Annotated in this window: 56 protein-coding genes and 1 pseudogene (2 of these 57 running past the window's edge); 18 read left to right on the plus strand and 39 right to left on the minus strand. The window is 69.8% G+C overall.

The features are described from left to right. A protein-coding gene (locus ACIBQ8_RS35435) for an ABC transporter substrate-binding protein (RefSeq protein ID WP_397194165.1) crosses the window boundary here: on the minus strand, window positions 1-203 show its start. The gene continues 1,522 nt to the left of window position 1, outside the view; only the first 203 of its 1,725 coding nucleotides appear in the window; it begins with the start codon at window positions 201-203; its stop codon lies beyond the left edge, outside the window. A gap of 92 nt (window positions 204-295) precedes the next feature. Between ACIBQ8_RS35435 and ACIBQ8_RS35440 the strand changes: the two genes are divergently transcribed. From ACIBQ8_RS35440 to ACIBQ8_RS35455, 4 genes are all read left to right on the plus strand, one after another. Next, a complete protein-coding gene (locus ACIBQ8_RS35440; protein WP_397194166.1) occupies window positions 296-1,321 on the plus strand; it encodes a LacI family DNA-binding transcriptional regulator in 1,026 nt (341 codons plus the stop codon). Window positions 1,322-1,395: 74 nt separating this feature from the next. Beyond that, a complete protein-coding gene (locus ACIBQ8_RS35445; protein ID WP_352319177.1) occupies window positions 1,396-2,316 on the plus strand; it encodes a hypothetical protein in 921 nt (306 codons plus the stop codon). Between the two features lie 78 nt (window positions 2,317-2,394). Further along, window positions 2,395-3,387, plus strand: coding sequence for a carbohydrate kinase (locus ACIBQ8_RS35450; RefSeq protein WP_397177914.1), 993 nt, complete (start codon window positions 2,395-2,397; stop codon window positions 3,385-3,387). Between the two features lie 983 nt (window positions 3,388-4,370). Then, complete coding sequence (locus ACIBQ8_RS35455; protein ID WP_397194167.1) at window positions 4,371-4,745, plus strand: hypothetical protein; 375 nt, start codon at window positions 4,371-4,373, stop codon at window positions 4,743-4,745. A 328-nt stretch (window positions 4,746-5,073) separates the two neighbouring features. Here the strand turns inward: ACIBQ8_RS35455 and ACIBQ8_RS35460 are convergent, their stop codons facing one another. From ACIBQ8_RS35460 to ACIBQ8_RS35495, 8 genes are all read right to left on the minus strand, one after another. Continuing rightward, complete coding sequence (locus tag ACIBQ8_RS35460) at window positions 5,074-5,421, minus strand: hypothetical protein (RefSeq protein ID WP_397194168.1); 348 nt, start codon at window positions 5,419-5,421, stop codon at window positions 5,074-5,076. Next, on the minus strand, window positions 5,418-5,999 hold the full coding sequence (locus tag ACIBQ8_RS35465) for a hypothetical protein (protein ID WP_397194169.1): 582 nt from the start codon (window positions 5,997-5,999) through the stop codon (window positions 5,418-5,420). The genes ACIBQ8_RS35460 and ACIBQ8_RS35465 overlap by 4 nt, the downstream gene beginning before the upstream one ends. Then, window positions 5,990-6,799: a hypothetical protein gene (locus ACIBQ8_RS35470; RefSeq protein ID WP_397194170.1), complete on the minus strand. Its 810-nt coding sequence runs from the start codon at window positions 6,797-6,799 to the stop codon at window positions 5,990-5,992. Before ACIBQ8_RS35470 ends, ACIBQ8_RS35465 begins: the two co-directional genes overlap by 10 nt. After that, a complete protein-coding gene (locus ACIBQ8_RS35475) occupies window positions 6,799-7,527 on the minus strand; it encodes a hypothetical protein (protein ID WP_397194171.1) in 729 nt (242 codons plus the stop codon). The genes ACIBQ8_RS35470 and ACIBQ8_RS35475 overlap by 1 nt, the downstream gene beginning before the upstream one ends. Continuing rightward, entirely contained in the window at window positions 7,512-8,216 is a 705-nt protein-coding gene (locus ACIBQ8_RS35480; RefSeq protein ID WP_397194172.1) for a hypothetical protein, read from the minus strand. Before ACIBQ8_RS35480 ends, ACIBQ8_RS35475 begins: the two co-directional genes overlap by 16 nt. Before the next feature lie 82 nt (window positions 8,217-8,298). Then, window positions 8,299-10,314, minus strand: coding sequence for a glycosyltransferase (locus ACIBQ8_RS35485; RefSeq protein ID WP_397194173.1), 2,016 nt, complete (start codon window positions 10,312-10,314; stop codon window positions 8,299-8,301). Window positions 10,315-10,330: 16 nt separating this feature from the next. Then, on the minus strand, window positions 10,331-10,513 hold the full coding sequence (locus tag ACIBQ8_RS35490; protein WP_397194174.1) for a hypothetical protein: 183 nt from the start codon (window positions 10,511-10,513) through the stop codon (window positions 10,331-10,333). Window positions 10,514-10,680: 167 nt separating this feature from the next. Beyond that, entirely contained in the window at window positions 10,681-11,004 is a 324-nt protein-coding gene (locus tag ACIBQ8_RS35495; RefSeq protein ID WP_397194175.1) for a hypothetical protein, read from the minus strand. A 173-nt stretch (window positions 11,005-11,177) separates the two neighbouring features. On the opposite strand from ACIBQ8_RS35495, the gene ACIBQ8_RS35500 reads away from it, so the two are divergent. Then, window positions 11,178-11,573 carry a low affinity iron permease family protein gene (locus ACIBQ8_RS35500; RefSeq protein WP_397194176.1) on the plus strand — a complete coding sequence of 132 codons (396 nt, stop codon included), beginning with the start codon at window positions 11,178-11,180 and terminating at the stop codon, window positions 11,571-11,573. A gap of 868 nt (window positions 11,574-12,441) precedes the next feature. Here ACIBQ8_RS35500 and ACIBQ8_RS35505 read toward each other — a convergent pair. Continuing rightward, window positions 12,442-13,764 carry a DNA cytosine methyltransferase gene (locus tag ACIBQ8_RS35505; RefSeq protein ID WP_397194177.1) on the minus strand — a complete coding sequence of 441 codons (1,323 nt, stop codon included), beginning with the start codon at window positions 13,762-13,764 and terminating at the stop codon, window positions 12,442-12,444. Window positions 13,765-13,924: 160 nt separating this feature from the next. On the opposite strand from ACIBQ8_RS35505, the gene ACIBQ8_RS35510 reads away from it, so the two are divergent. Continuing rightward, a complete protein-coding gene (locus ACIBQ8_RS35510) occupies window positions 13,925-14,164 on the plus strand; it encodes a hypothetical protein (protein WP_397194178.1) in 240 nt (79 codons plus the stop codon). Window positions 14,165-14,195: 31 nt separating this feature from the next. Here the strand turns inward: ACIBQ8_RS35510 and ACIBQ8_RS35515 are convergent, their stop codons facing one another. The 14 genes from ACIBQ8_RS35515 to ACIBQ8_RS35580 all read right to left on the minus strand — a co-directional run bounded on the left by ACIBQ8_RS35515 (window position 14,196) and on the right by ACIBQ8_RS35580 (window position 28,318). Continuing rightward, window positions 14,196-14,501 carry a hypothetical protein gene (locus ACIBQ8_RS35515; protein ID WP_397194179.1) on the minus strand — a complete coding sequence of 102 codons (306 nt, stop codon included), beginning with the start codon at window positions 14,499-14,501 and terminating at the stop codon, window positions 14,196-14,198. After that, window positions 14,498-14,992, minus strand: coding sequence for a hypothetical protein (locus tag ACIBQ8_RS35520; RefSeq protein WP_397194180.1), 495 nt, complete (start codon window positions 14,990-14,992; stop codon window positions 14,498-14,500). The genes ACIBQ8_RS35515 and ACIBQ8_RS35520 overlap by 4 nt, the downstream gene beginning before the upstream one ends. Window positions 14,993-14,994: 2 nt before the next feature. Continuing rightward, window positions 14,995-15,462 carry a hypothetical protein gene (locus ACIBQ8_RS35525; protein ID WP_397194181.1) on the minus strand — a complete coding sequence of 156 codons (468 nt, stop codon included), beginning with the start codon at window positions 15,460-15,462 and terminating at the stop codon, window positions 14,995-14,997. 26 nt (window positions 15,463-15,488) lie between these two features. Next, window positions 15,489-15,959, minus strand: a complete 471-nt coding sequence (locus ACIBQ8_RS35530) for a hypothetical protein (protein WP_397194182.1) — start codon at window positions 15,957-15,959, stop codon at window positions 15,489-15,491. Then, window positions 15,959-16,648, minus strand: coding sequence for a hypothetical protein (locus tag ACIBQ8_RS35535; protein WP_397194183.1), 690 nt, complete (start codon window positions 16,646-16,648; stop codon window positions 15,959-15,961). Before ACIBQ8_RS35535 ends, ACIBQ8_RS35530 begins: the two co-directional genes overlap by 1 nt. Beyond that, a complete protein-coding gene (locus ACIBQ8_RS35540) occupies window positions 16,648-17,199 on the minus strand; it encodes a hypothetical protein (RefSeq protein WP_397194184.1) in 552 nt (183 codons plus the stop codon). Before ACIBQ8_RS35540 ends, ACIBQ8_RS35535 begins: the two co-directional genes overlap by 1 nt. A gap of 95 nt (window positions 17,200-17,294) precedes the next feature. Further along, window positions 17,295-17,942, minus strand: a complete 648-nt coding sequence (locus ACIBQ8_RS35545) for a hypothetical protein (RefSeq protein WP_397194185.1) — start codon at window positions 17,940-17,942, stop codon at window positions 17,295-17,297. Then, window positions 17,942-18,142 carry a hypothetical protein gene (locus ACIBQ8_RS35550; protein WP_397194186.1) on the minus strand — a complete coding sequence of 67 codons (201 nt, stop codon included), beginning with the start codon at window positions 18,140-18,142 and terminating at the stop codon, window positions 17,942-17,944. Before ACIBQ8_RS35550 ends, ACIBQ8_RS35545 begins: the two co-directional genes overlap by 1 nt. Window positions 18,143-18,182: 40 nt before the next feature. Continuing rightward, the gene (locus ACIBQ8_RS35555; RefSeq protein ID WP_397194187.1) at window positions 18,183-21,059 is read right to left on the minus strand and encodes a hypothetical protein; all 2,877 of its coding nucleotides are present in this window, start codon (window positions 21,057-21,059) and stop codon (window positions 18,183-18,185) included. Further along, complete coding sequence (locus ACIBQ8_RS35560) at window positions 21,056-24,166, minus strand: hypothetical protein (RefSeq protein ID WP_397194188.1); 3,111 nt, start codon at window positions 24,164-24,166, stop codon at window positions 21,056-21,058. The genes ACIBQ8_RS35555 and ACIBQ8_RS35560 overlap by 4 nt, the downstream gene beginning before the upstream one ends. A gap of 5 nt (window positions 24,167-24,171) precedes the next feature. After that, on the minus strand, window positions 24,172-24,648 hold the full coding sequence (locus tag ACIBQ8_RS35565) for a hypothetical protein (RefSeq protein ID WP_397194189.1): 477 nt from the start codon (window positions 24,646-24,648) through the stop codon (window positions 24,172-24,174). Continuing rightward, a complete protein-coding gene (locus tag ACIBQ8_RS35570; protein ID WP_397194190.1) occupies window positions 24,645-25,475 on the minus strand; it encodes a hypothetical protein in 831 nt (276 codons plus the stop codon). The genes ACIBQ8_RS35565 and ACIBQ8_RS35570 overlap by 4 nt, the downstream gene beginning before the upstream one ends. Before the next feature lie 88 nt (window positions 25,476-25,563). After that, a complete protein-coding gene (locus tag ACIBQ8_RS35575) occupies window positions 25,564-27,198 on the minus strand; it encodes a major capsid protein (RefSeq protein ID WP_397194191.1) in 1,635 nt (544 codons plus the stop codon). 757 nt (window positions 27,199-27,955) lie between these two features. Beyond that, window positions 27,956-28,318 carry a hypothetical protein gene (locus tag ACIBQ8_RS35580; protein ID WP_397194192.1) on the minus strand — a complete coding sequence of 121 codons (363 nt, stop codon included), beginning with the start codon at window positions 28,316-28,318 and terminating at the stop codon, window positions 27,956-27,958. Window positions 28,319-29,166: 848 nt separating this feature from the next. On the opposite strand from ACIBQ8_RS35580, the gene ACIBQ8_RS35585 reads away from it, so the two are divergent. Then, window positions 29,167-29,394: a hypothetical protein gene (locus ACIBQ8_RS35585; RefSeq protein ID WP_397194193.1), complete on the plus strand. Its 228-nt coding sequence runs from the start codon at window positions 29,167-29,169 to the stop codon at window positions 29,392-29,394. Window positions 29,395-29,465: 71 nt separating this feature from the next. On the opposite strand, the gene ACIBQ8_RS35590 is transcribed toward ACIBQ8_RS35585, so the two are convergent. The 6 genes from ACIBQ8_RS35590 to ACIBQ8_RS35615 are packed head-to-tail and all read right to left on the minus strand — an operon-like array spanning window position 29,466 to window position 36,171. After that, on the minus strand, window positions 29,466-29,690 hold the full coding sequence (locus ACIBQ8_RS35590) for a hypothetical protein (protein WP_397194194.1): 225 nt from the start codon (window positions 29,688-29,690) through the stop codon (window positions 29,466-29,468). Further along, the gene (locus ACIBQ8_RS35595; RefSeq protein WP_397194195.1) at window positions 29,691-33,467 is read right to left on the minus strand and encodes a phage minor head protein; all 3,777 of its coding nucleotides are present in this window, start codon (window positions 33,465-33,467) and stop codon (window positions 29,691-29,693) included. Then, window positions 33,460-33,669: a hypothetical protein gene (locus tag ACIBQ8_RS35600; protein WP_397194196.1), complete on the minus strand. Its 210-nt coding sequence runs from the start codon at window positions 33,667-33,669 to the stop codon at window positions 33,460-33,462. Before ACIBQ8_RS35600 ends, ACIBQ8_RS35595 begins: the two co-directional genes overlap by 8 nt. After that, entirely contained in the window at window positions 33,666-34,067 is a 402-nt protein-coding gene (locus ACIBQ8_RS35605; RefSeq protein ID WP_397194197.1) for a hypothetical protein, read from the minus strand. Before ACIBQ8_RS35605 ends, ACIBQ8_RS35600 begins: the two co-directional genes overlap by 4 nt. Continuing rightward, window positions 34,064-35,821, minus strand: coding sequence for a hypothetical protein (locus ACIBQ8_RS35610; RefSeq protein ID WP_397194198.1), 1,758 nt, complete (start codon window positions 35,819-35,821; stop codon window positions 34,064-34,066). Before ACIBQ8_RS35610 ends, ACIBQ8_RS35605 begins: the two co-directional genes overlap by 4 nt. Next, window positions 35,818-36,171, minus strand: coding sequence for a DUF1360 domain-containing protein (locus ACIBQ8_RS35615; RefSeq protein WP_397194199.1), 354 nt, complete (start codon window positions 36,169-36,171; stop codon window positions 35,818-35,820). The genes ACIBQ8_RS35610 and ACIBQ8_RS35615 overlap by 4 nt, the downstream gene beginning before the upstream one ends. A 166-nt stretch (window positions 36,172-36,337) precedes the next feature. Between ACIBQ8_RS35615 and ACIBQ8_RS35620 the strand changes: the two are divergent. Next, window positions 36,338-36,502, plus strand: a pseudogene (locus tag ACIBQ8_RS35620) (NUDIX domain-containing protein); the annotation flags it as partial. A gap of 70 nt (window positions 36,503-36,572) precedes the next feature. Further along, entirely contained in the window at window positions 36,573-36,776 is a 204-nt protein-coding gene (locus tag ACIBQ8_RS35625; RefSeq protein ID WP_397194326.1) for a hypothetical protein, read from the plus strand. Between the two features lie 72 nt (window positions 36,777-36,848). On the opposite strand, the gene ACIBQ8_RS35630 is transcribed toward ACIBQ8_RS35625, so the two are convergent. Beyond that, window positions 36,849-38,231, minus strand: a complete 1,383-nt coding sequence (locus tag ACIBQ8_RS35630) for a multiprotein-bridging factor 1 family protein (protein ID WP_397194200.1) — start codon at window positions 38,229-38,231, stop codon at window positions 36,849-36,851. A 201-nt stretch (window positions 38,232-38,432) separates the two neighbouring features. Between ACIBQ8_RS35630 and ACIBQ8_RS35635 the strand changes: the two genes are divergently transcribed. The 5 genes from ACIBQ8_RS35635 to ACIBQ8_RS35655 all read left to right on the plus strand — a co-directional run bounded on the left by ACIBQ8_RS35635 (window position 38,433) and on the right by ACIBQ8_RS35655 (window position 42,282). Further along, a complete protein-coding gene (locus ACIBQ8_RS35635) occupies window positions 38,433-38,570 on the plus strand; it encodes a lasso RiPP family leader peptide-containing protein (RefSeq protein ID WP_397194201.1) in 138 nt (45 codons plus the stop codon). A gap of 65 nt (window positions 38,571-38,635) precedes the next feature. After that, window positions 38,636-40,519, plus strand: coding sequence for an albusnodin/ikarugamycin family macrolactam cyclase (locus ACIBQ8_RS35640; protein WP_397194202.1), 1,884 nt, complete (start codon window positions 38,636-38,638; stop codon window positions 40,517-40,519). After that, entirely contained in the window at window positions 40,497-40,778 is a 282-nt protein-coding gene (locus tag ACIBQ8_RS35645; RefSeq protein ID WP_397194203.1) for a PqqD family protein, read from the plus strand. The genes ACIBQ8_RS35640 and ACIBQ8_RS35645 overlap by 23 nt, the downstream gene beginning before the upstream one ends. Beyond that, window positions 40,775-41,191, plus strand: coding sequence for a lasso peptide biosynthesis B2 protein (locus ACIBQ8_RS35650; RefSeq protein ID WP_397194204.1), 417 nt, complete (start codon window positions 40,775-40,777; stop codon window positions 41,189-41,191). The genes ACIBQ8_RS35645 and ACIBQ8_RS35650 overlap by 4 nt, the downstream gene beginning before the upstream one ends. 29 nt (window positions 41,192-41,220) lie before the next feature. Then, a complete protein-coding gene (locus ACIBQ8_RS35655) occupies window positions 41,221-42,282 on the plus strand; it encodes a protein-L-isoaspartate O-methyltransferase (protein ID WP_397194205.1) in 1,062 nt (353 codons plus the stop codon). Window positions 42,283-42,389: 107 nt separating this feature from the next. Here the strand turns inward: ACIBQ8_RS35655 and ACIBQ8_RS35660 are convergent, their stop codons facing one another. Next, on the minus strand, window positions 42,390-42,512 hold the full coding sequence (locus ACIBQ8_RS35660) for a hypothetical protein (protein ID WP_397194206.1): 123 nt from the start codon (window positions 42,510-42,512) through the stop codon (window positions 42,390-42,392). Between the two features lie 459 nt (window positions 42,513-42,971). Here ACIBQ8_RS35660 and ACIBQ8_RS35665 point away from each other — a divergent pair, with 459 nt between their 5' ends. Together ACIBQ8_RS35665 and ACIBQ8_RS35670 are read left to right on the plus strand one after the other, a co-directional pair. Further along, window positions 42,972-46,640 carry a carbohydrate-binding protein gene (locus ACIBQ8_RS35665; protein WP_397194207.1) on the plus strand — a complete coding sequence of 1,223 codons (3,669 nt, stop codon included), beginning with the start codon at window positions 42,972-42,974 and terminating at the stop codon, window positions 46,638-46,640. A gap of 444 nt (window positions 46,641-47,084) precedes the next feature. Further along, window positions 47,085-47,339, plus strand: coding sequence for a hypothetical protein (locus tag ACIBQ8_RS35670; protein WP_397194208.1), 255 nt, complete (start codon window positions 47,085-47,087; stop codon window positions 47,337-47,339). A 205-nt stretch (window positions 47,340-47,544) separates the two neighbouring features. Here the strand turns inward: ACIBQ8_RS35670 and ACIBQ8_RS35675 are convergent, their stop codons facing one another. From ACIBQ8_RS35675 to ACIBQ8_RS35695, 5 genes are all read right to left on the minus strand, one after another. After that, on the minus strand, window positions 47,545-47,919 hold the full coding sequence (locus ACIBQ8_RS35675; RefSeq protein ID WP_397194209.1) for a hypothetical protein: 375 nt from the start codon (window positions 47,917-47,919) through the stop codon (window positions 47,545-47,547). Further along, window positions 47,916-48,527, minus strand: coding sequence for a hypothetical protein (locus ACIBQ8_RS35680; RefSeq protein ID WP_397194210.1), 612 nt, complete (start codon window positions 48,525-48,527; stop codon window positions 47,916-47,918). Before ACIBQ8_RS35680 ends, ACIBQ8_RS35675 begins: the two co-directional genes overlap by 4 nt. Window positions 48,528-48,736: 209 nt before the next feature. Then, window positions 48,737-49,111 carry a hypothetical protein gene (locus ACIBQ8_RS35685; RefSeq protein WP_397194211.1) on the minus strand — a complete coding sequence of 125 codons (375 nt, stop codon included), beginning with the start codon at window positions 49,109-49,111 and terminating at the stop codon, window positions 48,737-48,739. Window positions 49,112-49,220: 109 nt separating this feature from the next. Then, window positions 49,221-51,020 (minus strand): vWA domain-containing protein, encoded by a 1,800-nt coding sequence (locus ACIBQ8_RS35690; protein ID WP_397194212.1) that lies wholly within the window; start codon window positions 51,018-51,020, stop codon window positions 49,221-49,223. A gap of 144 nt (window positions 51,021-51,164) precedes the next feature. Beyond that, window positions 51,165-52,361 carry an AAA family ATPase gene (locus ACIBQ8_RS35695; protein WP_397194213.1) on the minus strand — a complete coding sequence of 399 codons (1,197 nt, stop codon included), beginning with the start codon at window positions 52,359-52,361 and terminating at the stop codon, window positions 51,165-51,167. A 252-nt stretch (window positions 52,362-52,613) separates the two neighbouring features. Between ACIBQ8_RS35695 and ACIBQ8_RS35700 the strand changes: the two genes are divergently transcribed. Beyond that, window positions 52,614-53,006, plus strand: coding sequence for a PASTA domain-containing protein (locus ACIBQ8_RS35700; RefSeq protein WP_397194214.1), 393 nt, complete (start codon window positions 52,614-52,616; stop codon window positions 53,004-53,006). A 227-nt stretch (window positions 53,007-53,233) separates the two neighbouring features. Here the strand turns inward: ACIBQ8_RS35700 and ACIBQ8_RS35705 are convergent, their stop codons facing one another. Both ACIBQ8_RS35705 and ACIBQ8_RS35710 read right to left on the minus strand, forming a co-directional pair. Next, window positions 53,234-53,740: an HIT family protein gene (locus tag ACIBQ8_RS35705; RefSeq protein ID WP_397194215.1), complete on the minus strand. Its 507-nt coding sequence runs from the start codon at window positions 53,738-53,740 to the stop codon at window positions 53,234-53,236. 172 nt (window positions 53,741-53,912) lie between these two features. Beyond that, window positions 53,913-54,848: a tyrosine-type recombinase/integrase gene (locus ACIBQ8_RS35710; RefSeq protein WP_397194216.1), complete on the minus strand. Its 936-nt coding sequence runs from the start codon at window positions 54,846-54,848 to the stop codon at window positions 53,913-53,915. A 344-nt stretch (window positions 54,849-55,192) separates the two neighbouring features. Here ACIBQ8_RS35710 and ACIBQ8_RS35715 point away from each other — a divergent pair, with 344 nt between their 5' ends. Next, window positions 55,193-55,542: the 5' portion of an endonuclease domain-containing protein gene (locus ACIBQ8_RS35715; RefSeq protein ID WP_397194217.1), read on the plus strand. 421 nt of this gene lie beyond the right edge of the window; the window shows 350 of its 771 coding nt (coding positions 1-350); it begins with the start codon at window positions 55,193-55,195; its stop codon lies beyond the right edge, outside the window.

Here is a 55,542-nt window from a genome sequence, read left to right on the forward strand (position 1 = left end):
GCGATGGCGGCGCTCAGGCGCGGCCACCGGGGCGGCGACCAGCCGTGGGATAGGAGGCCGGACACGTTCATCTCCAGATCGAAGTAGGCACTGCAGGGTTGGATCGAGGCGTTGTGACAGCCGGCCAGAGCGCCGGTTAGGGCGTCTACCAGCGACTTTTTCGTGCTGCCGACGACACCGTCGGACGTGTTATCGTTGCGCAAACGATTTAGCAAAGGATGCGTCCCGGTATGCGCCGTGTCAAGCCCCCCTACGATGATCAGACGACGGAGCCCGTGTCCCCGGGGAGGAGAGCATGTCTCAACGCAGAGTGACGCTGGCCGACGTGGCTCGGCGCGCTGGCCTGTCCACGACGGCGGCTTCCCGGGTGCTCAACGGGCGCGAGGGGACCCGGCTGTCGGAGGACGCCCGGCGGCGGGTGCTCGCCGCGGCGAGCGAGCTTGGCTACCGCCCCAACGTGGCGGCGCGCAGCCTGCGCACCCACAAGACCGCGACCATCGCGCTCATCTCCGACACGGTCGCCACCACCCGGTTCGCCGGCGGCATGATCCGCGGGGCGCTCGACGCCGCCCGCGAACGCGACCACGTCCTGCTGATCGCCGAAACGCAGGGCGACCCGGACCTCGAGCGCGACGTGATCGACGCGATGCTGCACCGCCAGGTCGACGGCGTCATCTACGCCGCCATGTACAGCCGCCACCTCGCCGTCCCGCCGCCGCTGCTGTCGGTCCGGACGGTGCTGCTCAACGCCACCAGCGCACACCGGCTCCCGTCCGTCCTGCCCGGTGAGGAGGACGCGGGATACGCCGTCGCCGCCGCACTCATCGCTCACGGGCACAGGCGCATCGCCGTGCTCGGCCGGACCGAGTCGGTCGAGCGGGGACCGCACAGAGCGCTCGCCGCGGGGCTGCGCCTGCGAGGCATCCGCCGGGCGCTTACCGGGCAGCGCCTTCGGCTCTCGACGGGTGAGCAGACGGCCGACTGGGAGGTCGAGAGCGGATACGCCGGCATGCACGCCCTGCTGCGCCGCCCCAACCGGCCCTCCGGGGTCATCTGCATGAATGACCGGCTCGCCTTCGGCGCCTACCAGGCCGCCGCCGAGGCACGCTGCACCGTCCCCGGCGACATCTCGATCGTGTCCTTCGACGATGAACCCATGGCCGCATGGATGCGCCCCGGCCTGACCACCGCCGCACTGCCCCACGAGGACATGGGCCGCCTCGCGGCCGAACTCCTGCTCGACGAGGACGCCGGCCCCGGAACTCGATGGGTGCCGATGCCACTGCGCGAGCGAGGCTCTATAGCGGCGCCCACCGCCTGATCTCGTGGTACCGGTCGAACCGACCGGTGTTCGCCCCCCTGTTGCTCAATCGATTTAGCCTTGGAGAGTGACGAATGCTGCGCTTGCCCGACGCCTGGGTGTGGGACAGCTGGTACACACGCGACGACGAAGGCCGCTTCCACGCCTTCTTCCTCCGCGCCTCCCGCGCGCTGCTGGATCCTGAGCGCCGCCACAAGCGCGCCTCCATCGGACATGCCGTCTCCAGCGACCTGTGCTCCTGGGAGTTGCGGGCCGACGCGCTCGTCCCGGCCGACGGCCCAGCATGGGACGGCCTCGCAACCTGGACCGGCAGCGTCGTGCGCGGCCCGGACGGCTGGTACATGTTCTACACCGGAGTCGGCCATGCCGCCGGCCGCCTCGTCCAGCGCATCGGCCTGGCCACCTCCGACGACCTGCACACCTGGCACCGCTTCGGCGACAAACCCCTGGTCGAGCCCGACCCCACCTGGTACGAGCACGCCGACTCCACCGACTGGCCGGGCGAGGCCTGGCGCGACCCGTGGGTGTTCGCCGACCCCACCGGCGACGGCTGGCACATGCTCATCACCGCCCACGCCAGGCAAGGACCGGCCGGCGGCCGAGGGGTCATCGGACACGCCTGGTCACCCGACCTCCTGCACTGGGAGGTCCGACCTCCTCTGACCGAACCCGCCGGGTTCGGCCACCTCGAAGTCCCCCAGAGCGCCGTCGTCGACGGCCAGCCGCTCCTGCTGTTCTGCAGCAACCTCACCCAGCGGACAGAGCCCGAGCAGATCTGGGCGGTGCCCGGCCGCTCGGTCACCGGCCCGTGGGATCTCTCGCGGGCACGACCCGTCCCGGTCTCCAACCTCTACGCCACCCGCCTGGTACAGGACACCGACGGCGCCTGGAACCTCATCGGTTTCGTCGAGGAACGCGACGGGCGCTTCGCCGGCGAACTCGGCGACCCCATGCCCGTGCGCTACACCGTCGGCGGCCTCGAACCCGCGCTGTGACCCTGGCCTGCGAGATCCGATCCCTCCGTGAGAGCACCGGAGCCGACGCGATCAGAGCCTGACCCTAAGGACGGCCATATGACGATCTCCACCGCACCTGTTGTCGTGGTGGGCGAAACACTGGTGGACCTGTTGTGGCGAGCCGGTACGGACACGCTGCGCATCTCTCCCGGGGGCAGCCCGGCCAATGTGGCCCTCGGGCTACGGCGTCTGGGATGCCCCGTCAGCCTCCTCACCTGCTGGGGCGACGACCCGCCCGGCCAGATGATCAAGTCCTATCTGGCGGACACCGGCCTCGACGTCGTTCGGATTGCCGAGGCGTCCCGGAGATCAACGGTCGCTCTGGCCTACCTCGATGCCGACACTGGCTCCGCAACGTATGAGTTCGTCCCTCACTGGGCTCCCGAAACGCCGACGCTGAGCCAGGACGTCATCCTTCTGCACACCGGCTCGCTCGCAGTGGCCGTTGAACCCGGAGCCCAAAATGTTCTCAACCTGTGCATACAAGTCCACCGGCAAGGCTGCACGGTGAGCATCGACCTCAACGTGCGCCCGGCCGTGCAACCAGACCACCGCGCCTACCGGTCGGCGCTCGAACGTTTCGTCGCGGTGGCCGATGTGGTCAAGGCCAGTGATGAAGACCTGCGCTGGCTGTGGCCGGAACATGACCCGCAAGACAGTGCCCGACGGCTTCGGTCCCTCGGTCCCCGGCTGGTCGTTCTCACCCGCGGCGCCGCCGGAGCGACCGCTTACACGGCCCTTGCGCAGGTGTCGGTGCCGGCACCCTCGGTCGAGGTCGTCGACACCGTCGGCGCCGGCGATGCCTTCCAGGCGGCGCTCCTGGACGGGCTCGTCCGCACCGAGGCTGGGCGGCGCCCACGCGCCCACATCCCCGACCACCCCGAAGCGCTGCGGCGCCTCCTCACCCGCGCAGTGCTCGCTGGCGCACTCGCCACCACCCGGGAAGGCGCACAACCCCCGCACCGCTGGGAGCTTTCCGCCGCCGCACACGCCTCTCAGACCGCATGCCCCGACAGGACCGCTCCTGGCCTCGACACCACGGCGCCGTGACCTCGATCAGCAGGACGAGGCCATGCCCATCGGGGGAGATTACGAAGCGCCGTCCGGGCGCGCGCCCCACCCGGCTCTCGCCCCTCTACGGCACCGTGTTCGGCGAGTACGCCGCGGCGCTGGAGCGCGCGCCGCTGTCGGATGAGACCCGGCGCACCTACCGCTCCCGTGGATTATCTAGGGTTGGAGGACCCTTCCAGCAGGTCAGAGGATGGTGATCTCTTCTTTCACGTAGGCCAAGTTGACTGAGCTCGACCCAAGCTCAAAGCGGCCCTGGGCGGGCGGCAGAACAACTCATAGGCCGTCCCGTACGACATGGCCTTGCCCAGCAGCGCGTGGGACAGGTTCACGCAACACCATGTCCCCGGCGCGTCCTGGTTTATCTGGCTATCCGAATGTCTCGGCAGGCCAGCGCGCCGTCGATTAGTAAGGCATGTTGCCTCGAACATGCGTCCAGGTTTTTCGGCCGAAACACCTTCCGTAGCTTGGCCGAGGCCGTGACGATCGCCGGCGGTAGCTGGGCTCCGACAGTGGCTGGGGCGATCACCGCCGCGGACCTCCTTTGTCGGCCCACGGCATCGAGCCAGCAAGGCTCACGGAAGAAGCTATGGGAACGACGCTTGGCAGCGCTCACGAGCGTGCACTGCTGCACCGGAAACGTTTCGGTCGAAACGTTTCGTGGACTCCTGTTCGAGGATGGCGCTGTGCCCGACCCCCCCGAGGGCCACGCACCTGACGTGACCCACATGCCGTACGGACCCCCAGATACTGTGCGTCAAGTAGCCGCCCGCACTACTTGAAGTACTTGTCGCACGACTGAGAGCCACCAAAGATAACCCACCGACCTGACGCTCGAGAACACCCCTGTCTACGACACCCCCACTGAGGAACCGTCCGCGACGCCCACCAGCGACGCCGAACGCGCCTTCATCGCCGCGCTCAGCAACGAGCCCGACGAGCTGGGCACACTCGACGACGGGCGCGTGGTCTGCGGCGACGACGGCGGAGACCCGCCCACCATCAACGACGTCGTCGACGCCTACCACAACGACTACGGCGACCCTCCGGGCAAGCTGATCATTCTCGCCATCCGCCACCTGTGCCCCAAGTACATCCCGCTGCTGGCCAAGGGCAAGAACGGCTTCACCGACGGCGCTTACACCGTCGGTGACGGCATCAAGCCCGGCACCTACCGCACCCACGAGCGCATCGAAGACTGCTACTGGGCGCGCAGCACCGGCGGCGGCGACATCATCAGCAACGCCTTCGTCCAGAACGCGCCCCGCGGCGTCAAGGTCACCGTCTACAAGGGCGAGGGGTTCACCAGCGAGGGCTGCGGCTACTGGTGGCCGGCCTGACCCAGCTCCCGCTGCCAGATTCCGGCAACATCTGTCAGCTTCTGTCAACAACAGCACCCCTGGCGAACCCGCCTCTACCGTGGAGATATGACCGTGCCCGGCTACCTCGACAGCCCGCCGCCGACCGTCTCGGAGACCTCCGACAACGCCGGCCTTGAACAGGTCGCCCGCGATGCGAGCGGCCTGATCCGAGCGGGGCTGACCTTCGAGCAGATCGCCGCCCGGTTCACCAATCACGGCGTACGCATCTCTGCCCCGCCTCACCCTGCTGCACCGGCCCGCTGGACACCTCGTCAGGTCCGCGCGGCCATGTTCACCGCGGCGATCGCTAGCCGAACACCTGCTGCAGAGCGTCCAGCAGGAACGGGCGCGGCCCCGCGCTGGCGCGGATGATGCGGCCGGTCCCGCGCCGGTACTCCCTCCGTCCGCGGATGATCCACAGCGCGTAGGCCACGGCGGCGACCACCTCCCACGACGTCGTCGACTCACCCATCCGGGGTCCGTCGATGTAGATCTCCCTGCGCAGAGTGCCGCTGTCGACCGGCGCCAGGACCTTGGCGATGGTCTGGGCCTGCCGCACCCGCGCCTCGACCTGAAGGCCGATCTCGCCTGTCGGCGACAGCGCCATCCGCTTCAGCTCGCCCTCGTCGATCCGGACGGTGACCCGGACGCTCACGAGATGTCCCCCGGGCACGGGGCGCAGCCGGCCAGCGCGACGATCACCCGGGTCTCCACCCCGACACACCCGCCCTGCGGCCCGAGCACGCGAGTGCGCCCCATCAGGAAACGGCGGCCGCGCCTGCCGGCGGTGTGCGGCAGGCAGCACATCAGCGCGCTGTAGACGGTCGCGGCGTCCACGTGCACCGTCCGCGCCGAGCTCTCCAGCACCTCACAGGCGGGCGGGCAGCCCCGCTCGTCGAGCACAGGGGCGCACCGCAGCAGGGTGACGACGATCTCGGCCGCGGTCGTCGCCGGCGCGCGGCAGCCGGGCGTGCCGCGCACCTGCCGGTCCTCCTGCGGGAACTCGGTGGAGGGGAAGATGCGCTCCAGGTGCACCGTCAGCTGGCCACCGACCTGGTCCCCGCCGCACGGATCGGTGCACTGGTCCCACGCGGGCGGCCCGGCGACCACGCAGGCCCGGCACGGACAGCCAGGGTGCCCCTCCACGGCGAGGGCGGCCTCGTCCAAGGCTTCGCACACGCAGGCCAGCATCACCCGCATGAGGTCGTGCAGGCCCTCCGAGGTCAGGGCCATGTCGTCGTCCGCGGGCGCCGGAAGTCGGGCGACAACACCCGGCTCGGTGAGTTGAGCCGGTACGGGTTCACGGCATGCAGCCACAGATCGACCAGCGGCAGGTTGGTGCGCCCCTCCGCGAAGACCGTCGTCGGGTCGGCCATCTCGACCTGCACGCCCTGCCGGACCAGCTTGGTGACGTTGCCCGGCAGCCGGCAGGTGCCGCACGCCCCCGCCACCTCCGGGCACGCCTTGATCAGCTCGCACGTCAGCTCCGACACCGCGGCGATGGCGGACTCGTCCAGCGGCAGGCCCCACCGGTAGGTGACGTACAGCGTGCCAGGCTCCCCGCACGGGGCGGCCATGTCCTGGCAGCGCGGCCAGCACTCGCCGTCGGTGCGTACCAGCCGCCCGGCCGCGTCCACCCGGTACGCCTCCGGCACCAGCTCCTGCCCGTCCACGGTCACCTCGGTCACGTCGTAGACGGGGCCGGGCAGGTACACCTCGCACAGCTCCCCGCACGAGCAGCCGGAGGAGCAGCCGCACACCGACGCGTTGCGCCACAGCCCGTCGGCGCCGATGTAGGGCACCCACGGCCCGGCCGTGCCCCACCACACGGTGAGGGGGAAGGACTCCAGGCACGCCCTCCGGCATGGCCGTACGGTGACGGGGCACGGACCCCATCGCATACCGGACATGCGCCACAGGATTTGGGAGGCGACGCGCTGCCAGCGGTCGATGACGGCCGGGTCGAGGTCGTCGGGCAGCTTGCAGCACAGATCGACTGGCCAGGGCTCACAGGGCCCGATCTGGAGCGGCATCAGCGTCTCCGCCCGCGCGCCTCATACCGTGACGGGTGGGGGAAGCGCTCGCGGATGAACGCGCCGACGTGGCCGGAGGCGAAGGTGTCGGGCATGGTCGACAGCCAGTGGGAGTCTCGGGGGAACTTGGGGCCGCGCACGAGGACCTTGACGTCGTCGGCCTGCCGTCCGCCCAGCCCGGCCAGGTTGCCGTACAGGGTGCGTTTGTGCAGCACGTCCAGGCCCCGGCCGGCATCCAGGGCGTGCAGCATGCCGGTCTTGTCGACCGGCAGCGGCACGTGCAGCTCATACGACAGCGGCTCGGGATGGCCGAGCTCGGCGAGCAGCTCGCGGGTCTCGCGCATGCCGCGCAGGTAGGCGCCTGAGGCGCGGGCGGCGTAGTACTCCTCGACCTGCCGGACCGGGCCGCGGTGCAGCACCGGCATGCCCTCGGGGTGGGGCCGCATGATGAAGAAGTCGTCGTTGCACAGCAGGAAGCGCTCGGCCACGCCGTCGTGCTCACAGGCGGCGCGCACCGCGGCGGTGGTGTTGGCGTACTTGCTGCCCCTCTGCTCGGTGGGGATGTGCTCGGCACCGGTCAACCAGGCGGGCCGATGGCCGACGATCCACACCCGCCGGTGCGGCAGGTGGGCGTCCATCGAGCGCAGCGCGTAGCGCAGCTGCTCGTTGAACTGTCCCTGCCGCACCGGGATGACGAGGTCCGGCAGCCCCATCAGGAGGCCAGGCACAGCTCGCCGGTGACCGGCTGGTACTCACACGACTGCTCGGGCGGTGCGATCGTGGTGATGAACGTGCGGCGGTGACAGTTCGCGCCGAGCGGGGTGAGCATCGGCCCGGCAGTGCCCGCGGCGTCGATGGCCTGCACGTCGTAGGGGCCGACACCCCAGCGGCCTCCGGCTCGAGTGGAACCGCTCAGGGTGAGCGACGCCTGCTCGCTGCCGACTTCAAGGTCGCCGAGCTGGCCGTTGGTGACCCACGGCAGAAGGAAGTACACCCAGGCGCCGTCGCCGGTGGCCTCCTCAGGGCAGACGTCCTCGCCGAGGACCTCGGCCCACAGCTCCAGGGCGAACCCGGAGTTGCACTGAATGGAGCAGTCGTCGTAGCCGATCGGGTTGCCGGCGAAGTCGTAGTAGACCGGGCTGCCGGTCATGATCTCGATCAGCTCCGGTGAGACAGCGAAGAAGTTCAGCTCGACGTCGAACCCCCGGAAGGAGGGGCAGCCGCGCTTGAACCCGCACACCCGGCCGTTGGCGGCCTTGTACTCGACGTCGGTCCCCTCTTCGACGTTGCGGTTCATCGCCAGGCTGGCGAAGCAGTCGAAGACGTAACCATTGTCGTCGCCGCAGACAGGGCGGCCACAGCCGTCGACCCGGGTGACGCGGATGACGCTGGCGTTGGCGATCAGCGGGCAGGACATGCCACAACCTCCAATGATCTTGGAGGCCCGGCCCACAACCAGCGGCGCTCTCCCAGCATAGCCACCCCCGCTGGCGGAGGATCTAGGAGCGGCACAACACGGTGACCGCGTCGACCCACGCGGCAAGCTCTGCACGGACCTGCTTGGCCAGGAAACGGCTGCGAGCGCGGGCGGCAGAGCAGGCGGCCGCGCGGTGCCGGCCGTCGGGGTACAGGTCACGGATCGCGGCCGCCCACGCCGACGGATCAGCGCGGTCGATGAACGTGGCCGCATCGCCGAGCGCTTCGCGCAGGCCGGGCGTCGGGTGCGCAATGACCGGCAGCCCGGAGGCGAGCGCTTCGACGGCCGCCATGCCGTACGACTCGTAGATGCTGGGCGCCAGCACGATGCGAGAGCGCGCCCACACCTCCTCCCGCATGCGCGACGTCTGGCCGATGATCCGCATGTTGGCCAAGAGCGGGCGGCGAATCTGACGACCGTGGGCGCCCGTCACGCCGAGGAACGGCACCTCGCGGACGAGCCGGGCCGCAGCTCGCCACGTGTCGACGCCCTTGTCCCGGTTCAGGTTGACAAGCGTCACATGCCTGCCGGTGCGGGCCGCAGCGTGCTCTTTCGGGAGGACGGGCGGGTGCACGATCAGCGACGGAGTGCCGCCCACAGCCGGGTAGCGAAGGCCGAGGGAGTCACGGACCCAGACCGTGTTGTAGACGCACAGGTCAGGCCCAGCGGCGAGCGCCGGCTGGTCGTGGTCGTTGTGGAGGATGAGGATCGAGCGGGCGCCCACCTGCCGGGCCAGGGTGACGGCCTGGTGGCCGTAGTAGTGGTGGGTGATGACCACGTGCGGGCTGATGGCACGGATCTCCGCCACGGCCTGCTCAGGGGGCAGCTGGGCGTAGCCGACCCCGTCGACCTGGTAGCGAGCGGGAGCCTCCGGCACCTCGGACACGATCACGAGAGTGCGCAACCCGGCCTGGTGGAGGGCGCGCATCATCGTGTGGAGCATCGTCTCCGACCCGGCCCGCCGGTACGGCACACCGTAGTGCACCCACGCCACCACCCCCACCGCCCGGTCCGCAACCTGCGAGGCCAGCGTCGGGGCCGGAGCAGGCCCGGCGGGAGCAGATAGGGGTAGGGCGGCGGGTGCCCGGCGTGGCCCCCGGGCCCGCATGGTCCGCGGGACCAGCCGCTGGCACGCCTCCTCGAACCGGCGCAGGTTCCCCCCATAGTCGAGGCCAGCGGCGTGCGCGCGGGCCGTAGCCGACGCCGCGGCGTAGGCGTCAGAGTTCGATAGGTGGCGGATCTCGCTCACCCACCGGCCGACGTGCTCGCGCGGAATATAGGTGGCCGCGTTCCCGAATGCCTCACGCATGCCCGGCAGCGGGGAGGCGAGGACGGGGATGCCCGACAGCATGGCCTCGATGCCGGCGCGGCCGTAGGACTCGGTGGCCGACGGCATGAGCAGGATCCGTGTCCGGGTGTAGAGCTCGCGCGGATCGATCCGGTCGATAACCGCGATGTTGGGCAGCTGGAGGCCGACCGCGGGGCCGGCGGCTTTCACCACGAGGAACGGCAGGTCGGGGAGCTGCGCGGCGATCTCGGCGAGCACGTCGGCGCCCTTGGCGACCGTCGCCCCGTTCAGGGTGATCATGCCGCCCGGGAGGGTGCGGTACAGCGCCGGATCGATGGGGGGCGGCAACACCAAGTCCGGTCCCTGGTAGGACGGGTAGTGATCGCGGCAGGCGCGCGACGGGAACCACGCCAGCCGCGCACGCCCCAGCTCGCGGTCCGCTGCCATGCCGTGCACCATCAGCAGGTGCGGAACCCGGCCGGCCTGGGGCACGATCCGCGCCGCGCGCCGGTCGCCGTGGTGGGAGATCAGCAGCTCCGGCCGCGCGGCCTGGACCGCGCGCCGCCACGCGCGGAGCGGCCACACCCGCACGCCATCCTCGACGCGGACCTCGCCGGGCTCTTTGATGGTGGTCACCACGTCCACCACATGCCCGGATCGGGCGAGATGCCGAAGGTACTCGCGGGTGGTAATGACCGCACCCGTGGGCGCGTCCAGCCTGTACACCGGAATCAGTACAAGAACACGCATCAAGGCTCCGCGGCATCTAGAGCGCGACGGCGACGGCGGACACGGTCACTGCGGCGGCCGGGGTGCCGACCGCGAGCACGCCGATGCCGAGGAGCATCACGCCGGCGCTCGCCAGGACGTTGACCCTCGTCTGCGTCGCGCTGTTGGCGGTGATCGAATGAGGGCGGACCCCGGCGACGGCCTGGAGGCCGATGGTCACGACCAGGCGCTGAACGGCCCGGCCCACAACCAGCGGCTCACTCTCGCGATCAGTCTAGTGGCGGTGCCGCGCCCGGGCGGGGAGCGCACCACCCCGGCCGAGGCCCCGCGACGTCGTCCCGAAACCCGAACACCCCCGGAGGCGCGCACTTCCCGGCCTTCATCTCCCTACATCGCGTTCCACCCTGATGCGCGCATGTACGCCCGCGCTGCGGCGAGCTTCACCCGCGCCTCCTCTGCGGCGGTGCGCAGCAACCGCGGGTCGCGGGCCAGCAGGGCTCGTTGGGCGCGGCCGTGCGGGCACAGCCCGTCCTCGTCGAAATCAGCCTGCGGGTGGACGTCGTACGGTTCGCCGACCCGCGTCCAGGCGGCCGCGTGGTTGAGCTGGGCGGCCGTTCTCCTGGCAGCCCACTCCAACAGGTAGGTGCCACGGAACGCGCGCTCACCGAAAACGCAGATGGCGTACCGGGGCCGCAGGCAGGTCGCGCGCATCGCCCGGAAACTCGAACGCCCCTGGATGCCTATTTCCAGGGACGTTCTAACCAGCGGCTCCAAGTGATAGATCGCCCCCGCACGAGCACCTGCTCATACGGCCTACCGGCAGTCCACAGGACGGGCCCGCGCCGCTCCGGGCCTGCCGAGCAGCCGCCGCCTACGATTGGGCCATGCCGTACCGTCCGGCCGCCCCCGTGATGCCCACCCAGGTCGACGGCCATCTGGGCGTGTTCGACCGGTTCGCCAGCGCCGTGGCGCGGTTCACGTCCAAGCCGTGGTTCTTCGCGCTGTGCGTGGTGCTGGTGGTGGTGTGGGCGCCGTCCTATCTGGTGATCGGCGACGTCAACACCTGGCAGCTCATCATCAACTCCCTGACCACGATCGTCACGTTCCTCCTGGTCGCGCTGATCCAGAACACGCAGACCAGGGCGGACGCCGCGGCACAGCACAAGCTCAACGCGATCGCCTGCGCGCTGGCGGTGCTGATGGCCGACAGCGACGCCGACGCGCGGGCGGTGCGCGAGCTTCGGCACGCTGTGGGCCTGGAGGAGCGGGAGAGCGCCTAGCTTCCGGCGGCCCGGCCGCGCCGTCGTAGAGCGTAGCGTGCAGCTGCGCTGGGACTCAATCACAACTCTACGGCTCAGCGCCTGCCCACAATTTGTACTCCCTCGATCCGCACGTCAATCACCAAATACGCTCCCATCGATAGACTCTTGCCATCTGCTAACCAGTTGACCAGCGATCGTTCATTCCCAGCTCCCGGCCATCTTCGACGAATCTGGCCGAGAAACGGAGAGTGACTATGAGCGGGTGCAGATGGCCAGCCAAAGCCATGCGGCTCCTTGCCGGGATGCTCCTGGTAGCGCTGCAACAGGCGGCACCGGCCAACGCTCAATCCGCGAGGTGGCCTGATGGACCGTTCTACATATACGGCTCCACAGAGGATCCGTTCGCACCCTTCTCTCGCCGAGTAGTGGATGCGACGTGGGACCTGCCGCGCGATAATCCGACCAGGGTAGAAGTCACTGGGTTCGTCCGACTGAACTCCAATAGCAACTGGGGAGCCTCACAGCAATGGACCGTCCGGTTTCCTGCATCGGGAAGCCTGGGCAAGGTCAGGGTCGCGAATAAACTCACCCACACCTGCATTGCCGAGCGAGAGCTCCCCGTGCCGCGCGGCGGTGAAGGCGCCCTCCTTGCACCATGCGGCGACCCCGGCACGCTGTGGTACTGGCAGCCCATGGGCGGGCAAAGGTTCGTACTTCGCAGTCCTTCGGGTCCAGACATTTGCCTGAGCAAAGCACAAATCTACGAGGACCCCGAACATCTTCGCCTGAGAGACTGCCCGGATAACGCCTGGGCGACTGATTCTCTGATGATCTGGGAGTGGTTCAGGGCACAGTAATCAGCTGGCCCACCGACGCGCGACAGCGCCTAACCGGCCGAGGCAGTACGGGCGGCCTCGATGGCGACGATCCGCCGTGCGCCCCACAGGATCATCGGGACGGGGACGGCGTTGCCCATCTGGCGATAGCGGGCGGAGTCGGCCTGCTGCCGGTCGCCGCTGTAGAGCGTCCAGTCATCCGGGAACCCCTGCAACCTCTCACACTCGCGCGGGGTGAGCCGCCGCACGGCCAGTTCCTCGGTGACGAGCGGCGAGGATGCCGTGCTGTCGATCCGGCTGCCGTAGTTGGCGGTCAGGGTGTTGGTGACCACCATGGCGGCGGAGGCCCCGCCGGAGGCGGCCCGCAGCGCGTACGCGGGCCCCTCGGCAGGTCCTGTCTCTATCTGGGTGCCGCCGTCGCGGCCGCGCAGGGCGACCGGGTAGGCGATGCTGGGGCGCCCTGTGGCGCACAGGGGCGGCGCCGGGTCGCCGGGCCGCGGGTTGGCCCGGTTCTCGGGCGAGGTGACCTGTGCCAGGTCGTAGGCGACCACGGGGATGCCGCGGCCGGTGCCGTCCTCGCTGGCGTCGTGCCCTTCGGCGGTGAGGGTGTGCGTGATGTCGCCCAGGACGCTGGTGACGTAGGCGCCGGAGCCGTCCAGGTCGCACCTGTGACCGCCCTGGTTGGCGCCGAGCGGTCCGGCGACGTCGGGGGTGGCCGCGCTGAGTCCGTAGGCCCTGCCACGGCTTTCAGCGCCTGCAGCAGGGGCGGCGGTAGCTTGCGGCCCCGCCGCTCGGCCCGCCTCAAGATGCCGGAGGCCGCTCTCGCACTCAAGTAGTACTTGCTCGGGACCTCGGAAGTCTCCAAGATGTCCGACAAGTAGGACGCGACGGCGTCGTTGGGGTACTCCGAACCTTTGTGCGTCCAGTACCCGCCAGGAAACGCCGTACCCGATTTCGACCAGCTGCCGGAGCACTCGTCCCATGTCCTGGCCGGCTCGCGAGGAGAGCAGACCAGGCACGTTCTCGAAGAACAGCCACCTGGGGTGCAGCTCTTGGGCGAGACGTACCAGGTGGTCGAAGAGTCCGGATCGGTCGTCGTCGAGTCCGTGGCGGAGGCCGGCGACGGAGTGTCCTTGACACGGCCAACCCCCGGCCAATATGCCGCTCGCTGGGTTGAATCCCGTTGATAGAAGTTGCTCACCCGTAATCTCCCGGATGTCGCTGAGCAGGGAGGTTGCGGGGAAATGCCGCTTCAAGACGCCGCGCGCCTTGGCGTCGACCTCGATCGCCGCCGTGACGCTCACACCGGCCCGGGCCAACCCGAGATCAAAACCGCCGACGCCCGCGAATGCTGAGATAGCGGTCATCGCCATGCCCGCGTCCCTTCCTGGGCCCTTGCGCAGTCAAGGCCCGCATTCACCTTGCCAGCCGGCATGCGCCGGCCTGTGTATCGACACGGTGTTCGACTGACCTCAGCCAGCACCTTCGGATCACCGGTGGTATCCAGCGCGGATCATCGGGACAATCCTGGTCATGCCTCTGTGGAAGAAGCTCGGAATCGGCCTGCTGACGCTCTTCGGGACGCTGATGCTCTGCCTCATCCTGGTGATCTTCGTGCCCGGTGGATGGAAGATCGCCCTCCCGATCCTGGCTCTGCCCGTCATCGCCGGCTTCATCTTCTGGGCCTGGTTCGACAGCTCCGATCCGTCCTCACGGCGCGACGCCACCCCCCACAACGCCCGCTGGGACGACAAGCGCGAGCGCTTCCTCTGACCCCAGCCACACCCGCTACGGCCGACGCCGCTCAAGGAGCCACAGCGTGCGCGTGCACGGTGACGCCGGCCGCGTTCGCGCCTCCCGCCAGCACACCGATGCCCAGCAGAGTGACCCCCGCGGCGGCCAGGACGTGGACGGTGGTCTGGGCAGCCGTGTTGGAGGCGATCCGCGCCGACCGGAACCCCGCCCCGGCTTCCACGGCAATGCTGATGACCGGAGGTGCAGCGAACGCACCGGCCGGCCAGCTGAAGGTGGCGATGCCACTGCCATCGGTGACGGCAGTAGCCCGCTCCTGCCTCCGCTGCGGTGCCTCAAAGTCCCCTACGGTGCTCATGCCGGCCCGTCCCCGGCCGGGCCGATCCAGTGGGCAGTCACATAGCTGCGGCCGTCCCCATTGCTCACGACCACAGCCGAGCCGACCGCGCCGATGCGGTAGGCGGCGAGCTGTACCGTCTGCCCGGCCGTGAAAGAGTGCACGAACTCTCGTGCGCCGGTCGCCTGAATCTGCATCAAGGGCGCGTTGGCGCCGGTGGCCCCGAACGCGGCGATCACCTCGGAGCCGGGGATCAGCGCGCCGTCCTTGTAGAGCCCAGCAGTCACGCCCAGGCCCTGGGCCGCGCTCATGTTGGCCGGGAGCTGTGCGACGCCCCGCGCCTGGAAGGACACCGCCCAGAAGCCAGCACGCGGCACCGTGATGGCCGGCAGCTCCGTGATGACCTCCCACACCCGGTCAGCGCCGATCAGGGCGTGGTTCCATGCCGTCACGGCGGACTGCATCCAGGCGCCGTCGACGGGGGCGTTGACCGTGGAGGCGGTGCCCGTCACCCTCAGACCTCCCGGGTGCTGGTGACGAGGAAGTCGGACCCGGCGACCCCGGTGAACACGAACGCGTCTTGGAGCTGCTCGCCCGCATCGCCTCCTCGGTCCACGCCCCAGGTGAGGGAGGTCCCGGCCGCCAGGGTGACCGCCGTCCCACCGCCAATGGCGACGGTCGGAGATCCGGCGTACACGATCACCGTCACCGAGCGGGCGCCGGCCGCGATGGTGACGTTGCCCGCGCCGGTCTGCCGCTGGATGGTTGAGTCGATCTGCGGGTTGGCGGCTGGCGCGGTGTCACAGCGCACCACCGTGCCCGTGGGCGTGTACGACGTCGTGCCGTCCAGCATGGTGTCCTTGACGACCGTGACGCCGTCCTTAGTCTCGTAGCGCCGCAGGAAGCTACCGACGCTGTCACACAGAATCTCGTACTCGTCATCGGGCGTGGCCGCTGCCACGCTGCCGCTGGTACCGGACATGAGGAGACCTCCAAGAGGGTGAGGAGTTAGGCGACGCGGGCGTATCGCAAGGTGGTTTGCTGGATGCCACCGGACCCAAGCCCGGCCACCTCGGTGGTGCCGGAGATATCGACCCGGTTGGCTTGGAGGCGGATCGTCCTCGGTGACGTGACCGCGTACTCGACGCTGATTGCAGCCGAGCCGTTCCACTGCAACGCCGTTGGGCCACCCCCAGCGAACTCTGCGATCTGCACGACGATGGCTTCCGAGTTCGGTACGACGACGCCGGCAGTGACGTCCCACAGCCGGGCGCCGATGTACGCGTTCTCACCCGTCGTCATGCGGCCGATGTTGCCCCGGACAACTGCGTCCAGGTGGTACGTGCCGGCCGCGGGGAGCGCGAGCGACAACGCGATATCGACCCACGCCCCGGAGGCGCCCGGCATGAGGTCGACGCCTGATGGCAGCACAGCGAAGCCGGTAGCGCGGATGTCGAGACTGGCAGCGGTTCCGGTCATCAGTCGCTCACCTTCTGCCACATGATCCCCTGCTGCGGGATGCCGCTGGTCAGGTAGTGCTGGAGGTTCGCATTGGCCTGCGTCCCCCCGTCGCCAGTGCCCCGCAATCCCCGGATCTCGAACGTCGTCGGAGCTGTGACGGTGACGAACGCTTCACTCACCGCGTTCCCGCCGATGCTCTTGAGACCGGTCGCCCCGTTCACCGTCCCGGGCTCGTCGTGGAGGAGCACCCACCGCGAGCTGCCGTTCACCAGGGCATTCGTAGCGGTGTTGAACCAGTAGGCCGAGATGGAGGCGATGTGCCGGCCGTTGAAGTTCCAGGTGGCGAGGCCGAACAGGTGGGCGGTGAGCCGGTAGACGCCTGCCTCGGGCAATACGACCTGGCTGTTGGGCAGGGTGACAGCGACGCCCAGAGCCGACGTGCGCAGGTCCGCCATGCCGGCGATACGGGAACCGAACACCGGCGTGAGTCGGGCCCCCACCTGCCAGTTCTGTGGGCACGCCCCGGCGGCCGGGGGCATCACGTCCACGTCGACCGATCGCTCTGTGCCGACCGCCGCTCCGGGGGCGATACCCGTGACCTCCGTACCCGGCACGAGGAGGCCGCTCGCCGTCTGCTGGAGGGCGTTGCACGCCGCCGGGTCAACCTTGGGGTCGATGCGGTACGTACGGCCGCAGGCACCCGCCATCAGTCGCTCACCTTCTTGAAGCGGAAGTTGGTGGCCCAGACGACCTTCTGAAAGGTGGTTCCGACGTCGGTACGCCAGGACCCGTCAACGCGGATCGCCGCCGGGCCGGGCACCTGGTACAGCGCTGACGCCGAGGCGTTGGCCTGGACGCCGGTGGTACCCGTGGCCGTCTGATCGGTGAACAGGATGATTCGCCGTGCAGTCAGCGGGACCTGGGCGCCGGCGGTGACGTCGAAGACTCGGGCGTCGATGATCGCGTTGCCGACGCCGGCCGCCCACCCGATGGACCCCTGTACGTCGGCGACCACCTCGTAGACACCGGCCTCCGGCAGCAGCAGGTTCGCCCCCGTGACGGGAACCCACGTGTTGGCGGGAGCGGAGTCCAGGGACACAGCCCCCGATGTCTGCCCGGAGACCGGCGTGAGCCGAGCACCGACCTGCCACGTCTCGGGGCACGCCCCAGCGGCTGGCGGCGTGACGTCGACGTCGACTGAGCGCTCCGCCGACACGGCGCCGCCGGGGGCGATGCCCTGGAGGGCCGTGTGCGGCACCAGGAGGCCGCCCGCCGTCCGGGTGAGGGCATTGCATGGCGCAGGGTCCACGGGCACGTCGACGCGATACGTACGCCCGCAGCAGCTACCAGCCATCAGTCGCTCACCTTCACGAAACCGAGGCGTGGGCCTCCGAGGATCGCCTGGGTGGCGTCGGTGAAGCCGACGTGCTGTCGCTGCCCTTCCACACGGACCGTCGTGGGCCCGGTGACGGTGAGGAAGGTGTTGATGCTGCCGGCGTTCTGGAGGGACATCACCGTGCCCCCGCCATCGTTGATGTTGCCGAACTGGATCCGTCTGGTGGTGCTGGGCAAGGGTGCCCCGGCGGTGACGTTGACGAGGCGGGCGTTGATCGCCACCGCCCACGGCGTGGTCGCGGCGATGTGCGAGTAGAGGTCTGCGGACAGGGCGTACGTCCCGGCCTCGGGCAGCACGACTTGGGCAGTGGTGGCCACCCACGCCCCGGAGGTAGCGGCTCGGAGGTCCGCGTCCGCTCCGAGCGCTTCGCCGCTGACGGGGGTGAGGCGTGCCCCGACGGTCCAGGTCTTCGGGCAGACGCCGGCGGCCGGTGCCTGCACATCGACGTCGACCGAGCGGGTCGCCGAGACCGCGCCGCCGGGAGCGGTCCCGGCGACTTCGGTGTGCGGCACGAGGAGCCCGGCCGCCGCCTGTGTGAGCGCGTTGCACGGCGCCGGATCCAGGCGCGGGACGACCCGGGTTGACCCGCAGCAGTTACCCGCCATCAGTCACCTTCCGGGGGCGTGGGGAGCGGTGAGGAGAAGACGTCCGGCAGGCTCGCGAGGTAGGCCGCCTCGTCCACCTCCTCGTAGCCCAGCTCCACGTACGGTGCCGGGTCCTTCAGGTTGTAGACGACCTGCACGCCCTGGCCCTCCTTGGTGAAGTAGCGCGGGCCGGGCGTGGTCTCGGTCGTGTCGTCGCTCATCGGTGCCTCCTGGTCAGCGGTCTGGGAAGAGGGGCGGCCATCAGCGGTACGTCCAGTTCAGGAGGTAGCTCGCTGCGGCCGTCGCCCCGGCGAAGGAGGCCGCGGCGAGGGCGGTGTCGCTGTCTTGGGCGACGGACCACGTCATCGTGACCCCGGCCGGGACCGCGACGGCCGCGCCGTCCGACATGGTGACGTTGACCGCGCCGGCGAGAACCGTGAGGCTGACGCTCTGCAGGCCCGGAAAGCTGCCCGCAAGGTTCTGTGCCGCGGTACCGGTCACGGCCCGTACGCCGGTGCTCAGCGGTCCGGGCAGGGCCTCCGCCGCCGTGCATTCCACGGGTGCGGTCGGCGTGTACGGCTGGGTGAGGTCGCCGTCCAGGTAGGTGCCCAGAAGGGTCGGGGCGGCGCCGTCGCACGGGTCGACGGCCCACAGCTCGGTGTACGTGACGTCGCCGATGCCGTCGCCGGTGGTGTCGTCGCAGCCGCACCGCTCCACCACCTGCTTGGCGCAGTCCGTGCTGCTGCCTGCCGCGCCTGTGCATGGCGCCACGTGCCAGCCGTCCGGGATGGCATCCTGGCGCTGCCCGTCCTCGTCCAGGTAGTAGATCGAGTCATCGCAGCAGACCATCCGCGTCCAGGAGCGGGTCTCGGGGATGACGTCGTAGGTGACCTTGAGGTGGACCATCAGGCCGGCACCGCCGCCGACGGTCTCCTCCACGTCGAGGTAGAGGAAGTTCCGCCCGGCCTGGGCACCCGGGATGGTGGCGGGGCCGAAGGTGTACGTCGTCCCGTTGTGCGTGGCCGTCGCCGGCAGGGCCTGCCAGGCACCGTTATTGAGCCGGAACGCGCGGCCGATCTGGTCGGCGTTGAACACTGTGGCCTGGATCTGGATGGTGGCGGGGTCGGCGTTGTCTGGCAGGTCGAAGTAGGCGCGCGGGAACCAGTGGGTGTTGAGGAGCGACGGGCCCTCGTTCGGCTGTGCCGGGCTCGACTGCGCCGAGGTGCCGTTCGGGTGCGGGCTCACCCACCAGGCCGGGCGCGCGGTGTCAGAGTCGGTGACCGACCAGGCGGTCGAATACTGGTACTCGTACATGTCATACCAGGGCGGGTTGGCCGCCGTCAGGTCCGGGGTCCACTTCCATACCGGGTCCACCGAGTTGTCGTTGAGGTGGGCCTCGTTGGAGATGAACTCGACGCTCTGGGTGGGGTCCTGCTGGATGCAGACCTGGGTCGGCTGGCAGCAAGACTCCGGCTCGGGCGGCTCCGGCGGCTCACACACCCCGGCGGTCCCGGCCACCGTGTAGGGGGTGGTGCCGTCAAGGAGGGTGTCCGTGACGGTGGCGGTGCCGTCACAGGCGCGGCAGATCTGCCGCAGGAACGGGCCTGCGGGGACCACCGACACGGCGCCGGCCCAGTAGGTGAAGAACACGCCACACGTGGCGATGCGGCTGTTCGGCGCCGGTGCGGTGGTGAACGAGGTGACCGGGCTGGTGGTACGGAACCGGGCGCTGCTCGCGATCCGCGGGTCCGTCACGTACGAGCACGGGTCGGTCGGTGCAGCGTCGGAGGTGCGGGTCAGAACTCCGGTGGTCTCGTCGTAGGTGTAGCCGTCCGGCAGGCTCACGACTTCCAGCCCTGGCGGGAGCTGCGTGTGGCTGATCGTCGGGTCCGTCGCGAAGTAGCGGACGTATACCGAGAACTCCACGATCGAGGGCCGGGAGAACGTCCACTTCGTCGGTGCCGTGACGGCGTGGGGGAAGGTGTGCAGTCCCCACCAGGAGCCGTCCGCGTTGCTCATGTTGGGCGCCATCGCCGTGGTGTTCGTGGCGCCGGTGGACGTCCAGCCGACACCGTTGGACAGGGTGCCGGATGCGGCGGTCCCGGTGATCGTGACGGGCGCGGCGGTGGGCCGGTCGCACAGCACCAGCGTTTCGCAGTCCTTGCACGACTCAGGCTGACAGACGCCCACGGTGCCGGTCGGCGTGTAGGGGGAGCCGTCCAGGAGGTAGTCCGAGTGCCCGACGATGGCGCCCGTCTCGTCCCGCCGGTAGTCGCGCACCATCGGGGTGACGGTGCCGTCCGCGGCGACGTCACAGAGCTGGACGACGTCCTGTTCGGGCTGTTCGACGCCAACCGGGCAGGTGGTGATGGTTCCGGTCGGGGTGTAGGTGGCTCCGGTGGTCGCGTCGACCAGGCGGACGCTGTCGATCGTGCCGTCTGCGGCGTAGCTGTACTCGATCAGGACCAGGCCGGCGACTGTGCCGTCCGCCAGGACGTCGCAGAACGTGCCCGAGACCTGGACTGACTGGCTGCTGCCGCAGGCGACGGTGCCGACCGGCGGCGCGCCCGCGCTGTAGGCGCCGGTCTGGAGGTTGATCCATCCCTCGGAGGTGACCGTGCCGTCGCAGTCGCGGACGACGGTGACGGCGATGGGTGTGCCGTCCGGCAGGCACAGGCCGACCGTGGCGGTGGGCGTGGTCGGCTGCTCGCAGTCTGGGGAGGCGGGGCAGAGCCCGACGGTGCCGGTGACCGTGTAGGCGGCGCCTGCCAGGGTGCGGTCCACGGTGGCGAGGACGGCGCCCTGGCAGTCGTAGGTGGTGGCGCGCACGAACTGGGCGACCGTGCCGTCCGCCGCTACGTCGCACAGGATCTGGGTGGCGGTGGTGGCGTTGCAGCCGTCCGCCGAGCACGGGCCCAGGACGCCCTGCGGGGTGTAGGCGGCGCCGGTGACCGGGGTCACGGTACGTGTGCCTACGCGGGCGCCGCTGGTCGTGTCGTAGATCGGCTCGACGAGGGCGACGCCGGCGACCGTGCCGTCGGCGAGCACGTCGCACAGCAGGACAGTCTCCACGTCCACGCGGGGCGTGGCCGCCGCCCCGGAGACGATGACGGGCCCCTGCCCGCAGCATCCACTCATGACAGGGTTACTCCTCGGGTCCACGTGACGGTGACGGTGCCGGTGTCGGCGGTGATGGTGAGCGGACCGGTCAGGGCCGCGTCCTCGTCGCGGGCGACGCTCCAGGTGGCCGCCTCGCCCGTGTGCAGGGTGCTGGCCCCGTCCACGGTGGTGATGGTTCCGGTGCCGCCGTGCGCGACGGCGGTCACGGACTGGAGGGCCGGGATCGCCGCGGCGTCCCAGGAGCCGGCGCCGGCCGCGAGCTCCACGCGGTGGGCCTGCACGCCGAACGCCGAGGGTGCGCCCTCCGCCTCGTCGGCGGCGTCACAGGAGACGGGCGCCACGGGGGTGTAGGGGCCGGTGATACCGTCCGTGTAGGTGCCCAGGCTGGTGACCGTGCCCTGGCAGTCCACGGCGAGCAGCTCCACATACCCGACGTCGGGCAGGCCGTCCCCGTCCGTGTCGTCGCAGCGGCACTCCTGCAGGACGGTGTGGGCCGGGCACGGCTGCTCGGGGCAGCAGGAGCCGCCGGTGGCCGAGCACTGGCCGGGCTCCCCGGTGAGCGTGTACGGCTGGCCATCCATGGTGGTGTCCACCACGGCGGTGACCGCACCCGTCTCGCAGTCCACGGTAACCGTGCGCAGGAACTGGGTGTCGCAGCCGGTCTGGTCGTACGCCGTGGTGGCGGTGAACGCGGAGAGCTGCCACCCGGTGTGACGTGGCGGCGGGCAGGCGGCGCCGCTGTCGTCGTAGGCGTCGAACGCGAGCAGGACGGCGATGTTCCCGGCGGCGAGGTCGGCGGCGGGGACGTCGGCCTCGACGGTCAGCGTCCCGGACCAGCCGACCGGGGTGTCGGGCGGGGCAAGATCGATGGCAACCCGGTTCGCGTCGCCGGGGCCGTTGTAGAGGCCGAGGAACCCGGTGATGCGGCAGCCGGCATCAGGGCCGAGCTGGGTGACGTCGACCTGGGCCGTTACGTGGGCGGTGCCGGTGTCACAGACCGGCCGCGGGGCCTGGATGATCGCGGCGGCGGTGCGGACGGTTCCGCCCGTGCCCGGCTGCGGCCCCGCCGCGTCCGGGAGGGTCAGCGTGCCGCCGTCCCACAGGGCTTGGGCCCCTGGCGTGGCCACGCCGGTGGTGTATGGGTAGTACGGCCCGCCGGGGGTGTCAGTGACGGTCGGCGCAGGGGCGCCGTCGGTGGGCAAGTCGCACAACAGGAGGGAGCTGGAGCTGCGGCACGGCTCGGCGGCCGGGGAGCAGACGCCGACGGTGCCGGTCGGCGTGTACGGGGTGCCGTCCAGCAGGTAGTCCGTGTGGCCTGTGATCGCGCCGCTCTCGTCGCGGGCGTAGTCGCGGACGAACTGGGTGACGGCGCCGCCCGCGGCGGTGTCGCAGAGCTGCACCAGGTCCCGCTCTGGCTGCTCGACGCCGGCCGGGCAGGTCGTCACCTCCCCCTGCGGGGTGTACGTCTGGCCGGTGGTAGCGTCCACCAGGCGCACGGAGGCGACCGCGCCGTCCGCGCCGTAGGTGTACTCGATCAGGACCAGGCCGAGGACATCGCCGGTGGCGGGGTCCACGTCGCAGAACGTGCCGGCGGTGGTGATGCTGCGGGGGTGGCCGCACGCCATGGTCCCGACGGGCGGGTTGCCAGCGGAGTAGGTGCCGGTGGTCAGGTTGAGCCACCCGTCCTGGGTGACCTCGCCGTCGCAGTCGCGGGTGACCAGGACGGCGATGGGCGTGCCGTCCGCCAGGCACAGGCCGAGCGTGGCCGCCGGGGTGGTCTGCGCCTGGCACGGCGTCTCGGCCAGGCACAGGCCCACGGTGCCGGTGACGACGTGCGGGGTGGCCCCGTCCAGCTCCATGTCCTCGAAGGAGGCGATGTCACCGAGCCAGGAGTAGCGGCGCAGGAACGGCCCGGCGTCGTCGCACAGGGTCAGGGTCTCGGTGGCCTCGGTGGCGTACGAGCAGGCCACCGGGGCGACGGGCGTGTACGGGGTGGCCGGGTTGTCCTGGTAGGTGAGTAGCAGGGAGGCCGTGCCGTCCGCCGCGATGCACCACAGCTCGCTGTAGGTGGTGTCCGCCTCGCCGTCGCCGTCGGTGTCGTCGCACCGGGTGCGGCACACGGTGTCCAGGCAGCCCGCGGTGCAGGGGCCGGCGTCGGCCGGAGCCTGGCCGGCCGTGAAGACGCCGGTGGTGGAGTCGATCCAGCCGACCACCGTCGGATCGTCGGGGGTCGAGCCGCACGCGACGCAGCCGGAACGGACGACCAGGAGCACGCTGGTGCCGTTCGCCCGGCACAGCGGGGCAGAGGCGATCGAGGGGGCACAGCAGCCGGTGACGGTTCCGGTGTCGTCTCCGGCGCAGGCGCCGACGGTGCCGGTGACGACGTGCGGCGTGCTTCCGTCGAGCGCGTAGTCGACGTACGTCGCCGTGCCGTCGAGCCAGGTGTATCGGCGTAGGAAGGGCCCGCTTGCGTCGCACAGCGTCACCGTCTCCGACTCGGGGCACCCGTATGTGCACTCCACCGGCGCCACAGGCGTGTACGGCGTGCTGGGGTCGCCGCTGTAGGTGAGCAGCAGCTCGGTGCTGCCGTCGGCGTGTACGCACCACAGCTCGCTGAAGGTCTGGTCGGCGGCGCCGTCGCCGTCGGTGTCGTCACACCGCTGGACGCAGAGGGTGTCGAGGCAGCCTGCCGAGCAGGCGGTGCAGTCGGCCGCGGTGCCGGTCACGGTGTAGGAGGTCAGGCCGTCGAGGGCGGTGTCGGTGCTGCTGGTGACGGTGCCGTCGCAGTCGCGCAGCAGGTGGCGCAGGAACGTCTGGCAGCCGCCGCCGGGCAGCAGGTCACACAGCTCGACGGTGGTGACGGCTGCGCAGGCTTCGGGGCAGGGGCCGGCGTCGGCGGGCGGCGGCCCGGCGGTGAACGCACCGGTGACCGGGTCGATCCATCCTGCTGTGGCGGGGTCGGGTGCGGTGGCGTCGCATTCGGCGCAGCCGGAGCGGATCACGACCAGCAACGGGCTGCCGTCCGCCCGGCACAGCGGCGTGGCGGCGATGGCCGGGGAGCAGCAGGTGGTGACCTCTACCGGCCCGCCGCCTCCATCGGCACACGGCAGAGGCTCGATCGGCATCCGCGTTACCCCTTGCTCTCGTGGGCCTGGCGGCGGTGGGCGCTGGCGGCGCGGTCGCTGGCGAAGGTCCTGCCGCAGCCGGGGTGACCGCACGGAACACTGCTGTCGTCCGGAGGGGGCGGCCCTTCGGTGGCGGCCTGAGGCTCCTCCGCCGCGCCTTCCGTGGTGGGTGGCTGCTCCTCCTGTCCGCTGGCGACCGGTGACGGGTCGAGCGGCGCCGCATCGGGCCCGTACGCGGCGGGGTCGAGCTCTGGCAGCGCCTGGCCCGGTTCGGCCTCCAGCAACGGCAGGACGGGCGGGTCGCAGAGCGGGCGGCCGTCGATGAGAGCTCCGTGCAGCAGGTGGCCGGGGATGTCGGGCAGCAAATCGTCGGGGACGCCGAACTCGGCCTCGCTGACGGTGCGGAGCTTCGGCTGCTGGTCGACGGCCCAGGCGGCGAAGTCGCGCCGCAGCTCGGGCGCGGGGCGGACACGGATGATCACGGGCACACCTCGATTTGGATCATGCAGGTCACACACGTCGTGGCCGGCACGTAGGTGCGCTCGGCCAGCACCCGCCGGTCGTTGAACCGGTAGTCCACGCTGGCCCCGGCCCGGTCAGGGACGATGTCGAGGGGCCCGCGCCGGATCTGCAGAGGGCCGGTGATCGCCAGCCAGGCCGTCCCCGGCTCGGCGGGGACGCCGTCCGGGCCGGTGTTGAGGGCCGAGTAGCCGGCGCCGAGGACGACGCAGTTGCCGGCCAGCGTGCGGATTTGAGAGCCCTGCAGGTGAGCGATGTTGCAGCAGCCGAGCAGCGCGGCCGCGCCGGTGGGGATGTGCAGGACGCCGACGCCGCCGTAGGACTCGGCGAGGCAGCCTTCCAGCGCGGCGACCCCTTGGGCGATGCTGACGGGCCCGGCGGCCGGGGTGAGATCCACGGCCTCGGGGGCGATCACGTGAGTCCAGAACCACTCCTCCAGGCCGCGCTGCTCGCCGAGCAGCAGCGCCTGGCGGACATGCTCGACCGCCTCCTCGTACGACCAGCCGATCGTGGAGCACTCGATCCCGGCGTAGAGGGTGACGGCGTCGGCGTGCTCGTTCTCGGGGCGGCAGAACTCTTTGCCGGCGGGCAGGCCGGGGGACTCGTCGGGCGGGCACCAGTCGGTGGAGTGGACGGGGCAGCAGCCCATCGCCAGCCATTCCACGCCGAGCAGCTGGTGGATGTCGTCGTCGGTGACGTCGATGACGGTGGAGCAGCCGCCCAGGATGCCGTTGGGCAGCGGCGTCCCTGGGATGGCGTTGACGCGCCGGCGCATGCCTGCGGGCGGCATCGGCCCACCTCCTCACTGTGGTGCGGGGGCGCCAGGCACGGTCCGGTGGGGACGGGCGGCGTGCCTGGCGCGATCTGGGTGGGGAGGGTCAGGCGATGGGGCAGGTGACGCCGAGCTGCTCGCCGGTGCGGCCGTCGGGGCAGACGGGGACGGTCACCAGCCGGACCTCGGGGCCGCGGTTGATGAGCGCCACGCACTCCTCGGAGAACGCCGCGGTGTAGTCGTTGGTGGAGAACTTCGTCGAGTCGTGAATCACGCCCAGCGAGATTTCGCCGCCGCGGCCGATCTGGAGCGCGCCGGCGGGGTGGATGAGGAACGGGATCGTGTCAGGCCAGTCCACGGCCGGGGCCGGGCCGCCGATGTTGGTGGGGACGTTCGGCGCCAGCCCGCGGGCCCACTGCACGCGCACGCCAAGCGTAGCGAAGGCGTTGATCACGCAGGACACGTCGATCTCGTCACAGGACGTGCCGTTGCGGCGGGCGATGTCGGCCAGGAACATGTTCCGCGACCACCACGGGAAGACGACCTCGATGTTGATGCTGTCGCACAGGCTGTGGCGCTCGACCATGTCCGCGGCCTGCAGCGCGACGGCGGCGTAGATGGCGGAGAACGCGCCGAAGGTCTTGGCGATGGTGACCGGGGTGGCGGCCGCCACGGCCTGGTCGAACAGCACCTGGCGGACGCGCAGCTCGTGGGCGACCATCGTGTTGCGCTGGTACCAGGCCACCAGCTCGGGGAAGTGCCGCTGCGTCAGGATGCCGGCCTCGAGGCAGACGCCGACCGCGTCGCATCGCACTTCCTCCGGCTCGGGGCAGGGGATCTTGAAACACGGCTTCGTCGCGCCGGAGATGTCATCGGCCTCGGTGTGCACCCAGGTCATCGCGCCGACGTCGAGGGACGGGATGGGGAAGAACCGCAGGCCGCCCCGAGCGAGCTGGATCTCCGGGGCGTCCCACAGCATCTCCGGGCACGCGATGTCGGCCAGCGTGTAGACCGTCTCCGACGGGGCGCACCAGCCGCCGGAGGCGACGATGTCCTTGTTCGGCAGGCGGGACTGGTCGGCGGCCAGGATGACCGCCCGGGTGCCCTCCGTGCCTGACGAGCTGTCGTTGACGATGAGGTTGCGCTCAAACGGCAGCCGGTAGCTGGCGCACAGGCCGACGCCGCCACCTGCCGTTTTCAGCGCGTTGGCGCGGCGGATGATGCCCTCCGTGACGCCCTCCATGTCCAGCGGCTGGCCGGGCTGGTAGCCGGGCACGTCCACCGACGCGGTGATCTCCGGGCGCGGGTTCGGGTCCGGCGGCAGCACGCGCGGCTGCCGGCGGCGCACGCTGGACAGGTCGAGCGCCGGACGCCGCGCCACGGCGGCCGAGGCCGCGATCGGCTCTGCTTCCCGGGCGGGCTCCGGCTCCGGCTCGGCAACGGCCTCCGGCTCCTGCGGCGTCTCAGGCTCCGGCTCGGGGTCGCCGCTGTCGCCGCGGACCTGGGCGGCCAGGGCGTCGATCTCGGCGGCTGCGGCTTCGGCGGCCTCGCGGCGGCTGGCCTGCTCGGTGCGGATGTCGTTGACCGCCTGGGCCAGCTGGCGCAGCTGGGCGAGGTCGTCACTGGTGACGGCCTGGGCGTTGGACTTGGCGTCGAAGGCGGCGACCGCGCCGTCCAGGAGTTCGGCGAGCTCGTCGTCGCCCAGCGCGGTGATGTCCTCGGGAAGCTCGAACTGATCCACGAGCGGCTCTCTCTCGGTGAGAGGTGAGAGCCCGGCCCACAACCAGCGGCGATGCGTTCGATGCTAGCGCAAGGGTTTCTGCATGGCGCAGCGGCAACACCGCTGGCCAGCGCTGACGCGCAGGTAGGGGCGCTTGATCTTCGGCGAAGGTACCTGTTCGGCTGACGAGCTGGTGTGTCGTGGCACCGTCACAGGTGTGTTTCCAATTCCGCCCAATCCGGGTCACGATGGTGTCAGGCTATGGTCGAGTGTTTCCGTCGTCGGGACGCCATATCAGGCCCCTACAGCCCGCATCTCCGTGGAGGTTATACGTGTTGAAATCGCGTCGTCTCGTTCTCGCTTCGGCGGCTGGCACGGCCGCTGTGCTAACGGCGCTCGTCCTGGCGCCTGCGGCTTCGGCCGTTAGCCCTGCCCCGATCCCGCCTTCGACCGACACCTCCGCGCTCAACTCTCAGGAGTTGGAGCTATTGCAGTCGGACACCCCCAAGACGATCGCGGTGGACCCCAGCACAGGGAAGGTGTTGTCGGTGGCAGAAGGAACCGATTCGGCCTCACATGGACAGACCATCGATCTGGACCCGCGCACTGGCCAGATCATCTCGGTGACTCCTACGAAATAGGCTCTGCCTATTTCCATTTTCGCCAAGAGGGTGACATACGCTGAGAGCGGAAAGGGCGATCGCCTTCCCGCTCTCAGTTTCCTGCAAGCTATTGCCCTAGCCGCCTTTTAATGTGACGACCTCGGACCGCGCCTTGCCTAGTAGAGAGTAACGCTGGTACCGGTGACGAGTTGTCCCGCGAACGTGATGACGTTACCGGGGCCCCAAGGACCACTGCAGGACGACGACCCGCCATAGGTCCAGCATCCCCTGCCGGTGTAGCTGCCGGTCGCGAAATAGCTGCGGGCGGGCCAGGAGCCGGTCTTCGTCCCTGCGCTGCCATAGAAACCCTGGTCAGCGTAGGGAACCTGTCCCGACTTGAAGCAGAAGTCTCCCGAACTGCAGACGCCGTGCTGGCTGATGTTAGTCGTCACGGGAGTTCCTTCGGTTACCGACAGCACCTTGCCTGTGCTGGGGTCCACCGCGATCGTCTTGGGGGTGTCCGACTTCAACAGCTCCAACTGCTGGGAGTTGAGCGCGGAGGTGTCGGCCGAAGACGGAATCGGGGAGGGGCTGGCGGCCGTAGCCGCCGGCGCCATTACGAGAGCCGTAACGACAGCGGCCGCGCCAGCCGCCGAAGCGAGAACGAGACGACGCGATTTAAGCACGTACAACCTCCGGTGAATGAATGGATGCGAGGCAGTTTGACATCCGCCAAACCGGCCTCCGGGCACCGATCGAACATAACCCGGCCAATCGGGCGAATCCATGCATTGCAAAATGGTTGACGTGTGACATGTATCACAATGAAACTGGTGGATAAGAAACCAGAATGACGGGTAGACGCGCGAGTCCCCGAAACGGGAAACGTATATTTTCGAACTGGCACTACGATCTGTGCTCCCTTATTGGCGGAGGGTGTCGTACCTCTTCTCCTGCGCCCACGACCCAGGTGGCCTGCATCGCAGCGCCAGCCATTGACAGATAAGCGCGAAAATCGCGACTACAGGCTAGGAGTACAGCCATCCGCCGTTGATCATCCAGCCCCGGCGGATGAACCATCCAAGGCGCGCTGCTCTATGCCCCGGCGAGATGCACTCAACAAAGATGCATACCGACGGCACGAGCACAAGCGTTGCCGCTTCTCGCCCGACATCCAGATGTGACAGAGGGACCGGCCACCCGCCGAACCATCCGCAGGTCACTTGCGGTTCTCGGGGACGCCGAGTGGCTTTTTCGTCGGAAGGGATACACGCATGCACGGTAATTCGAATGACACAATGTGAACGATGCATGCGCTCTAGAAAACGACGCACCATTCAACGGAAAGCCATGAACCAGCAAATGCGATCTTGGTATTGTTAGATCTGTGGAGATCAGTGGCCTACGCGTTGAAGGCTCACGTACCGTTCACCTGGCCGGCACCAGCGTCGACCGATATGACGTCGAGCTGCCCGCACCGGCCTGCCACACCGGCATCGCAGGATGGGACCCCCGCCGCCTGCGCCCTTCGGAGGCTCCGGTCAACTGCCGCCGCTGCCTGCGCATCATCGCGAGGAGTCAGCTCCCCGTCCTGGTGCACGCCACGCTGTTCTGACGGTCAGCGGGGCCCGGCGCCCAGCGCGCCGGGCCCGCCACGTCGTCGAGCACCACAGCACCCCATCTGGGTCAGGCGCCTGGCTTCGACTCCGCTCCCCGCACGGCCGGGGAGTCGCCCGCAGCGGTCGTCTGCTGCTCGGCCGGAGCTGCGCCGCCCTTCGGGCGGACCGTGCTACCGGGGTAGCGGCGGGCGACCGCCTTGGCCGTGTGCTCGGAGGTTCCGGTGAACACGACGTTGCCGTCGGCGTTCACGACCTCGTGCTGCTGCCGGTTCTTACCGCACCCACATCCCATCTACTGGCCCCCTGTCACTCGGGCCGCCAGGCTGGCGGCCACCTCGGCCCGCGCCGGCGCGACCTGATCGGCCAGCCGGGCAATCTCCGCGCGCACGCTGGCGCGACGTTCCATCTCGTCGACCACCGCGGCGGCGAGCATCGCCAGCTCCCCGCCGGGACGTGCCTCCTCCCCCGGCCGTGCGGGGGCGGCGGCGATCAGCGCCAGGTTGGCGCGGTCGATTACCGCCGAGGCCGCCAGCCGGGACGGGTGGCCGGGCACCGGCACGCTGAGCACCGCGCGCAGCGACCACCGGCCGGACGGGAGCTGCCGCATGTGGTAGCTGGGCTGGCAGGCGCCGAATACCATCCGGTCCCAGTCGCTGAGCCAGGGGGCGGCCGCGCCGGAGAACCACATGCCGCCCGCGCTCATGCCGACGGTGACGATGCCGGCGACCGTGCGGGTGTCGTCGAACTGGCAGCTGGCGGTCTCGCACTCGGCGCCGTCTCGATGGTGGCCGGCGTTCATGGTCATCGCCCCGACCCGGATGACGCTGCCGTCGTCGAGCTGGAACTTCGAGCGGAGGAAGGTGGAGAAGTCGATGTCGCCGAGAGATTCGACGGTGAGCTTGCGGCCGGGGAACGCCTCGTGCGGCACACCGCGCTGGGCGACCCAGCCGTAGATGCGGCCGTCGCGGATGTGCACGCCGCCGGAGTCGGGCGGCAGCTCCTTCACGGTGGGCTCGGCGAACCATGCGGCCGGAAGCGGCGGCAGGTTCTGGAACTCCTGCCAGGCGGAGGCTTCGAGGTCGTCCATGCCTTCGCCGCCCTCCCACGGCGGCGCCAGAGCCGGGTCTTCGTAGAACTCGGCCATGCGCTCGTAGAGGTCGTCCAGCCGCCCGCGCAGCTCCTCCTGCTCGGTGGCCGGGATGTCGACGCCGCCGCGCGCGCCCTGCAGCGCTCCGGCGGCGGCGAACACCCCGGCCGCGACGATCTCCAGCCGTTCGGTCCCGTCGCTGGTGAACACGTCGGCGATGCCGAGCTTGTAGGCGGCCAGGGTGGCCGGGTCGGCGTCGGGGTCGCGCCACAGGAACGCGCGGCCGAGCCGGTCGGCGTCGACGCGGTCCTGGTCGTCGGTGGCCCAGGCCAGGACGCGGGACGCGGCCTGGCCTCCGTCCCATGCGGTGTCGCGGTCCTCGTGCAGCGGCAGCTGCAGGTCTCCGGACATGGCGGCCGCCAGCTCTGGCGCGGTCTCCGGGAGCGTCGAGGCGGCGACGTAGAGGCCGCGGGTCAGGCTGCGGATGTGGCCGGCGTTGGCGGCCCGCAGGAGGTGGTCGCGGGCCGTGCCGCTGGTCATGGACAGGGCAACGGCGACGTCGCCCGCCCCGACCGGGATCGGGCTGCCGGCGACGTAGGCGATGACCTCGCGCATGCGCCCGGCCAGCGGCTCCGGACAGTCTCCTGCGGCGGTGGCGTCGACCGGGTCGAGGAGGATGCGGGCGCCGGCGAAGGCGGGCATCGCCACGAGCGTGGCGCCGCGCAGCCGGGCGCGGGTGATGCGCATGAGGTAGTCCCCGCTGGCCTCGCTGAACAGGACCTCGCCGTCGTCAGGGATGGGGTCGCCCGCCGCGGCGGTGATGGCGCCCGCGGCGGCCAGGGCGCGGAGCCCGGTGGCGGCGACGGTGCCGCGCGTGGTGGTGGTCCACTCCACGGTGTGGATCGCGCGCACCTGCCCGCCCGTTTCCTGTCCGGCCTCATCCTGCCCGTGGGGGTGGCTGGAGGCGGTCCAGTCGACGACGTGGCTGGCGCGGACCATCCACCGGCCGTCGGCCAGGCGCAGCACGCTGGCCGCGGTCAGGGACGCCATGAGGACGACGTCGGCCTCCTCGCCGGCGGTGCGCTGGTCGGCCGGGCGGGCGTCGAGGAACTCGATGTCGACGTCGTCCAGGTCGACGCTGACGCCGAGGGGTGCGTCTTCCTCCAGCAGGCGGATGGCGTTCGCGCCGGCGGACTGGCTGGGGTAGAGCACGCCCGCGGCCGGGATGCGGTCGCCGTCGCGCGACAGGGTCTCGATGGCTCCGGCAAGCTCGGCGCCGTCGTGGCCACCGAGCATCTCGTCGGCGTACTGCAGCGGCCACGGCCCCGCCTCCCAGTACAGGGCGCCGGGGGCGAACACGCGGCCGTCGCCGGTCTGGACGTTCTCGAAGGCGATGGCGAGGTTTCCGGGGGTGGACCAGCGGCGCGGCGGCAGATCGTCGGGAGCGGGCATGTCATCTCCTGCGGTGGGCGCGATGATGGGCGCGGTGAGCGGGATGTCGGTGACCTCGCCGCCGAAGGCGACGCGGAGCCGGTCAAAGGTGATGGGGCCGACCCGGTCGACGAGCTGGGCGAGCTGGGCCACATCGCGGGTGTAGGTGAGGGTGACGTGCGGCACCCACGGCAGGTGCTGCTCGGGCAGGTCGAACACGTCGGTCACGCCGTAGGTGATCATCCGCTGGGCGGTCTGCAGGTCCGCGCCGCCGACGCCGAGCACGATGCACGTTTCGGCGTCCGGGTCGTCGCTGGGGTTGAACACGCTGACGGCGAAGGCATTGCCCTCGACCGGCAGCGGCACGCCGTCCTCCCCGCGCAGGGCGCCTGCCTGCGCGGTCACGGTGTCGATGATCTGGGTGCGCATGTCAGGATCGATGTCGTCGGCCTTGCCGAGGAACAACAGCGTGAGGTGCAGTTCCTCGGCAGGCTCGCCATCGGGTAGCGCGAGCCGCTCGATGTCGGCCTGGGACGGGACCAGGGCGATCATCGCTCCGCTGTGGGGTCCGCTGGATGCGGCCGACAGGCTCTGCTGGGGGTGGGCGTCACGCACGATTCCCTGCTCCTCGAAATATGCGATCACCTCGGCGATCTGGGCGTCGTCGAGGTACTGGCGTCCGTCGTCGGCCGGCGGCTCCGGCTCGTCACCGAAGGTGAGGGTGCAGCGGCACTGGACGACGTTCGCCGGCGACCCGGTCGGGTCGCACGGGAACTGCAGCTGCTCGCCGTCCACGGTGAACGGCGCGGTGAGGGGAACGGTCTGCCCGTCGGCCTCCCAGTGCTCGGGCCGGGTTCGCGTGTCGGCGGTCGCCAGCCAGCTCTTGTAGGAAGGCCGAGCGGTCTCAGGCAGGGCCAGGGCCTGGTCGAGGGCGGCACGGTTCCACGCGGCAGCGGTCTCGGTGCGCGCGATCCGGCGGGCGCGAGCTTGGCCGAGCTGGGCACCGTCGTCGGCGAACACCCGCTGGAGGCGGCGGGCCAGCTGGTCGACGCCTTCCCCGGCGAGCGTGCCCTCGGCGAGCTCGGCGCGGGCGGCCTCCCACAGCCGGTCTCCGACGCCGGTCAGCCGGTTGGTGGCCTGCTGCAGGTAGTCCTGGACCCGGTCCGGGACGCTGGCCGGGTCCTCACGCCACTGACCGGGCAGGTTCTTCAGGTAGGGCGGGGGCGGGCCGGAGGTGAAGCGGCGCCACACCGCGGCGGCGGCCGCGGCGTAGATGCGCAGCAGCGCGGCCAGGAGGTCGGGCAGGCTCGTGGTCCACAGGGCGGCCAGCTGTCGCAGGAGGGCGTCGTCGACGGCCGCGGTCAGCGCGGTCAGCGCGGGCCGGCCCTCCGCTGCGGCGGCGGTGCGGGTGGCGGCCGTGACCGCCTGGGCGAAGTCGCGCGCGACCCGGTCCAGGGCCTGCTGCACGACGCGCTGCAGGCCGTCCTCGAGCGTGCTCAGCGCGCGGTCGGCGGAGTCGCGCTGCACCTGCCGCGGGTCGCGCTCAGCCATCGCCAGCCGCGGCGTTTCCGGCGTAGGGGGACCAGCCGCACTGCTCGCAGATGGCGTACCCGCCGATGGTGTAGGTGCGCTCGCTGGTGACGGCGGAGATCGTGGCGGTGGCCACGGTGGTGGCCTGGCAGCGGCGGCACCATTCGTAGCCTTGGTCGGAGACGACGGGCACCACCTGCTCGGTGGGGCGGGGTTCGCTCACGGCTGCTCCTGCGGGTGGACGTCGCGCAGATGGTCGACGGCGATGCCGGCGAGCTCGAACACGGCCGCCACGGCGGGGACCCGCGGATCGGGATGGCCGGCCGTACCGGGGAGGTAGGCGAGCGGGCGGCCGCCGTCGTGGCATGGCTCGGCGGTGCAGCGCAGCGCGACGCCGCCGCCTGAGTCGCCGATCAGGGTGAAACGGTTGCTGAACAGCGCCGAGGCGACCGTCAGGAGCACGCCGCAGGCGGGGCACACCTGGTGGCGTGCCAGGAGCACCTGGTGCCCGGGATCTCCGCTCGGGTCGACCTGGTGGATGGGAACGGTCAGCACCTGGAGGCGGCCGCAGCGGCCGCACTGCTCGACCGACGGCTTGCCGAGGGTGAGGGCGAGCTTCACGCGGCCTCCGCCAGACAGGAGGTGTGCAGGACGCTGCCGGTGTGCTCATAGGCGTGCTCGACGCCGGCGGCGATCAGCTCCCGGCAGTAGGAGTCCAGCGCGGCGGTGAGGCATTCGGGGTCCAGGCGGTAGCGGGCGGCGATCTCCGGGACGCGGGCCCAGGCGCCGTCCAGCAGCCGCCACTGCTCGACCTGCTGGGAGGTGACGGTGACCAGGGTGTGGACCCGGCCTTGCAACGTCTTGGCGCGGCCGCGCTCGCTGCGGGGGCAGGCCGGGGTGCGCAGCAGCTTCTCGCCGGCGGCCGCGAGCGCGCCCCAGATGAGGCCGTCGGCGGCGGCGAGCAGCCCGTCGCCGGGTTGCCCGCCGGCGGGTGGCGCCGCGGCGGCGGTGGCGGGCTCGGTGCCGGGCGGAGCGCTGGTCTCCTCGACGGGCAAATCCCCCTCGCCTGCAGGAGCCGCCTGGCGGGCGGCAGGGCGCTCGCCCGGGGCGGGGGCGTCGGCGTCGTCGAAGCCGGTCTCCCGGCGCAGCGCGGTGTCGCTGATGGCGCCCAGCTCGTACACCTTGATCGCGGTCTCGCTCCTGTTCTGGCGGACGCGCAGGGGGCTGGTGTCGTACCAGACGAGCCACTCGTCGGCGTCGGGGACGCCTTCGTCTTGCAGGATGGGGCGCAGCCACTGGGTGGTCAGGGCGTGGGCGACGTTGGCCAGCTTGGGTTCGATGCCGAGCCGGATCGCCTCCGAGCTGAGCTGCCAGACGCCCCAGTGGTTGATGTCGCCCATGCCGAGCAGGATCTCGGCCGGGATCTCCAGCCCGGTCGCGAAGCGGCGGATGGCCTCATCGCGCAATTTCAGGGCCAGCTCGTCGAAGTTGCTCTCGAACGTGATGAGCTTGATCTGCGGGATGAGGTCTGCGGGCACTTCGAGGATGATCGGGACCGTGGCGGCCGCGCTCTCGGGCTCGCGGTAGGCGGTCTCGGCGACCGTCATGAACACGTCTAGTAGGTCGTCCTCGGCGCCGTCCTGGCCCGGGGTGGCGGGGAAGCGGGCGCCCTTGGGGACGAGCAGCACACCGCGCCCGGTCAGGCGGGAGCGGGCGATCGCGGCGACGGCGGCGTTGAGCAGGTGCAGCTCTTCCAGCAGGGTGATGCTGGAGCGTACGGGGCTGTCGGCTTCAAGGTGCCTGCGCGGGTGCGGCGCCCACACGCGGATGGCGATGGGGTCGGCCGGGTCGGCCGCCTGGTCGGGGTCGAGCGCGGGGATGATGACGGGCACGCCGTCGATCTCGGCGGTGAGCTTGCCGCCCTGCTGGGTGACCTCGGCGACGGACAGGACGTGCCAGGTGTGGCTGGCAGTGCCCTCCTGGGCGTCGGGGCTGGGCCGGATGATGATCCAGCCCTCGCCGGCGATGGTCAGGTGGGGGCCGAAGTTGCCGAGGAGCTGGGCTTGGCCTTCGGGGCCGCCGGCGATGCCGCTGACCAGCTCGGTGGCGCGGTGGTCGTCGGGGGCCGGTTCGATGGTGCCGTCGTCGGCGCGGCGTCCCGCGAACAGGCGCGCCCCGGACAGGGCGTTGCCGATCCAGGTGGCGGCGAAGCGCACTTCGGGGGTGGTGTCGTAGAAGGCCCAGGCGCGTTCTTGCCAGGACTGGTCGATGCGCTGCAGGGCGCCCTTGAGGGTGCGGTTGGTGAAGCGGGCGGCGGCCGCGGTGAGCCCGGTCCGCGCGGGCGTCCGGGTGGACGTTCGGGTGGGGGCGGTCATTGGTCGGCCGCCCGCTGCAGGCTGCCCATGGTGTCGTCGAGGCGGTTGAGCAGGACGGCGGCGCCCGCGACGGTCGCCCATTCGATCAGGTGGACGGCGATGGGTGCGGCCGGCCAGAGGTCAGCGACGGTGAGGTAGAGGGCGAGCAGGAGGCCGGAGATCCACCAGCCGGAGCAGTAGACGCAGGAGATGAGGGTGACGATGCCGGTGCGGAGGCTGGAGGTGGGGCGGCGCTGGTGCCAGGCGTGGACGAGGTCGCGTGGTCTGTCGAGGATCGAATCGTGGACGATCAGCTGCGTCGCGCGGTAGCCGGCGAACGCGAGTACTGCCAGTTCGATCGGTGTGATCAACAGACGCCTCCTGCCGAAAGATCTCCCGCCATGCGCCGATCATAGGCCGGAATGCAGGAATATCTTTCGCCGGAAAGACGTCTTGCAGGAAGATTTAAAGCAATGCGTGAGGGTGGTTCTCCAGGCGGCGCCGGAACACACGCCATGGCGATAGCGTGCGCAGGTGATGAAGGTACGGGTCACCGGCGTGCTCATTGAGGACGGCCACATCCTCGTCCTTGACCAGGACACCGACTCCGGCCGCCGCTACTCTCTGCCCGGCGGCAAGGTCGAGCTGGGCGAGACGCTCGGCGACGCGCTGGTGCGGGAGATGCGGGAGGAGACCGGCCTCGACGTCGCGCTGGGGCGGCTGCTGTACGTGTGCGATCACCTGCCCGGCGGCGACACCCACGGTCATTCACATGACGTTCGAGGCCATCCGCGTCGGCGGCCGTGTCGGCGACACCGCGGCGGGCGCCGACACCATGCCGATCCGCGGCGTGCGTTTCGTTCCCCTGGACGAGCTCGGCGCGCTGGGGTTCACCGAGCAGTTCGTCACACTGGCCCAGCGGGGCTGGCCCGGGGCAGGCAACTACATGGGGGCCAAGGCGAACATCGGCCTGTGACGGCCGGCCGAGCGCCAGGCGTCCCGGCCCACCGGCGTCACGTCAGATGATGGCTGTGGCACCCGGTGGGACCTAAACGCTCTGCGTGCGCGCGGCGAGCTCGTGCAGCAGATGCGGGACCCGTCCGGGCTGGTACCGCATGGCGGAGATGAACGCGGTGACCGATGGCCGGCGGACCTCCTCCGGGGCTGCCCGCTCGGCCGCCAGCAGCGCGTCGACGGCGCGGTCGCGGTCCCCGAAGGCGTCCCAGGCGCGGGCGGTGTCGATGCAGTACCGCGCGTAACGTTCGGAGGTCGGCAACTGGCCGGGGTCCACCGTCCGCGCCACCGTCAGGGACTTGCCCGGGTCGCCCAGGGCGTTGTGGATGCTGATCCGGTAGGCGGCCACCGTGGCGGGCGTGGGGATGCCGAGGGCGGGCGGAGACGCGCTGAGCCGGCGGGCGGCGAGCTCGGCCTCGCCGATGAAGGTCTCGGCGTCATGGGGCTTGTCGGCCTGGGCGCTGGCGTAGGCGGCGGTGCAGAGCAGGTTGATGTAGCGGGCCAGCACGGTGGGGTCGGTCTGGCCGGTGCCGGCGTCCAGGCGGGCCGCGGTGTCGGCCAGCAGGGCGGTGGCGCTGGCGTGGCGTCCCTGCCGGCGCATGGCGATCGCCACCTCCCGGGCCGCGCCCGCGACGGTGAGCACGTCGCCGGAGGTGCGGGCGGCGCGCAGGGCGCGGTCGGCGGCTACCCACGCCACGGCGTCGGTGTGGGCCTTGGTGGCGAGCATGGCGGCCAGGACGTAGGCGTCGGCGAGCAGCGCGTGCGCCCGGCCCCGGAGACGGCCGGCGGCGTCGGCGGCGGTGGTCTCGGCTGCCTGGATGAGGGGCGGCAGCATGACCGACACCGCGCTGTAGCTGGTGGCGGCGAGCGCAGCGCGGGCCCGGCCGAGCTGGGCGTTCAGGGTGGCCAGGCTGGTGGGCGCGGCTGTGTTGGGGTCGGTCAGGAGCCGTTCCAGGCGTGCGGTGATGGTGTCGCTGACCGTGTCGGAGGCTGTGGCGCTCAAGAGCGCGGGCCCGGCCACGCTGGCGAGGAAGTGACGGCGCTTCACGTTGTGTTCCTCCCCTGCCGTTGAAGGATCCACCCTAATCGCTGGGTTTGCGGCAGCGGGTGTGAACGCGCGGACGGTGCGGGTGGGCGGGTGGCCGGGGGATGGTTCTTCGGCCAGGCCCAGCCACTGGCAGGGGATGGCCAGGGCCTGGGCGAGGCGGCGCAGCGTGGCGATGTCGTGCAGGGGCTGCCGGCCGGTCTCCAGGCGGGAGATCGTGGCGGCCGAGTAGCCGGCCTCGGCCCCGAGTTGCTCCTGTGTCAGGCCGGCCCGCTGGCGGGCCAGCCGGACGACGAGGGGGTAGTCCGCGGCCTTCACCGCGGCGAGCAGTGCGGTGGGGATACGTGCGGGGCTGTGGGGGGTATCCAGCATCGAGGTCACCGGCCCTGGACGGGGGACTTCAGCGTAGCTCAGCCGTGCGTGGCCACCATAGGTGATCTCGCCGCGACGGTGTGCGACTTGCGCAGTATGCAAATGATCTTGCAGGGTGCGCGCACACCCTCGCCGAAGCCTGCCCCCTCGGCTGTCGTAGAGGGCGACGGGCCGCACGGCCCGGCCGAAAGGAGAACGCTCATGTTCGACGACACCACCCAGCCCGCCCAGGCGCAGCCCTACACCGCACCCGCCCTGCACGACCTCGGCACCATCCGCGCCGTCACCCTCGGCTCCTCCGAGAACGACACCGCCGACAAGAAGAAGTACTACAACTAACCCGCCAGCTCCTGCTGCCCGCCGCCCCCGCGCGGGCAGCAGGCCCGGCACGACGAAGGAGCGTCATGCGCTGGTACGCCGGATGGTGCCCCGGCCCGCAGAGCGATCACAACGACGCGGCTCCGCCGCCCCGCCCGGACGGCAGCCGCATCCTGTCGGACCGGCCGCCGCTGTGGGCTTGCGGAGAGTGGGGCTGGCAGGTACGCACCCTGACCGTTGAACACTGGCAGGTCACAATCCTGGGCGCCTGCCTGGCCAGCGACGACGAACTCGCCAGCGCGCTGCGGCGGGCCGCCCGCACCGGTGCCTGGGACCAGCTGGCCGCTCTGCCCGGCTCCTTCACCACCGTCCGCACCGGCGCCGACGGCGTCCTGGTCGTCCCGGACCTGGCCGGGGCGTGGCCCCTGTTCTTCACCTCTTGGGCAGGCGGCATCGCCTACTGCTCCTCACCGCTTCCGCTCGCCGACCTCACCGGCGCCGGACCCGACCCGTACTGGCTGGCCGCCCGCCTGATGGCCGCCGGCCTCCCGGACGCGACCGGCGGCCGGTCGGCGTTCGCCGGTATCAGCCGGTCCCGGCCCGGCCACATGGTGCTGCTCGGCGGCCAGGAACCACGCCAGCAACCCGTGGACATGCGCCTGGGCGGGCTACCCTTCGCCGAGGGCGCTGAACAGCTCCGCCACGCGCTGCTGACCGCGGTCCGCGGCCGAGCCGACCGCGCCGAGAGCCTGTCGAGCGACCTGTCCGGCGGACTGGACTCCTCCAGCCTGGCCCTGCTGGCCAGCCGCTACCGGACCTCCCCCGTGCCCGCCATCACCTACGTGGATCCGGTCGGCGGCGGCGAGGACGACTTGGCCTACGCCCTGCTGTGCGCGCGAGCCGACCCCGGCCTGGAGCACATCGTCATCTGCCCGCCCCCGGACGCGCTGCCCCTGGCCCGGCTGGACCGGGCGCCCTTGCTGGACGAGCCCGCCCAGGACGTGCTGATGTGGGCCCGCGATCAGGCCCTGCTCGCACCCGCGGCCGGAGGCTTGCACATGACGGGCGACGGCGGCGACTGTGTCCTTGCCGGTCCCCTCGCCTACCTGGCCGACCTGGCCCGGCCGTCGACCGCCGGCCGCTTCCTGAGCGAAGCCGCGGCCTGGGCGCGGCTGCGTCACCGCCCTGCCCATGCCGTCGTCAGAGCCGCGCTGCGCATGGCCCGCACCAGCTACCCGCAGGCCCTGGCCGCCGTCGCCGGGCAACTACGCGGCGGGACCGTGCCGCCGCGGCGGGGCGTGGAGTCCGCGCTGCGCTGGTGCGCTCTCAGCCCCGCGGCCGCCTGGGCGACCCGGCAGGCCCGCCTGCAGCTGGCCGCCCACCTCGAGCGGCTGGTGCACGCGGATCGCTCCGGCCACCTGGCCACCGAGGGCGGAGCCGATGCCGAAGCACTGCGGCTGGTACGCGCCGCCGGCGCCGACGCCCGCCCGTACGCGCAGGTCGGCGCCAGCTTCGGAGTGGACCTGCACACCCCTTACCTCGACAACCAGGTCATCGCCGCCTGCTCCGCCGTTCCAGTCATCGACCGCACCACCACGCGGGCTCCCAAGCCGCTGCTCGGGGCCGCCCTGGCCGGGCTGGTGCCCGCGGAACTGCTCGCCCGCCGGACCAAGGGAGCGTTCACCGCCTGCCTGTACTCGGGGCTGCGCCGGGCCGCGCCGGACGTGCTCGACCTGCTGGAGCGGCCCCGGCTGGCCGAGCTCGGCCTGATCGAGGCCGCGCCCGCCCGCCAGGCCGCCGGTCTGCTGCTGGACGGCGCCGAGGGGCCGATGTCCGCGGTGTGCGACGTGCTCGCCACCGAGCTGTGGCTCCGCCAGCTCGCAGCCCCTCGCCCCCGCCTGTGGGGCCCGGCCACCTCCCCGCTCGAACGACCTCAGGAGCTTGCTCATGCCCGTCCTGCACGCCCGTAGAGGCGTCCGCTGCACCACCGCCGACGCCGAGGGAGCGGTCCTGATGGACACCCATGGGGACCGCGTCTACGGCCTCAACCCGTCCGCCGCCGTCATCTGGCACGCCCTGGCCGACGGAGCCGACGCGGCCGCGGCCTCCGACATCGCGACCACGGCCCTGCTCGCCGGCTTCGCCATCGACCCGGCCACCGCCCGCCGGGACGCCGAAGCCCACCTGGCCCTGCTCGTCGGGCACGGCCTGCTGCAGGAGCGGCCATGACGAGCCACATGGTCCTACCGCCGGTCGAGCACCGGCTCACCCTCGCCGACCGACTCTCGGCACTGGCCGCGCAGGTCCTCGCCGCCGGCCTGACCCGGCTCCCGTTCCCGGTCCTATCCGAAGTCCTCAGCACGCTCGGCGGGCGCTGCCAGCACGCGGCCACCCCGACACAAGCCCAAATCGCCGCCGAGGCGGCCCGATGGGCGGGACACTGGATGCCGGGGCGGGCCGCCTGTCTGGAGAACGCCGTGGCCGCCATGCTGACCGCGGCTGTCCGGGGCCGGCGCGTGTACGTGTGCATCGGGGCACGCATGCAGCCCTACGCCACCCACGCCTGGATCGAGACCGCCACAGGAGCCGCAGGCGAATCGCAGCATCCTGACCGGCCGTACCACCTGCTGCTCCGCATATGACCAACGACCAGAGGGGAACCGTCGTAACGATGACCGTCAGCCCAGCCGTCCAGCACGCGCTCGACCACGTCAGCGAGATCCACTACACCCTGGAGGACGACGGCTCCAAGCTGCCGCAGACCTCCGCGCCCAGCACTATCGCCACCATGCTGGACATGCTCGACGTGCAGCCGGGCCAGCGCGCCAAGGAGGTCGGCACCGGCTCCGGCTTCTCCACCGCCCTGCTGTCCCATCTGGTTGGCGAGAAGGGCTGGGTCACCTCCAGCGACATCGACCCCGCCCTCATCAGGCGGGCTAGGCAGCGGCTGCGCGCCGACGGCCGCGCCAACGTCACCTTGCGGGCCGCCGATGGCGCCACCAGCGACGACGGGGAGCAGGTGGACCGCGTCATCGCCTGGGCCACTGTGGAGCGCATCCCCGACGGGTGGGTTCGCCGCGCCGCTCCCGGGGCTGTCATGGTGGTTCCCGTCCAGGTGACGGACCTGGCCAAGACCTTCCTCGTCGTCCGCGTTCACGTCGGGCACGGCCAGGCGCTGGAGGTGGACGAGCTGCTGCAGGCGGGGTTCGTCGAGGCCACCTCGCACGTCCTGGACCAGTGGATCGTGCCGCCCCGCGACGTCGACGCGCTCGTCCACGACGGTGAGGGGCAGCCGTGGTGGCTGTCGGCCTCGTGGCTGCGCTCGGGCGACGGCGACACCGGCCGGCGCCTGCTGCAGGAGCTTCAGACGTCCGGCCGCACCGTGGAGGGGCCGCTCGTCGCCGGGGAGGAGCCCGGCGACTTCTACGCCTTCCTGCTGGCCACCCGGCCCGAGGGGCTGACCACGGCCGCGCTCGGTGACCCGGTGTGGCGCATCGGCGCCTCCACCTCCGCCGGCATCGCCCTCATCACCCCTCGTGACGCCGACCAGCAGGTGGCCGCCGGAGACGACAGCGCCAGCGACCTGCTCGCGGGCTGGGCCCAGGAGTGGCGCGACCAGGGCAGGCCCGGCCTGGACCAGATGACGGCCGAGCTGCACCACGGCGACGACGGGTGGACGGTCCGTCCCACGCTGGCGGTCGGCACGCCGCCGATCGGAGCGTCTGCGCTCTGAGGTCGTGCGGGCCCCGGACCTGCGCGGATGGGGCCCTATCCGGTGATGGTGGCCAGCAGGTTGCGACGGTAGCCCTCCACGAGACGGCGCATGACGGTGCCCGGCGCTCAGCGGGCCAGGATGGCGTCCCACCGGCCGGCCTCGACCAGCAGCTTGCGCTCCCGGCAGGCGCCAAAGTCGGTCAGCAGAACCGGAGAGTCGGCGGCCAGCCCATCCGGTAGCACATCCAACACCGCAGGAGAGCCTCGTCGCATCGCTAGCAGTTTCATCCGTCGCCACGCCAACACGGGCGACGGTGATGGATGAGCAACTCCTGTGAAGGGCCACCACTCCTACTTTCTCACGTATGGCAGCGATGCCTTCTAGACGGAGTGAAACCATCCCGATACACAACAAGACCTTTGTCTTTATATGGCTCTTATGCGAAGATCACTCTGCTCAACGACTTCTCATGAAGGGCACAGATGACCCAGAAGGCTGTGTTACCCCGGCTGATATCTAGACGCCGTGCGGCACTCGTATCGACCCTCGCCCTGATGACTTCAGCGATGGTCGCTCTTCCTGCGACCGCAGACCCGTCACCTACTCCCACGCGCACTGATTTATCCACGAGCCCTATTAAGGGCGCATTGGCCAGAGCAAAGAGCGTGGGCAAGCCAGTCGAGATTCCCGGTATGCACACTGAGAATATGACGACCGTGGCCAATCCGGACGGCAAAACGGTCGGCACCTACGTCTACCAGACACCCGTTCGCTTCAAAGCGGATGATGGAAAATGGCAGGAGATCGACACTACCCTAGTCCGCGAAGGAAACAGCATTAGGCCAAATGCGGTTAAGGACGCAATTCGGCTTTCCGCTGGCGGCAAGGGCGCACTGCTACGCATCAAATCCGGCGATCGTCTGGCACAGATATTCCCTACAACAAAACTGCCATCACCGACGCTCTCTGGCAACACAGCTACGTACACCGACGCTCTCGGGAAGGGAATAGACCTAACACTCGAAGTAACGCCTGCAGGGGTCCGGCAAAAGATCTCTATCAAGCAGCGCCCGAGCGGAGAGCTTGCCTTCCAGACCACCGTCAACTTGGACGGCGGTCTGGAGTATCGCAGCAAATCGGGGCTCGCTGAAGTCACCGATGACGGCAAGAAGATCGCCGACCTCACACCAGCGGTGATGATGGATGCGTCCGCAAGCGCCTCGCCTGCGGACGGAAACGTCAGCACAGTTAGCCCCAAGATTGATGGCGCAAGTCTGATCTACAAGCCCGATGCCGCCATCCTGGCTAATCCCACAACAACATATCCCGTAACGCTGCTTTCCAACCCCACGCCCTGGTATGGAGCCGGGTATCCGACAGACACATTCGTGAGCAATGACTCACGATACACTGTAGGCAGCAATCAACAATACATGGATGGCCTGCTCGCCGGCAGAAACAACTATGACGGCGCAAGCGCCTACTACATTTACCGCTCCTACTTGAAATACAACCTCAGCAACGCCCCATGGTACGGTCGCCCCATCCTGAACGCCGATGTACGCCCCTGGAACTACATCACAACTCATTGCGGGGGCGACGGCCAAACCCCGAACATGGTTGTGCGGCAAATCACGACTGACTGGTCGCTAGATTCGTCCAGTCCAGTTGCCCTGCGCTGGGACCGGCAGCCATCCACCACGAACACCGGGCAGGCTCTCAAAGGTGGTGGCGTTGGCCGCATCAGGAAGGCCAACGGATCCTACGTCTACTGCTCGTCGTCGTCACAAGAACTCTTCTACAGCATCGAGGGAATCGTTCGGTCCTGGGCCAACGGCGCCCCCAATTATGGCCTGCAGATCGCGGCCTACGGCGATACTAGCGGCACGTCGAACTTCCGCGAATACCTTAGCTCCGAATGGGCTGGTGTCGACGGGCGCGGCCCCGTGCTTTTCGTCTCCTACGATGCCCCGGAGGAGCCAGAGGTTGTCGTCTACTCCTATGAAGGCCCAGAACTTACCCAGCCGCCATCCTATGAAAGCGCGCTGGCCATGCGGGTCGACACTGTCCCAGAGGACCTCGATCCCCTTCCTGTCACGGTCGACGAACTACGGTCCCGAGCGGAGGAGATCAGAGATAATAGAGAGGCAGGAACTGTTGTTGAAGCAGATGGTTTGCCCTCCGCAGAGCCGGAACCTGACACCTCTCCTCCTACCGTAATTGAGTCGACCCCTGCTTCTGGAAGCACGGATGCTCCAACCGTCACAAGCGTGCAGGCCATCTTCAATGAGGTGGTCGACGGAGCTCAGTTAACTCTCAAGAACTCGGCTGGCACCCTTGTCCCTGGCACAACGGCCAGCGAACAGAGTGGTCAAGCCATTGCCTTCACTCCCAATCAGCCATTAGCGCCGAAATCGGCGTATACGGCAGAGGTCAGCGGCGCCAGAGACCTTTCCGGAAACGTCATGAGCGCGCCTCATACATGGACATTTACTACAGTCGCCGCGACACCTTGCACTGCGCCTACGTGGACCTCAGGGCAATTCTATTGGTACGGCGACAAGGTCACACACAACGGCCATCAATGGGAGGTCACCTCCGAGTGGGCAGAGCCTAACAACGAACCTGGCGTTCACCCTGCTTGGAAAGACCTCGGCACCTGCGGCGGGAACGACCCCGACCCCAACGACTGCACCGCACCCGCATGGGCGCCAGGAACCACCTACTCCAACGGCGACACGGTCACGCACAACGGCCACCTCTGGGCAGTCGTACTTGAAGGTGCGGAAGCTGGACAGGAACCTGGGATACATCCTGCCTGGATGGATCTCGGCGCCTGCGGCGGAAACGACCCCGACCCCAACGACTGCACCGCACCCGCATGGGCGCCAGGAACCAACTATTTTGCCGGCGACAAGGTCACACACAATGGCCACGAGTGGGAAGCCGACCAAGGGTGGATTCAGCCTGACACCGAACCAGGCGTCAGCCCTGCCTGGGTGGATCTCGGCGCCTGCGGCGGAAACGACCCCGACCCCAACGACTGCACCGCACCCGCATGGGCTCGAGTGACGGAGTACTGGTACGGCGACAAAGTCACGCACAACGGCCACCTTTGGGAAGTCGTGCAAGAATGGGCAGATCCCGGGGATGAGCCCGGTGTCCACTCCGCCTGGCGCGACCTCGGCCCGTGTGGCATGGAACCATCAGTGCTTTCGCGGCGGGCGCCTTCAACAGGTGAAGCAAAAGCGAAGACGGCCAGCGCCCCACCTGAGACTGAGTTTAGTTACAAGCGGGTCTGGTTTAACGATTGTATCAAAGAGGCTGGAATTTGGTACAACGTTAATACCTTCAACTGGTGCTACACCCATTGGTACGGGGTCACCCTGTACGACAAGACGTCGAAGGTGCCCCTGGGCTGGGTACAGTTCCGCGCCACGTCACTCGTTCACACGCGCATCGGTAGCTTTAACAGTATTCGCGCCTTCCGCGACGATGAAGCGCATTTCTACAATGAAATCGACGTGCGGAACGAAGTCCGCGATCTGAGGTGGACGGGGCTCACTACAGGTGTGGAGATCGAGGTCTCAGTACGCCGAGCCGGCTCGCCCTCTTCTCGCCAATGTGACCAGTTCGGCCCCTCGGAGCCGCGGCGATCGGGAAGCCTTGCGGACTGGCAGAGTGATGCCCGCGCAGACTTCACTCTGAGCTCTTACGTTGACCGAGGCCCAGGGTCTGTCCAGGTCGGCACTTGCACAATAAGCCCTCAAATCACCATCAGGTCAAAGTACGGCTCCGACAGTTTCTGGATCTATCGGGATAACCCTCCCGTCGTCCGGTGTGACGAAGTTCCCTACATGACCCGGCACCTTGGTGGGTGCATCCTTCCCGATCCTTCCAAGCGCATCATGGCGTACGACACCGCAAGCACCAGTCACGGGCTTATCGCCCAACACATTCAGAAAGCGTTTAATAATCCTGACCAGACCGCGCCGACGCAGTCCGGGAAAGAGGTACCGGGAAACATCGCGGCCAACATCTACAGCTTCCGCCACAAGCCTTTGCATAGAGTGGATACAGAGAGCGACATTGCAGAGGAAACTGAAGATCGGGTTTGGGCCACATGCCAGACCCTTCCCCCACAGGCAGGCACTGACTGTGATGAATACCCGTTCCATTCTTCATGGGAAGGATCGGGTCGTGTCTATAAAACCAGACAGCTTACCAACAATTATTCTGTACAGCGCGTAAATACTACCCAGAATCAGTCCGCTGGAACCAGTCTAAATTGGTTCTTCTGGCGCTATCGGGTCTTGTATGATGACCCCTTCTGGAATGTCATTACCACCAACAGAGTCCTTCCCAGATACGAGTAGTATCGCATATTCGCAGGGGCGGAAGATGCAGATCTTCTGCCCCTGCGCCATCTCATCAGCCACCAGAAAGACACATGAATGCAAGTCCAGACAGAGGCGGTCGAACAGTTGTGCCTCCTATATGTGGCCAACGCGAACGCTCACGATACAGTTCGACTTATCGGCGCACACCCTTTGGATCTAGATACATACGAGCCCATCTGGGATGGCATAACTCAAAGCGACTGGTCAGAAGACCCAAGGCTTGCGAATGTCAAGAAGTGGGGCCAGGGAACCCTAGTTTCAGAAACGAACGGAAGTTGCCAGTGCGCACAAATTAACACCCTAGCAACTATCGCACGCGCGGGATACGAGGCAGCTGCTATATGCTGGCAGAGTCGGCCGCTCCCGGGCTGGAATGGCTGGCGCCGAGTAATAGCTTATGTCAACAACAGTCAGCTCGCCGTGGCCTTCGATCCCAGATTTACAGTCGACCGTATCGGGCACGACACGGCTGCACTTGCACGGCTGTCCAACGATCTTCCCTGGCAAGCCAATCGACGCGAAGCCGCCATATTGCTCCTAGAACGGCTGTCGGGCGAGGAGTTGTCCGATGACCTCATCTGGGGAGACGATGAACCAATCGGCTACTACCTGATTGATCAGCCACCGCCTCCGCTCAATGAAAGTGAACTGTCCTCCTTCTTGGGAACGATGTAGCAGTTCCCAGGATGCCCTCGCGGGCGCGATGAGCCGGGCATCGTTAGCATCCCGCAGAAGCGGCCGTTCTCCGCAGCCGAGTACGCGTACAACGCCCAGCGCGGTGAGGCCGGAGCCGAAGGCGATGTCATCCGTACAGCATAAAGAGACGGTCACCCTCCGCGTGGGCGATTTCTACGGTTTGTGATCCTCTCCGAGGCGCGGGTCAGCCCTCATCCGCGGCCGCGGGCTGCCAGGCGCCTTCGGGCGACGGCTTGACGTAGCGGCCGGGCTCGAAGCTGCCCGACTGCAGAACGATCTCCAGTACGAGGGCCAGTTCCCCGAACAGCTGGACGTAGCGCGGCTCGTCGGCCTCGTCGTAGTCGTCGCCGGTGTGGCCGTCCACGATGGCCGCGATGTCGGCGTAGGGGTCCTCGCCGCCGAAGAGGCCTCGGGCGTTCAGGCCGGGTGCGCCGGTCTCCTTGTGGCCCTGCCAGGAGCTGCGCGCGTGGCGCAGCAGCGCGATGTGCTCCGGCCGTACGTCGAACGCCGTGGCGTGCTGGAGAGCGGTCCACACGTCGTAGGGGCTGTGCTCGCTCATGCCTGCCCCCGTGCCACTTCCATCAGGCGCTCGGCGAACGCCTGCTCTGCCTGGGCGGCGGCGATGCGCGCCCGCATCACTGCCGGCGGCACCCCGAACCCGGGCGGACCGTCTGCCTCGGCGTTGTCGAGGTCGGCGTGCGCGGCGCGCAACTGCCTGCGCAACAGCGACAGCTGGCCGTCGTGGTACCAGGTGGGGGCGTGCTCGCCCAGCTCGTCGGGGCCGATCCCGGCCGAGGTGAACACGTCGCGCACCTGCTGCTCCAGCTGGTCGGGCACGGGCGTGCCCAGGACCTCGCGGAGGCTGGCCAGCACGCTGAGCCCGGCACCCGTCTTGCCGATCTTGACGATCGCGTCGCCCATCTCGGGCTCGCTGGCACCGAAGGCTTGCATCTTGACCACCGCCACCTGCTCGACGGCGCTGGCCTTGGCGAGGGTGAACAGCGCCTGGAGCCCTGAGCCGGGCTGTCCGAGATCGGAGCACTCGGCCACGACCATGCCGTCGGTCTCGCCTTCCACGAAGGCGCGCATTTCGGCGAGCTGGGCGCGGATGCCGTTCATGTCTGCGGCGCGGGCGTACAGGGCCCAGCGTTGTGGTGTGGCGGTCAAGGCGTCTCCTGCGGGTCGGGGCAAGGATGGGGGTTGTTTCGCCGTCACACCAGCCTAGGGAGCCGGGGGCGGATCGGAGGGCCGGTCAGTCGTGAAGGTCGGGGACGACGTCGCCTTCCTGCCACTCCTTGACGATGCTCTCGGCCGCCGGGCGGCGCGTGGTTGGCGGATGGGCGCCGCTCTTGGGTCCACGTGCCGGCTGGGAGCGGTCAGGCGCCACCAGTGCCAGCCTTGCGTGGGCGGCCGCCGCCCTTGCCCTGACCGATGCGGCGCTTGTGCCAGTCCCGCCACTCCTCCTCACGGTCCGGCCTCCAGCCGTTGCCGTTCTCGCCGACGATCACGTCGGGGATCGGGGTGTTGTCGTACCGGTGTCGCCATTGATTGACCGTGGTGCCGGGCACGTTGAACCAGCGGCCGACACCGGCTGCGTCGAGGTAGCGGGCGGGCCGCAACTGGTCAGCGCCGAGGGCCTCTTCCGGGGGACTCTGCGGGCTGTCGGCAGCTCCCTTGTCACTCATGCTGACGAGGTTAGCGTGCCGCGTGTGCCGGGCGGTGTTGCGCGGCGGAGGGACGGTGATGGTCATGGCGGGCGGTTCCTCTCGGACGGTCGGCTCGCCTGGCCGGGGCTGGCGGGCCGGGGAGCGGGTGCGCCCGTGTCCCCTCCTTTCGGGGCCACGGGCGCGAGGGGTGGGGTCAGGCGGCCCGCAGGGCGCGGATGGCTCCCTGGCCGATCGCGGTGGCGGCTTGGGCCGGGTCGGTCAGGGTGACCAGTTGCGCGCCGTCGAAGGGGGTGGCCCCCTCGCCGAGCGCGAGCCACAGGACGGCGCACCCGGACTTGATCAGGCGGGTGACCTCCTTCTGTGCGGGCTCGCGCTCCCAGGTGGCGTACTTGCCGTCGGAGATGATGACCAGGAGACGGGCCGCGCCGGGCTGGTCGAGGCCGAGGGCGATGTTCACGGCCTGCACCGCCTCGCCGATGGCGTGGGATCCGTCGTTGGCCTCGAACTGGCGGACCTCGGTCGGGTTCTGGCCGGGGCCGGTGATGGCGCGCACCTGCTTGCCGAAGATGGCGGTCGCGGCGGTGGAGTCGGTGACGTGTGAGACGGCCTTGTTGAGGATGTAGGCGGCGGAGGCGACCGGCCCGGCCAGGGCCTGCATGGAGCCGGAGACGTCGCACAGGACGCCGACGCGCAGCGGCGGGTTGGGGACGTGGCGGCGGTGGACGTTCAGGAACGGCTCGGCGGTGGGGATCTGTCCGGCAGCGCGCTGGGCGTCGGCGGCCAGCGCGCCGCGCATCCGCAGGCGGCCGGGAGGGGTGGCCGAGGTGGTGACGGTGACGGCGCGCTCGCGGTGGGCGGCGTTGCGCAGCAGCCGTGCCAGGGCGCGGGCCGCACCCTGCTCGCGGGTCGTCGGCTTGCGGGTGCCGGTGATCCTGGTCGGGCCCTTGCTGCTGCCGCCGGGGGCGGCGGCGCCCTGCTGGAAGATCTTGGCGGCGTTCTTGGCGGCCTGCTGCTCCTCGGCGATCTGGCGGGCGATCTTCTCGGCCTCCTTCCTTTCCGCGCTGCTGGCGCGGTCCTCGGCGGCGGCGACCCTGGAGGCGGCGGCCTGCGCGGCCTGCTCCAGAGGGGAGGGCTCCTTGGGGGCCTGCTCGCCGCCGGGCTGGCCCGGCTGACCCTGCTGGCCCGGCTGGCTGGAGCCCTGTGCCTGCCCCCGGCCCTGCCCCTGCTGGTTTTGGCCTGCGTTGGGGTCGCTCGGCTTGTTGGGGTCGACGCCCAGGACCTTGCACCAGCGGCGGCCCAGGCGCAGCATCGCGGCGTGGTCGTCGTCGGCGGTGCCGTGGGCGGCGTTCCAGATGGCGCGCAGGTCGGCCAGGGTGGATGCGCCGAGGGTGGCCAGGACCAGGTCCTCGACATCCTTGACCTCGCGGGCGTGGAACACACCGGCGTCGCGGCGGCCCAGGAGCAGGGCGGCGGTGTGGGCGGCCTGCCAGGCGTCCATGCTGGTGGCGCTGCTGGTGCTCAGGCCGTCCATGACGATCTGCGTGGCCGAGGAGCGCAGCCAGCGCCGGTCGGCGGGGCGGCGGCGCAGTTGCCCGGCCTCGATGCGGGACTCCTCCAGCAGGATGGCGGCCTCGACGTGGGCGCCGCGCTGGCGGGTGAGGTGGGCGGTCCAGCGGGTGTGGCGGGCGTGGGCGGCCTCGTGGACGAGCACGCCCCACATGGCGGCGTAGCGGGTGCGGTCGCCGATGCGGTGGGGGTTGCAGGTGGCGGGGTCGACGCCGAGGCGGTGGCCGTCGAGCTCGATGCTGCCGAGGTTGGGGAGGAAGCAGCCGGGGGCGCCTCGGCCTGCGCCGGGGGCGCAGGAGACGGTGAGGTCGTCGCGGTCGGCCAGGTCGGGGACGATGTCGGTGAGGGCGGCGGAGAACTGCATCCAGCCACGGGTGGCGCGCGGGGCGCGGGTGGTGGCGGTGTTGATGTGGGTGGTGGCCGTCATGTCGTCTCCCCGAAAACTTCGTCGTTACTTGTTACAAGGTTAAGGGGGCACAGAAACCTTGTCAAGCTCGATTACAAGGTTTCTGTGCCAACTCCGCCGGCCCACCGGAAGGGGGGCCGCGCCGCGCGGCGCGACCCCTCGGCCTCACAACTGCTTGCCCAGGGCCAGCGGCGCGAACTCGGCACCGAACACCGTCTGCACCACCTCGGCCACGACCTCCCGGTCCTCCTCCGGGGCGATGCCGACCAGGTTGGACACCGCGCTCTCCAGGCCCAGCACCTCCTCGACCTTGGAGAAGGCCAGCAGCTCGCGAAGCTGCGGAGCCCAACCCACCTCGCCGTTCTTCTGGCGGAGCGTCAGGTTCTTGGCCACCCGCACCGCCTTGACGTTGATGTTCAGCTTGAGCGCCAGGTCGTAGTCGCTCGACACCTGGATCTGGACGGCGAACCGGCTGGACAGGGCCTCAGTGAGGATCGCGCCGTGCACGCCGGGGTTGTGACCGGCCACCACGTAGAACCCGGGCGCGGCCTTGATCACCTCGCCCTTGTGCGCCTTGACGACGATCTCGCGGCGGCCGTCCATGGCCGGGTAGACCACGGCCAGCACTTTCGGCGAGATGAGCGTCGCGTCGTCGATCAGCAGCGCGCGCCCCTCCTGCATCGCGCGGATCAGCGGGCCGTAGACGAAGTCGTAACCGCCGCCGGGCGTTTGGACATACTCGCCCACGAAGTCGGCCACGGCGGTGTCACCGTCACCGGCCACGGTGATCAGGTCAGGGAAGGCGGCCCCGACGAGGGTGGTCTTGCCGGTGCCGGGAGGGCCCCACAGCAGGGCGGGCACTCCGGCGTCACGGAGCTTGCGCAGCGCGGTCACGTCGGGCAGCCCGGCCAGGGTGCGCGGGTGGTACTCCCGCCCGTCCGGGCAGGCGACCGGCCCGTTGACCGGCGTCTGCATGAGCTTGAGGTTCAGCGCGGCCGCCGCGAGCGGCGCGGGGGCGGTGGCGGTGGTGGTGGTGGTGGTGGTGCAGCGCACGCTCGTGCCGGTGCCGGTGGCGCGGCGGACGGACGCCTCGGTGGCCTGCGCGGCCGTGGTGGCGGTGGCCTGGTAGGCGACCGGCTTGCCGTCCCTCTTGGTGGCGTGCCCGCCGGAGGCCAGGATCTCCAGGGCCTTGCCGACCGCGCCGCTCGACCGGCCGCCCAGGGCGGTGGCCACGGCGCCCACGGTGTGCCAGGTGCCGGAGTTCGCGGCCAGGTGGGCGGCGACCTGGCGGCGCAACTCGCCCTGAGCGAGGCGGCCGGTGGGGATGGTGGCGGCCAGGGCGGTGGCGGGCTGCGCGTTCATATCTGTTTCCCTCCGAAAACTTCGTGATCAGATGTGACAAAGTTATGCCCCCCGCCAGACCTTGTCAAGCCGAATGCTACAAAGTTTTTCGGGACGCCCCTCCACCCCCCGCTCCAGCCACCGCGCACCACCAGCACGAACGCCTCGACTCCGACCGAACTTTCCCGAACCACCCGCGCCCGCAAGAGGCCGAGAGTAGCCTCGCGGGCGCAAGCAGTGACGAAACCGGCTCACCATCCCCAGGAGCCCCGCATGCGCCCAACGCCAGCACTCGCCATGGCCGCAGCCCTCACCATCGCGGCCACCAGCTGCACAAGCAGCGGCAGCACAACCCCGCAACCCGCCGTCGTCACCGTCACCGCCAGCCCGACACCGACGACCGAGACACCCGTCGCCCGCAAACGGTCCACCCCCGCCGACAGGCGCAAGCTGCTGCCCGACGTCACAGGGATGAACCTCCAGGCCGCCCAGGACAAGCTGCAGGCCACCGGCTTCTACGTCCTCGACGACCAGGACGCCACCGGCCAGGGCAGGCTGCAGGTGTTCGACCGCAACTGGAAGGTCGTCCGCCAGAGCCCAGCCGCCGGCAAGCACATCTCGACCAGCACGCTGATCACGCTCTACGCCAAGAAGTACGGCGAGTAACCGCCCCCAGGCGGAGCCATCGCGCGGGCGAGCGGATTGGACCCCCGCCCCTGCGCCGGCCTGCCTGCCATGGCGCCGCGCCTCACGGCACGGCTCCCGGTCAACCTGCCAGCTCCCGCGCCGTCAGCGGCAACGTCACGAGCTCCGAGACGCCACATTAAGACAAAGGGAGGCGAATGCCTCGCGCGAGATTGCTCGCACACGGCTGCTGTCTCAGTAACGCCCGCTTAACGCTGGGCGTTCAGGGCAAGCATGATCTTCGCGGCCAGGGCTGCAGCTTCCTCAGGCGTATGCTCGACGATGCCGTTCTCGGCCATAAGGGCGTGGTATTGCTGCTGTTCGTATGGGACACCGGGAGGCAAAGCGGCGATATGCCAGTGCAGATGGGCGTTTCCCTGCTGGCTGCCCAAGGACAGTAGATAGGTCCGCTCGCACGGCACGCTTGCTTCCAGGGCGAGAGCGACTCGACGCACTACATGCATCACGTCGATGAACTGATCCACGTCAAGATCTCGGACAACGTGCTCGATGTGGCGCTTGGGAGCAACAAGGACATACCCGGGCAGTGCGGCGAAGCGCGCGAGAAACCCGATGTGCCTGCCATCGTCGTAGACGATTTCTTCCGGCTGACTGGGATCATGATTGACAATTCCGCAGATGAAGCATGGCCCTGTCTGGGAACGCCGGCTGTAGATCTCTAGGTCGAACGGCACGCGCCGGATCGAGCCCGTCATGATCGCCTCCGGTGGAACGCTTGATCTTGAAGTAGCTGATCATCCTAGACTCTTGGGTCATTGTCGGCCCAGGCCAAGATCCATCAGGAGGCCGGTGGTTCACAGACGCCTTCTCGCCGATCTGACATATGTGCCATGTCGATGCCAAGATCACTGAAGCCCTACACTCTGCTCATAGGCCGACGCCGCGCATGGCGTTGTCGCGCCAGCGGTCAACCGGCCTGATGTAGCGAAGCAGGACCGGCGAGGTCGGTGACCAGCGCCCGTGCTTGGCGATCGTGGAGACCGGGATGCCGGCCGCGTAGGCGACGGTGGCGCCGCCGGCGCGCAGGCTGTGCGCGGTGTACTCCTCCGCTCGCGGGACCTTGGCCTTGATCGCGGCTGCCCGGACGATCTCGTTGACGGCGTCCGCGCCGAGCGAGCGGCCGATGGTGTCGTGGACGTACAGGCGGCGCAGGAGGCGGCCGCCACGCTGGCCCGCCTCGTCCAGGGCGCGGGTCCATGCGAGGTAGGCGTCGACGGGGTCGGTGATCGGGTGCTCGCCGCGGGGAACGGCGACGGTCTCTCCGCGGCTGTCCTTGTCGGTCTTGCTGGTGCGGATCGTCACCTCCAGGCCCTCGGGGGCGAGGACGACGTCGTCGCGGTTGAGGGCGACGAGCTCGGAGCGGCGGCCCATGATGGCCAGGCCCAGGACGAAGACCAGGCGGTCGCGGATGCCTTCCAGAGTGCCGGGGTCGCAGGTGCCGACCATGGCCTTCAGGACGTCGATGGTGACGGGCGGCGCTTCGCGCTGGCCGCGCTGGCCGTTCTCGGCGCGTTGCCGCTTGTACTGGCGCAAGACCTGCAGGGCGGCCTTGCCGTGTGGCTGGCCGTCGTGGCCGGCGTGGGTGTGGTGGGTGCGGATGGCGCCCATGGCCTGCTCGATGGTTGCCGGGGCCTTGCCTTGGTCGGCGAGGTGGGTGACGTAGTCGGTGAAGGTCTGGGCGGTGGCCGGGAGGGGGACGCGTCCGTTTCCGTGGCCGGGGTGGGCGCACCAGGTGGTGAACAGGCGCCATTGGCGTTCGTAGGCGCGGCGGGTGTTGGCGGGGACGCTGTCGGCGAGCCGCACGCGCGTGCTGTCCGAGATTGCGAAGTCAGCGTCTGTGTAGGTGGTTTGCGACTCGGTGGGGGCGATAGCCGGTGTGTCGCGTTTGACCAGTTCCAACCGCTTCTCCTTGGCCAGGTCGTGTACCCGTGATAAGCCACCTTATCGCGGGTACAAAGATCAGGTCAGGCCAATCGCCCCAGCACCAAGAGCACACCAAGCACGGATCACGCGCACACCTATATATAGGGGCGACCACGGTCATACGCCCGACAACGCCCCCCATACACGCTTACAGCCCACCCATCACCCATGCCGGTTTCCCCATGCACCCCCGAACCGCCAATCCCCCATGCCACCGTGGCGCCATGGACCGCATGCCACAGATCCGCTTCCACGGCGAGCATCTCGTGATGATCCCCGGCCCCGAGGTCGTGCTCCGGCTCCCCGTCGACGGCCAGGTCCTCGCGCAACTGCCGTGGGCGAAGGACAACCGACGCTGGCTCATCACCACCCTGGACCTCTACCACCGCCCGCTGTGGCACGAGAACCGGTGGCACCTGCCACGCAACTGCCTCACCCGGGCGATCACCGCTGCAGTCGACCGCTACGGCTACGTCGCGGTTGTCCGGGACATGGCGACCCTGTCCCGGTGCGACCGCAGATGCCAGGAAGCGACGGGCGGCGAGTGCAGCTGCTCCTGCATGGGCGCCCACCA

Source organism: Nonomuraea sp. NPDC049646 (genome assembly GCF_044465525.1).
In the GTDB taxonomy this organism is placed as follows: domain Bacteria; phylum Actinomycetota; class Actinomycetes; order Streptosporangiales; family Streptosporangiaceae; genus Nonomuraea.

What these genes read in the sequence shown, in the direction of transcription:
- ACIBQ8_RS35440 (WP_397194166.1), top strand. Translation starts at nt 296, where the DNA reads ATGTCTCAACGCAGAGTGACGCTGGCCGACGTGGCTCGGCGCGCTGGC.
- ACIBQ8_RS35560 (WP_397194188.1), bottom strand. Translation starts at nt 24,166, where the DNA reads ATGCCGATCGAGCCTCTGCCGTGTGCCGATGGAGGCGGCGGGCCGGTA.
- ACIBQ8_RS35635 (WP_397194201.1), top strand. Translation starts at nt 38,433, where the DNA reads ATGTTCGACGACACCACCCAGCCCGCCCAGGCGCAGCCCTACACCGCA.
- ACIBQ8_RS35650 (WP_397194204.1), top strand. Translation starts at nt 40,775, where the DNA reads ATGACGAGCCACATGGTCCTACCGCCGGTCGAGCACCGGCTCACCCTC.
- ACIBQ8_RS35470 (WP_397194170.1), bottom strand. Translation starts at nt 6,799, where the DNA reads ATGCCGCTCCAGATCGGGCCCTGTGAGCCCTGGCCAGTCGATCTGTGC.
- ACIBQ8_RS35675 (WP_397194209.1), bottom strand. Translation starts at nt 47,919, where the DNA reads ATGAGCGAGCACAGCCCCTACGACGTGTGGACCGCTCTCCAGCACGCC.
- ACIBQ8_RS35510 (WP_397194178.1), top strand. Translation starts at nt 13,925, where the DNA reads ATGCCTCTGTGGAAGAAGCTCGGAATCGGCCTGCTGACGCTCTTCGGG.
- ACIBQ8_RS35500 (WP_397194176.1), top strand. Translation starts at nt 11,178, where the DNA reads ATGCCGTACCGTCCGGCCGCCCCCGTGATGCCCACCCAGGTCGACGGC.
- ACIBQ8_RS35515 (WP_397194179.1), bottom strand. Translation starts at nt 14,501, where the DNA reads ATGAGCACCGTAGGGGACTTTGAGGCACCGCAGCGGAGGCAGGAGCGG.
- ACIBQ8_RS35505 (WP_397194177.1), bottom strand. Translation starts at nt 13,764, where the DNA reads ATGGCGATGACCGCTATCTCAGCATTCGCGGGCGTCGGCGGTTTTGAT.
- ACIBQ8_RS35590 (WP_397194194.1), bottom strand. Translation starts at nt 29,690, where the DNA reads ATGGGATGTGGGTGCGGTAAGAACCGGCAGCAGCACGAGGTCGTGAAC.
- ACIBQ8_RS35495 (WP_397194175.1), bottom strand. Translation starts at nt 11,004, where the DNA reads ATGCGCGCGACCTGCCTGCGGCCCCGGTACGCCATCTGCGTTTTCGGT.
- ACIBQ8_RS35640 (WP_397194202.1), top strand. Translation starts at nt 38,636, where the DNA reads ATGCGCTGGTACGCCGGATGGTGCCCCGGCCCGCAGAGCGATCACAAC.
- ACIBQ8_RS35525 (WP_397194181.1), bottom strand. Translation starts at nt 15,462, where the DNA reads ATGTCCGGTACCAGCGGCAGCGTGGCAGCGGCCACGCCCGATGACGAG.
- ACIBQ8_RS35610 (WP_397194198.1), bottom strand. Translation starts at nt 35,821, where the DNA reads ATGACCGCCCCCACCCGAACGTCCACCCGGACGCCCGCGCGGACCGGG.
- ACIBQ8_RS35485 (WP_397194173.1), bottom strand. Translation starts at nt 10,314, where the DNA reads ATGCGTGTTCTTGTACTGATTCCGGTGTACAGGCTGGACGCGCCCACG.
- ACIBQ8_RS35690 (WP_397194212.1), bottom strand. Translation starts at nt 51,020, where the DNA reads ATGACGGCCACCACCCACATCAACACCGCCACCACCCGCGCCCCGCGC.
- ACIBQ8_RS35535 (WP_397194183.1), bottom strand. Translation starts at nt 16,648, where the DNA reads ATGGCGGGTGCCTGCGGCCGTACGTACCGCATCGACCCCAAGGTTGAC.
- ACIBQ8_RS35695 (WP_397194213.1), bottom strand. Translation starts at nt 52,361, where the DNA reads ATGAACGCGCAGCCCGCCACCGCCCTGGCCGCCACCATCCCCACCGGC.
- ACIBQ8_RS35555 (WP_397194187.1), bottom strand. Translation starts at nt 21,059, where the DNA reads ATGAGTGGATGCTGCGGGCAGGGGCCCGTCATCGTCTCCGGGGCGGCG.
- ACIBQ8_RS35545 (WP_397194185.1), bottom strand. Translation starts at nt 17,942, where the DNA reads ATGGCGGGTAACTGCTGCGGGTCAACCCGGGTCGTCCCGCGCCTGGAT.
- ACIBQ8_RS35550 (WP_397194186.1), bottom strand. Translation starts at nt 18,142, where the DNA reads ATGAGCGACGACACGACCGAGACCACGCCCGGCCCGCGCTACTTCACC.
- ACIBQ8_RS35655 (WP_397194205.1), top strand. Translation starts at nt 41,221, where the DNA reads ATGACCGTCAGCCCAGCCGTCCAGCACGCGCTCGACCACGTCAGCGAG.
- ACIBQ8_RS35450 (WP_397177914.1), top strand. Translation starts at nt 2,395, where the DNA reads ATGACGATCTCCACCGCACCTGTTGTCGTGGTGGGCGAAACACTGGTG.
- ACIBQ8_RS35685 (WP_397194211.1), bottom strand. Translation starts at nt 49,111, where the DNA reads ATGACCATCACCGTCCCTCCGCCGCGCAACACCGCCCGGCACACGCGG.
- ACIBQ8_RS35705 (WP_397194215.1), bottom strand. Translation starts at nt 53,740, where the DNA reads ATGACGGGCTCGATCCGGCGCGTGCCGTTCGACCTAGAGATCTACAGC.
- ACIBQ8_RS35530 (WP_397194182.1), bottom strand. Translation starts at nt 15,959, where the DNA reads ATGACCGGAACCGCTGCCAGTCTCGACATCCGCGCTACCGGCTTCGCT.
- ACIBQ8_RS35465 (WP_397194169.1), bottom strand. Translation starts at nt 5,999, where the DNA reads ATGGCCCTGACCTCGGAGGGCCTGCACGACCTCATGCGGGTGATGCTG.
- ACIBQ8_RS35665 (WP_397194207.1), top strand. Translation starts at nt 42,972, where the DNA reads ATGACGACCGTGGCCAATCCGGACGGCAAAACGGTCGGCACCTACGTC.
- ACIBQ8_RS35645 (WP_397194203.1), top strand. Translation starts at nt 40,497, where the DNA reads ATGCCCGTCCTGCACGCCCGTAGAGGCGTCCGCTGCACCACCGCCGAC.
- ACIBQ8_RS35570 (WP_397194190.1), bottom strand. Translation starts at nt 25,475, where the DNA reads ATGCCGCCCGCAGGCATGCGCCGGCGCGTCAACGCCATCCCAGGGACG.
- ACIBQ8_RS35445 (WP_352319177.1), top strand. Translation starts at nt 1,396, where the DNA reads ATGCTGCGCTTGCCCGACGCCTGGGTGTGGGACAGCTGGTACACACGC.
- ACIBQ8_RS35480 (WP_397194172.1), bottom strand. Translation starts at nt 8,216, where the DNA reads ATGTCCTGCCCGCTGATCGCCAACGCCAGCGTCATCCGCGTCACCCGG.
- ACIBQ8_RS35595 (WP_397194195.1), bottom strand. Translation starts at nt 33,467, where the DNA reads ATGGCTGAGCGCGACCCGCGGCAGGTGCAGCGCGACTCCGCCGACCGC.
- ACIBQ8_RS35630 (WP_397194200.1), bottom strand. Translation starts at nt 38,231, where the DNA reads ATGCTGGATACCCCCCACAGCCCCGCACGTATCCCCACCGCACTGCTC.
- ACIBQ8_RS35700 (WP_397194214.1), top strand. Translation starts at nt 52,614, where the DNA reads ATGCGCCCAACGCCAGCACTCGCCATGGCCGCAGCCCTCACCATCGCG.
- ACIBQ8_RS35625 (WP_397194326.1), top strand. Translation starts at nt 36,573, where the DNA reads ATGACGTTCGAGGCCATCCGCGTCGGCGGCCGTGTCGGCGACACCGCG.